Origin of the sequence: Streptomyces spongiicola, from assembly GCF_003122365.1 — a bacterium.
GTDB classification, from domain to species: Bacteria; Actinomycetota; Actinomycetes; order Streptomycetales; family Streptomycetaceae; genus Streptomyces; species Streptomyces spongiicola.
Window position 1 is genome coordinate 6,898,140 of the sequence record NZ_CP029254.1, and the last position, 56,694, is coordinate 6,954,833.

At 74.7% G+C, this 56,694-nt stretch carries 47 protein-coding genes, 1 pseudogene and 1 riboswitch (2 of these 49 running past the window's edge); of the genes and pseudogenes, 17 read left to right on the top strand and 31 right to left on the bottom strand.

From position 1 onward, the window contains the following. The 5 genes from DDQ41_RS29965 to DDQ41_RS29985 all read right to left on the bottom strand — a co-directional run. Positions 1-100: the 5' portion of an HAD-IIA family hydrolase gene (locus DDQ41_RS29965; RefSeq protein WP_109297271.1), read on the bottom strand. Its footprint begins 824 nt before the window's first position; only the first 100 of its 924 coding nucleotides appear in the window; it begins with the start codon at positions 98-100; the stop codon falls past the left edge of the window. 109 nt (positions 101-209) lie between these two features. After that, a complete protein-coding gene (locus DDQ41_RS29970; RefSeq protein ID WP_109297272.1) occupies positions 210-1,448 on the bottom strand; it encodes a cytochrome P450 family protein in 1,239 nt (412 codons plus the stop codon). Then, the gene (locus DDQ41_RS29975) at positions 1,445-2,470 is read right to left on the bottom strand and encodes an amidohydrolase family protein (protein WP_109297273.1); all 1,026 of its coding nucleotides are present in this window, start codon (positions 2,468-2,470) and stop codon (positions 1,445-1,447) included. The genes DDQ41_RS29970 and DDQ41_RS29975 overlap by 4 nt, the downstream gene beginning before the upstream one ends. Next, the gene (locus DDQ41_RS29980) at positions 2,467-3,354 is read right to left on the bottom strand and encodes an NAD(P)-dependent oxidoreductase (RefSeq protein WP_109297274.1); all 888 of its coding nucleotides are present in this window, start codon (positions 3,352-3,354) and stop codon (positions 2,467-2,469) included. The genes DDQ41_RS29975 and DDQ41_RS29980 overlap by 4 nt, the downstream gene beginning before the upstream one ends. After that, positions 3,351-3,689: an antibiotic biosynthesis monooxygenase family protein gene (locus DDQ41_RS29985; protein WP_109297275.1), complete on the bottom strand. Its 339-nt coding sequence runs from the start codon at positions 3,687-3,689 to the stop codon at positions 3,351-3,353. Before DDQ41_RS29985 ends, DDQ41_RS29980 begins: the two co-directional genes overlap by 4 nt. Before the next feature lie 554 nt (positions 3,690-4,243). Here DDQ41_RS29985 and DDQ41_RS33185 point away from each other — a divergent pair. The 4 genes and pseudogenes from DDQ41_RS33185 to DDQ41_RS30010 all read left to right on the top strand — a co-directional run. Continuing rightward, positions 4,244-4,462: pseudogene (locus DDQ41_RS33185) on the top strand (radical SAM protein); the annotation flags it as partial. A 468-nt stretch (positions 4,463-4,930) separates the two neighbouring features. Beyond that, a complete protein-coding gene (locus DDQ41_RS30000) occupies positions 4,931-6,268 on the top strand; it encodes a cytochrome P450 (protein ID WP_109298014.1) in 1,338 nt (445 codons plus the stop codon). Next, positions 6,265-7,500 carry a cytochrome P450 family protein gene (locus tag DDQ41_RS30005; protein WP_109297276.1) on the top strand — a complete coding sequence of 412 codons (1,236 nt, stop codon included), beginning with the start codon at positions 6,265-6,267 and terminating at the stop codon, positions 7,498-7,500. Before DDQ41_RS30000 ends, DDQ41_RS30005 begins: the two co-directional genes overlap by 4 nt. Before the next feature lie 473 nt (positions 7,501-7,973). Then, positions 7,974-8,420: an SRPBCC family protein gene (locus DDQ41_RS30010; protein WP_109297277.1), complete on the top strand. Its 447-nt coding sequence runs from the start codon at positions 7,974-7,976 to the stop codon at positions 8,418-8,420. Positions 8,421-8,856: 436 nt separating this feature from the next. Here DDQ41_RS30010 and DDQ41_RS30015 read toward each other — a convergent pair whose 3' ends face one another. The 5 genes from DDQ41_RS30015 to DDQ41_RS30035 form a co-directional block, all read right to left on the bottom strand. Further along, entirely contained in the window at positions 8,857-9,243 is a 387-nt protein-coding gene (locus DDQ41_RS30015; RefSeq protein WP_109297278.1) for a hypothetical protein, read from the bottom strand. Positions 9,244-9,780: 537 nt separating this feature from the next. Beyond that, on the bottom strand, positions 9,781-10,839 hold the full coding sequence (locus tag DDQ41_RS30020; protein ID WP_109298015.1) for a PHP domain-containing protein: 1,059 nt from the start codon (positions 10,837-10,839) through the stop codon (positions 9,781-9,783). A gap of 146 nt (positions 10,840-10,985) precedes the next feature. After that, positions 10,986-11,666, bottom strand: coding sequence for a glycoside hydrolase family 75 protein (locus tag DDQ41_RS30025; RefSeq protein ID WP_109297279.1), 681 nt, complete (start codon positions 11,664-11,666; stop codon positions 10,986-10,988). A 34-nt stretch (positions 11,667-11,700) separates the two neighbouring features. After that, positions 11,701-12,264: an NUDIX domain-containing protein gene (locus DDQ41_RS30030; RefSeq protein ID WP_109297280.1), complete on the bottom strand. Its 564-nt coding sequence runs from the start codon at positions 12,262-12,264 to the stop codon at positions 11,701-11,703. Between the two features lie 157 nt (positions 12,265-12,421). Then, positions 12,422-13,162 carry a LolA-like protein gene (locus DDQ41_RS30035; RefSeq protein WP_109297281.1) on the bottom strand — a complete coding sequence of 247 codons (741 nt, stop codon included), beginning with the start codon at positions 13,160-13,162 and terminating at the stop codon, positions 12,422-12,424. A 230-nt stretch (positions 13,163-13,392) separates the two neighbouring features. On the opposite strand from DDQ41_RS30035, the gene DDQ41_RS30040 reads away from it, so the two are divergent. Beyond that, a complete protein-coding gene (locus DDQ41_RS30040) occupies positions 13,393-14,784 on the top strand; it encodes an NADP-dependent succinic semialdehyde dehydrogenase (protein ID WP_109297282.1) in 1,392 nt (463 codons plus the stop codon). A 430-nt stretch (positions 14,785-15,214) separates the two neighbouring features. On the opposite strand, the gene pip is transcribed toward DDQ41_RS30040, so the two are convergent. The 3 genes from pip to DDQ41_RS30055 all read right to left on the bottom strand — a co-directional run bounded on the left by pip (position 15,215) and on the right by DDQ41_RS30055 (position 18,165). Beyond that, positions 15,215-16,177: a prolyl aminopeptidase gene (pip, locus tag DDQ41_RS30045; RefSeq protein ID WP_109297283.1), complete on the bottom strand. Its 963-nt coding sequence runs from the start codon at positions 16,175-16,177 to the stop codon at positions 15,215-15,217. 397 nt (positions 16,178-16,574) lie between these two features. Next, on the bottom strand, positions 16,575-17,642 hold the full coding sequence (locus DDQ41_RS30050) for a TerC family protein (RefSeq protein ID WP_109297284.1): 1,068 nt from the start codon (positions 17,640-17,642) through the stop codon (positions 16,575-16,577). A gap of 88 nt (positions 17,643-17,730) precedes the next feature. Further along, positions 17,731-18,165, bottom strand: a complete 435-nt coding sequence (locus DDQ41_RS30055) for a universal stress protein (RefSeq protein ID WP_262508621.1) — start codon at positions 18,163-18,165, stop codon at positions 17,731-17,733. Between the two features lie 267 nt (positions 18,166-18,432). Between DDQ41_RS30055 and DDQ41_RS30060 the strand changes: the two genes are divergently transcribed. Beyond that, positions 18,433-18,759: a helix-turn-helix transcriptional regulator gene (locus DDQ41_RS30060; RefSeq protein WP_109297285.1), complete on the top strand. Its 327-nt coding sequence runs from the start codon at positions 18,433-18,435 to the stop codon at positions 18,757-18,759. A gap of 85 nt (positions 18,760-18,844) precedes the next feature. Here the strand turns inward: DDQ41_RS30060 and DDQ41_RS30065 are convergent, their stop codons facing one another. The 12 genes from DDQ41_RS30065 to DDQ41_RS30125 all read right to left on the bottom strand — a co-directional run bounded on the left by DDQ41_RS30065 (position 18,845) and on the right by DDQ41_RS30125 (position 31,325). Next, positions 18,845-20,287, bottom strand: coding sequence for an FAD-dependent oxidoreductase (locus DDQ41_RS30065; protein ID WP_109297286.1), 1,443 nt, complete (start codon positions 20,285-20,287; stop codon positions 18,845-18,847). Positions 20,288-20,685: 398 nt separating this feature from the next. Continuing rightward, on the bottom strand, positions 20,686-21,240 hold the full coding sequence (locus DDQ41_RS30070) for a PadR family transcriptional regulator (protein ID WP_109298017.1): 555 nt from the start codon (positions 21,238-21,240) through the stop codon (positions 20,686-20,688). A gap of 24 nt (positions 21,241-21,264) precedes the next feature. Next, complete coding sequence (locus DDQ41_RS30075; RefSeq protein ID WP_109297287.1) at positions 21,265-23,286, bottom strand: oxidoreductase; 2,022 nt, start codon at positions 23,284-23,286, stop codon at positions 21,265-21,267. Between the two features lie 97 nt (positions 23,287-23,383). Then, a complete protein-coding gene (locus DDQ41_RS30080) occupies positions 23,384-24,250 on the bottom strand; it encodes an energy-coupling factor ABC transporter ATP-binding protein (protein ID WP_109297288.1) in 867 nt (288 codons plus the stop codon). Next, positions 24,247-24,996, bottom strand: a complete 750-nt coding sequence (gene cbiQ, locus DDQ41_RS30085; protein WP_109297289.1) for a cobalt ECF transporter T component CbiQ — start codon at positions 24,994-24,996, stop codon at positions 24,247-24,249. Before cbiQ ends, DDQ41_RS30080 begins: the two co-directional genes overlap by 4 nt. Before the next feature lie 6 nt (positions 24,997-25,002). Continuing rightward, positions 25,003-25,371, bottom strand: coding sequence for an energy-coupling factor ABC transporter substrate-binding protein (locus tag DDQ41_RS30090; protein WP_109297290.1), 369 nt, complete (start codon positions 25,369-25,371; stop codon positions 25,003-25,005). Beyond that, positions 25,368-26,060, bottom strand: a complete 693-nt coding sequence (locus DDQ41_RS30095; RefSeq protein ID WP_109297291.1) for an energy-coupling factor ABC transporter permease — start codon at positions 26,058-26,060, stop codon at positions 25,368-25,370. The genes DDQ41_RS30090 and DDQ41_RS30095 overlap by 4 nt, the downstream gene beginning before the upstream one ends. Before the next feature lie 29 nt (positions 26,061-26,089). After that, positions 26,090-26,309: riboswitch (cobalamin riboswitch) on the bottom strand. A 17-nt stretch (positions 26,310-26,326) separates the two neighbouring features. Further along, positions 26,327-26,731, bottom strand: a complete 405-nt coding sequence (dhaM, locus tag DDQ41_RS30100) for a dihydroxyacetone kinase phosphoryl donor subunit DhaM (RefSeq protein ID WP_109297292.1) — start codon at positions 26,729-26,731, stop codon at positions 26,327-26,329. Then, the gene (gene dhaL, locus DDQ41_RS30105; protein ID WP_172607596.1) at positions 26,728-27,324 is read right to left on the bottom strand and encodes a dihydroxyacetone kinase subunit DhaL; all 597 of its coding nucleotides are present in this window, start codon (positions 27,322-27,324) and stop codon (positions 26,728-26,730) included. The genes dhaM and dhaL overlap by 4 nt, the downstream gene beginning before the upstream one ends. Before the next feature lie 135 nt (positions 27,325-27,459). Next, positions 27,460-28,452 carry a dihydroxyacetone kinase subunit DhaK gene (gene dhaK, locus DDQ41_RS30110; protein ID WP_109297294.1) on the bottom strand — a complete coding sequence of 331 codons (993 nt, stop codon included), beginning with the start codon at positions 28,450-28,452 and terminating at the stop codon, positions 27,460-27,462. A gap of 372 nt (positions 28,453-28,824) precedes the next feature. Next, complete coding sequence (locus tag DDQ41_RS30115; protein ID WP_109298018.1) at positions 28,825-29,922, bottom strand: baeRF3 domain-containing protein; 1,098 nt, start codon at positions 29,920-29,922, stop codon at positions 28,825-28,827. 527 nt (positions 29,923-30,449) lie between these two features. Beyond that, complete coding sequence (locus DDQ41_RS30125) at positions 30,450-31,325, bottom strand: alpha/beta fold hydrolase (RefSeq protein WP_109297295.1); 876 nt, start codon at positions 31,323-31,325, stop codon at positions 30,450-30,452. 1,339 nt (positions 31,326-32,664) lie between these two features. Between DDQ41_RS30125 and DDQ41_RS30135 the strand changes: the two genes are divergently transcribed. The 3 genes from DDQ41_RS30135 (at position 32,665) to DDQ41_RS30145 (ending at position 36,235) form a co-directional block, all read left to right on the top strand. Continuing rightward, positions 32,665-33,135 carry a universal stress protein gene (locus DDQ41_RS30135; protein ID WP_245990811.1) on the top strand — a complete coding sequence of 157 codons (471 nt, stop codon included), beginning with the start codon at positions 32,665-32,667 and terminating at the stop codon, positions 33,133-33,135. A 446-nt stretch (positions 33,136-33,581) separates the two neighbouring features. Continuing rightward, the gene (locus tag DDQ41_RS30140; protein ID WP_109297297.1) at positions 33,582-33,872 is read left to right on the top strand and encodes a DUF1876 domain-containing protein; all 291 of its coding nucleotides are present in this window, start codon (positions 33,582-33,584) and stop codon (positions 33,870-33,872) included. Positions 33,873-34,486: 614 nt separating this feature from the next. After that, positions 34,487-36,235 (top strand): sensor histidine kinase, encoded by a 1,749-nt coding sequence (locus DDQ41_RS30145; RefSeq protein ID WP_109297298.1) that lies wholly within the window; start codon positions 34,487-34,489, stop codon positions 36,233-36,235. Positions 36,236-36,486: 251 nt separating this feature from the next. Here the strand turns inward: DDQ41_RS30145 and DDQ41_RS30150 are convergent, their stop codons facing one another. From DDQ41_RS30150 to DDQ41_RS30160, 3 genes are all read right to left on the bottom strand, one after another. Beyond that, complete coding sequence (locus tag DDQ41_RS30150) at positions 36,487-37,179, bottom strand: response regulator (protein WP_109297299.1); 693 nt, start codon at positions 37,177-37,179, stop codon at positions 36,487-36,489. Between the two features lie 370 nt (positions 37,180-37,549). Beyond that, positions 37,550-38,077, bottom strand: a complete 528-nt coding sequence (locus DDQ41_RS30155; protein ID WP_109297300.1) for a hydrogenase maturation protease — start codon at positions 38,075-38,077, stop codon at positions 37,550-37,552. Between the two features lie 381 nt (positions 38,078-38,458). Then, positions 38,459-40,549, bottom strand: a complete 2,091-nt coding sequence (locus DDQ41_RS30160; RefSeq protein ID WP_109297301.1) for a PQQ-binding-like beta-propeller repeat protein — start codon at positions 40,547-40,549, stop codon at positions 38,459-38,461. Positions 40,550-40,850: 301 nt separating this feature from the next. Here DDQ41_RS30160 and DDQ41_RS30165 point away from each other — a divergent pair, with 301 nt between their 5' ends. After that, positions 40,851-42,029 carry an acyl-CoA dehydrogenase family protein gene (locus DDQ41_RS30165; RefSeq protein ID WP_109297302.1) on the top strand — a complete coding sequence of 393 codons (1,179 nt, stop codon included), beginning with the start codon at positions 40,851-40,853 and terminating at the stop codon, positions 42,027-42,029. 152 nt (positions 42,030-42,181) lie between these two features. On the opposite strand, the gene DDQ41_RS30170 is transcribed toward DDQ41_RS30165, so the two are convergent. Continuing rightward, entirely contained in the window at positions 42,182-43,069 is an 888-nt protein-coding gene (locus DDQ41_RS30170; RefSeq protein ID WP_245990813.1) for a universal stress protein, read from the bottom strand. Between the two features lie 472 nt (positions 43,070-43,541). On the opposite strand from DDQ41_RS30170, the gene DDQ41_RS30175 reads away from it, so the two are divergent. The 5 genes from DDQ41_RS30175 to DDQ41_RS30195 all read left to right on the top strand — a co-directional run bounded on the left by DDQ41_RS30175 (position 43,542) and on the right by DDQ41_RS30195 (position 51,706). Beyond that, the gene (locus DDQ41_RS30175) at positions 43,542-44,258 is read left to right on the top strand and encodes a CBS domain-containing protein (RefSeq protein WP_109297303.1); all 717 of its coding nucleotides are present in this window, start codon (positions 43,542-43,544) and stop codon (positions 44,256-44,258) included. Between the two features lie 574 nt (positions 44,259-44,832). Further along, positions 44,833-45,738: an oxygenase MpaB family protein gene (locus DDQ41_RS30180; protein ID WP_109297304.1), complete on the top strand. Its 906-nt coding sequence runs from the start codon at positions 44,833-44,835 to the stop codon at positions 45,736-45,738. Beyond that, positions 45,720-47,990, top strand: a complete 2,271-nt coding sequence (locus DDQ41_RS30185) for a serine/threonine-protein kinase (protein ID WP_109297305.1) — start codon at positions 45,720-45,722, stop codon at positions 47,988-47,990. Before DDQ41_RS30180 ends, DDQ41_RS30185 begins: the two co-directional genes overlap by 19 nt. 403 nt (positions 47,991-48,393) lie before the next feature. Next, positions 48,394-49,731, top strand: coding sequence for a DUF2252 domain-containing protein (locus DDQ41_RS30190; protein ID WP_109297306.1), 1,338 nt, complete (start codon positions 48,394-48,396; stop codon positions 49,729-49,731). A gap of 409 nt (positions 49,732-50,140) precedes the next feature. Further along, entirely contained in the window at positions 50,141-51,706 is a 1,566-nt protein-coding gene (locus DDQ41_RS30195; protein WP_109297307.1) for a phytoene desaturase family protein, read from the top strand. A gap of 100 nt (positions 51,707-51,806) precedes the next feature. Here the strand turns inward: DDQ41_RS30195 and DDQ41_RS30200 are convergent, their stop codons facing one another. Then, positions 51,807-52,910, bottom strand: coding sequence for a GlxA family transcriptional regulator (locus DDQ41_RS30200; RefSeq protein WP_109297308.1), 1,104 nt, complete (start codon positions 52,908-52,910; stop codon positions 51,807-51,809). A gap of 100 nt (positions 52,911-53,010) precedes the next feature. Here DDQ41_RS30200 and DDQ41_RS30205 point away from each other — a divergent pair, with 100 nt between their 5' ends. Then, the gene (locus tag DDQ41_RS30205; protein WP_109297309.1) at positions 53,011-53,979 is read left to right on the top strand and encodes an NADP-dependent oxidoreductase; all 969 of its coding nucleotides are present in this window, start codon (positions 53,011-53,013) and stop codon (positions 53,977-53,979) included. A gap of 280 nt (positions 53,980-54,259) precedes the next feature. Here DDQ41_RS30205 and DDQ41_RS30210 read toward each other — a convergent pair whose 3' ends face one another. Then, positions 54,260-56,056, bottom strand: a complete 1,797-nt coding sequence (locus DDQ41_RS30210) for a serine hydrolase domain-containing protein (protein WP_109297310.1) — start codon at positions 56,054-56,056, stop codon at positions 54,260-54,262. 170 nt (positions 56,057-56,226) lie between these two features. Here DDQ41_RS30210 and DDQ41_RS30215 point away from each other — a divergent pair, with 170 nt between their 5' ends. Then, a protein-coding gene (locus DDQ41_RS30215; RefSeq protein WP_109297311.1) for an NAD(P)H-dependent flavin oxidoreductase crosses the window boundary here: on the top strand, positions 56,227-56,694 show its beginning. The gene runs 642 nt beyond the window's last position; the window shows 468 of its 1,110 coding nt (coding positions 1-468); the start codon lies at positions 56,227-56,229; the stop codon falls past the right edge of the window.

A 56,694-nucleotide genomic window follows, 5' to 3' on the forward strand; every position in this document is an offset into this window, starting at 1 on the left:
CCCGCAGGTGCTCCATCGCCGCGACCGCTCCCGGCAGGGGCTTGAAGGAGACGGTGAGCACACCGTCGATGTCGATCAGTACCGCGTCGGCCCGTCGCATGGAACCGACCGTACCCGCGGGCGGGGGACGGCGCGGTGCGGCACGGGGCCGCGGTGCGGGACCGGCTCGGGGGTACGGGCCCGCACCGCGGCGTCCGGGACGCCGCCGCTCAGATGGCGGCGGGTTCGAGCACGACCGGCAGCTCGGTGAGGCCGCGGAAGGCCGGAAACGGCACCTCCATCCACGCCGGCTCCGCCCGCGGGTCGGCCGGCGCGATCCTCGGGAACCGGGTGAACAGGCCGCTCAGCGCGAGCTGGGTCTCCAGCCGGGCCAGCGGCGCGCCCAGGCAGTAATGACCGCCGTGCCCGAAGCCGATGTGTGCGGCGGTGCCCGGGCGGCGTACGTCGAACACGTCCGGGTCCTCGAACTTCAGCGGGTCGCGGTTGGCGGAGAGGAGCGAGATCTGCACCAGCGAGCCCTTGGGGATCCGGGTGCCGCCGATCTCCATGTCCTCGGTGGCGTACCGGAAGGTGGCGCTCTCGACCGAGCCGTCGAAGCGGACCAGTTCCTCCACCGCCGGGCCGATCAGCTCCGGGTCCTCCCGCACGGCGCGGAGCTGCGCGGGGTCGGCGAGGAAGTGGTGCACGGCGTTGCCGATGAGGTACGCGGTCGTCTTGTGGCCCGCGAACATCAGCAGGAAGGCCGTGGAGACCAGTTCGCCGCCGGTCAGTCCGCCCTCCTGGTCCCGGGCCGCGGCGAGTGCGCTGAGCAGGTCGTCACCCGGTCGGCCGCGCTTGCGGGCGATGAGTTCGGTGAAGTAGGCGTGGAGGTCCTCCTCCGCCTGCTGCTGGGCCCGCTTGAACTCCTCGCCGAAGCCGGTCTGCGCCACCGTCGTGGACAGCTCCTGCATCAGCGACCGCTCCTGCGGCGGTACGCCCAGCAGCTCGCAGATCACCGTGATCGGCACCGGGAAGGCGAACGCCGGCAGCAGGTCGAACGGCTCCCCGGTCGGGCACGCGTCAAGGAGCCGGTCCACGATGTCCTGGATCTTCGGCCGGAGGGCCTCGACCCGGCGAGGGGTGAACTCGGAGTTGACGAGCTTGCGCAGCCGGGTGTGCTTGGGCGGGTCGGAGTTGAGCATGTTGTCGTCCAGCGCCACCGACGAGTCGCCGAAGATCCTCCGGTACGCGTCCATGGCCCCGTACATGTCCTTGCTCAGCCGGGGGTCCGACAGCGCCGCGCGGGCGTCCTCGTACCGGGTGATCAGGTATGTCTCGATGCCGTGCGGGGGCGTCATCGGGCAGACGGGAGCAGTGTCCCGAAGGTGCGCGTACACCGGGTGGGGGTTGCGGCGGAACTCCGCGGTGCACCGCTCGGCTGCGGCGACGGGGTCGTGCGTCGTGGTCACGGACGGCTCCTGAGGTCGAAGAGGGCCTCGGCGTTGCCGCCGAGGATGCGCTGCTGGGCCGCCCTGTCGACGGGCAGCTTCTCGATCATGCGGACGAGGTCCTCGAGGGGCACCGACAGCGGTGGCGAGTCGGTGCCGAAGAGCATCCGCCCGGGCCCGAGCACCTCCGCGTTGAGGCTCAGATGGGCGGGACTGAACGGGCTGGTGTCGACGTACATGCGGCGCAGTGCGGCGCCCGGGTCGGGCGACGCCTGGACGGTCGGCTCCGGGACCCCCGCCGGAGGACGGCCGGCAGGAGGCCGCACGGCCCCCTGCCGACCGGCCGCCGGCGGGGCGGAGGGCGGCGCGCCCCCGCCCCAGTGCCGGGGGCGTGCCGCCATCTGGAGGCGCTCCGGCAGCAGGGCCATGGCCCCGCCGCCGGTCGCGCCGATCAGCCGCAGACCGGGGTACTTGTCCAGCCACCCCGCGAAAGCGATCATGGCCATGCCCATGGCGACGTCGCCGAAACGGCCGATCTGCTCGACGAAGGCGATGTTCTCCACCCGCTCCGTGCCGATCGGTTCGGCCGGCGCGTGCACCATGACGGGCACTCCCACCTCGGCGGCCAGCGCGAAGAATGAGTCCGCCCGCGGCGAGCCGAGCAGCTCGCCGTGCACGCTGGAAGTGGTGATCAGGCCGACGAAGGCGGGGTCCGCCAGCGTCTCCCGTACCCCTTCCAGATGGTCGTCGTCCCCGAACGGGTTCGCGTACACGTACCCGCGCAACCGGTCCGGGAACTCGGTGATCAGGCCCGACATCCACGCGTGGAAGCCACGCAGCCGGTCGCGCGGTTGCTTGTAGTTGTCCACGCCCGGAACCCGCGCCATCGCCCCGGCGCCGACGGGGCTGCCGATGATGGTGAGGTCGATTCCGGCCTGGGCGCGGGCGGCGAGCATGCCGTCCACGTCGGTCAGGCTGGGGGGCATGGGGAAGCGTTCGGCCGCCTCCGGCGGGGACAGGTGCCCGTGGATGTCGATGATCATTTGTCGGTTCCCGGTTTCCGTGTGAGGGCGCGGGTGACCGCGGCGCAGTCCTCGTCACCGAAGCCCTGCTCGGTGGCGCTGACATGGGTCTCCGCGGCCGCCGCGGTGAGCGGCAGGCTCAGGCCGGAGGCTTCGGCCTGCTCCGTTGCGAGCATGAGGTCCTTGGCCATCAGCCGCAGCCGGAAGTCCGGCTCCTCGAAGCGCCCCGAGGCGAGGCGCCGGGACTTGAACGACATGACCGGTGACGCGAAGCCGCTGCCCGCGATGGTGCGCAGGACCTGCTTCCGGTCGAGACCGGAGGCGGCCGCCAGTTCGGCCGCCTCGGCCATCGCCTGCACCTCTATGCCCATCAGCAGGTTGAGGAGCAGCTTCATCCGCATGCCGGAACCGAGTGCGCCCAGATGGACGACCTCCTTGGCCAGCATCTCCAGCAGCGGCCGCCCGTCGGCGAAGACCCGCTCCTCGCCGCCCACGAACAGGCGCAGTTCACCGTCGCGGGCGTGGTCGCGGTTGCCGAGCATGCCGACGTCCAGGACGGCGGGCGCGTCCCCGGCGAGGCGGACGACCTCGTCGGGCGCGACGGTGCTGGCGCAGATCAGGGCGCCGGGGTAGCCGCCCCGGGCCAGGATCCCGTCCGGGCCGCGCAGCACGGTCCGCAGGGCCTCGCCGTCGGCGACGGTGCAGATGGCGGCACTCGTGCCCGCGACCGCCTCGCTCGGGCGGGACGCGGCGAAGGCGCCCGCTCTGGCGAGCGGCTCGGCACGCTCCGGGGTGCGGTTCCACACCCGAACCTGTATGCCTTGACCGAGGAGGCGTGAGGCCAGGCCGCCGCCCATGGTGCCGAGACCGAGGACGGCGACGGGCCCGTTCGTGGTGTAGGTCATGACGTCTCCTTCACGGTCTCCATGACGACTCGGAACCTCAGGGACTGCGTCGAGTCGACCCACTCGCGGAGCGGGGCCACCAGGGCACGGTGGTCGTCGCTCTGCTGCCAGGCGAAGAAGTGCTCGGGAGTCTCCCACTCGCTGGTGATCACCCACTGGCGGGAGTCGTCGACGGGCTCACCGAGCCGCTCGACGATGTGGCCGGGAGTGCCGGCGACGGACTTCCGGAGCTTGTCGTACATCTCCAGGAACCCCTCTTCGCCGCCCTCGACGACCCGGACCGCGAAGACCACGGACAGCCTGTCGTTCTGTCGGCCGTTCTGCACAGTGCCCATGTCTCCTCCTGATGGTGAGAACCGGTGGGACACGCTTTCCAAGGACTCATGGCCCCTGGGGGGCTGCAACTCCGAATGGCGGACACCCCAATGGGCGCAGGGGGTACCGCTCCGTGATTAGTCCATGCGGGTGAGTGACCGAAGGGCCCGGACGGCAGGGGCGAGGAGGCTCCGGTACCCCGTGAACCGGGTTGTCTTCCCCCGCCGGGCACCGGACACCACACGGGTCGGCCGCCCGCCCGCCGTTCGGCCGTACGAAAGACGCCCGATGGCCCAACGCCCGTGCCGCCGGGCGGGGGCCTCCGGCCGGGCGGGGGCCGGGGGACGGGTTCCGCGGCGGTTCCGCCGCGGGTCCGCGGGCCCGGCCGCGCGGAAGCCCTCGCGGGTGCGGTGCGGCTGTTCACCCGTTCACCCGTTCACCCGTTCACTCGGCCCCACCGCACGGCGCCGCGGCCGTCGGCGGCCGGGCGCACGGCTTCGGGGAGGCGGCGCGGGAGGGTGGCGAGTGCCCGGACGCGGTGGCCGGCGGCCGGGGGCCGGGGTACTCGAAGAGCGTGTTCATCCCGCTCACGCGACTCTGCCGGGACAAGTGCCACTACTGCACCTTCGCCACCGTCCCCGGCAAGCTCCGCCGCGCCGGCCACGGGCCGTTCATGTCGCCCGACGAGGTGCTGGAGATCGCACGGCGCGGGGCGGAGCTGGGCTGCAAGGAAGCCCTCATCACCCTCGGCGACAAGCCGGAGGACCGCTGGCCCGAGGCGCGCGAGTGGCTCGAGGCGGAGGGATACGACGACACCATCGCCTATGTGCGGGCCATGGGTGGTCGGGTCCAACGTGGTCGTGAAGTCAGGAGCGTTCCTGCACCGGGCCGTCGTCCACGACAACGTGTACGTCGGACCCCGGTGGCGCCGCGGCGGGCGCGGGGAGCCCGGCGTCGCGGCGCCTGGTCCCGAGCAGAGCCGCGGCGCGCCGTCCCCTCCGGACCTCGGTGGCTCCCGGCGCCCCGAGACGCCCCCGCCCCCCGCGCCGATCCCCGGCGCGGTCTCCGGGACGCACCGGGGCCGTGCGCCATTGGGCGACGGGGTGCCCGCGCCCGACGAAGCCGGCCCCGAGGGAGGCCGGCCGTGACAGGACCCTTGACCGGTCCCGTGACCGGGCTGGCCCGGCCGGCAGCCCGCGGAAGTCCTCGCGACCGCGGAATCCGCCGGACCACCGCCGCGTCCTCGCCATCAGGGAGTCCCATGGCCACCCCGCACGGCTACTCACCGCCGCCCCCCGGCTTCGGCGGCGGACAGCGCCCCGCCGCCACCGCGCTGTACGGACCGCACCTCGACGGCGACACGATGCCCGCGCTGTACGAGGAACTCCGCGGGACCCACGGCCCGGTGGCACCCGTCACCGTAGCGCCGGGCATCGACGCCTGGCTCGTACTGGGCCATCGCGAGCTGCTCCGGGTCGCCCGCGACGAGCAGGACTTCTCCCGGGACCCGCGCCGCTGGAGCCCGCTGCGCGACGGCCGTGTGCCGCCCGACTCGCCGATCCTGCCGTACGTCGCCTGGCGGCCCGCGCTGCTGTTCGCCGACGGCCAGCAGCACCGCCGGATGAGGGCCGCCGTCTCCGACGCCCTCGCCCGCGTCGACGGGCACGAACTGCGACGGCGGGTGCGGTCCGCCGCGGAGGAGCTGATCGCGTCGTTCGCCGGCCGCGGCGCGGCCGACCTGATGCCCCACTACGCGCGCAAGCTGCCGCTGCTGGTCATCAGCGGACTGCTCGGGCTGGACGAACGGCCCGGCAGGCGCCTCGTCCACGCGATCAGCCGGGTGGGCGGCGCCACCTCGGACTCCGGCAGGGCGAGCCGGAGGATCAACGCGATCCTTCACGCACTGATCGAGGAGAAGCGGTCCCGCCCCGGTGACGACATCACCTCCGCCCTGCTGCACCACCCGGCGCGCCTGACCGACGAGGAAGTGCTGCACAACCTGCTGGTGATGTTCATCGCCGGCCACCAGAGCACCGTCGACTGGATCGCCACGACCCTGCGCGTGCTGCTGTGCGAGCCCGCGTTCCGCTCCTCGCCGACGAGCGGCCACCTCACCGCGGACGACGCACTCGACCTCGTCCTGTGGCGCTTCCCGCCGACGCAGAACCTCCCCGCCCGCTACGCCACCCGCGCCCTGCGCTTCGGCGGCCAGTCCATCCGGGTCGGCGACATGCTGATCCTGGGGCTCGCCGCCGCCAACGCCGACCCGGCGGTGCTGCCGCCGGGCGGGCCCGCCACCGGCAACCGCTCCCACCTCGCGTTCGGCGCGGGACCGCACACCTGCCCGGCCCAGGACCCGGCCCGGCTGATCACTCGTACCGCGGTGGACACCCTCCGGCAGCTGCTGCCCGACATGGAACTGGCCGTCGAGCAGTCGGAACTCGCCTGGGCGCCCTCGCCGTGGAGCAAGGGGCTCACCGCCCTCCCCGTCCGTTTCACCGGCCCGCGGCCGTCCCGCACCCCGCGGACGGACCGGGCCGGCCCCGGCACCACCCGCCCCGGCCACCCGGCCGCCGCACAGACAGGAGAGGCCCGTTGACCACCTCACCGAGCACCCCGCACCGGCTGGACCCGGCCGGCGGCTGCCCGCACGCCGACAACGCCAGGCTGCTGGCCCGGGGCGCGGTGGCGCCCGTCGTCCTGCCCGGCGACGTGCCGGGCATGGCCGTCCTGGGACACGACGCTCTCAGGGAGTTCCTGGCCCACCCGGATGTCGCCAAGGGCGCTGAGCACTTCACCGCGCTGCGCGAGGGCCGGATCGCCGACGGCTGGCCGTTGAAGACCTTCGCCACGGTACGGGGGATGACCACGGCCGACGGCGCCGACCACCGACGGCTCAGGTCGCTGGTGAGCAAGGCGTTCACGGTACGCCGGGTCGCGGACCTGCGCCCCCGGATCGAGACGGTCACGGAGGAACTGCTGGACGGACTCGGCCGGGTCGCGGCGGACCACGGCGGAGTCGCCGACCTGCGCCGGCACTTCGCCATGCCGCTGCCCATGGGGGTCATCTGCGAACTGCTGGGTGTGGACGCCCGGTACCACGAGCGACTGCACCACCTGTCGAACGAGGTCGTCGCCACGGACATCGGTCCCGAGGCGGCGATGGCAGCCAACCGGGAGCTCGTCGACGTGCTCGGCGCCGTGGCCGCGGCCCGTGCGAAACAGCCGGGCGACGACCTCACCAGCGCGCTGATCGCCGCCCGCGAGGACGACGGCGACCGGCTCAGCGGACACGAGCTCATCGGCACCCTGCTGCTGATGATCGTCGCGGGTCACGAGACCACGCTGAACCTGATCACCAACGCGGTCCGTGCGCTCTGCACGCACCGCGACCAGCTCGACCTGGTCCGAGCGGGCCGCGCGACCTGGGCGGACGTCGTCGAGGAGACCCTGCGCTGGGACAGCCCCGTGAGCTACTTCCCCTTCCGCTACGCCACCCGGGACCTCACCCTCGACGGCACGGCCATCCCGAAGGGCACCCCGGTCCTCGCCGGATACTCCGCCGCCGGAAGGGATCCGGCCGTGCACGGACCGGACGCGGGCCGCTTCGACATCACCCGGGCGTCCGGCGCACGCCATCTCTCCCTGGGCCACGGCGCGCACTACTGCCTGGGGGCGCCGCTCGCCCGGATGGAAGGGGCCATCGCCCTGGAGCGGCTGTTCACCCGCTTCCCCGGACTGGAATTGACCGTTCCGGATCAGGAACTTCCCCGGCACGCCAGCTTCGTGGGGAACAGCGTCCGGGAACTGCCGGTACGCCCGGTTCCCTAGTGCCGCGTCAGGCGGGGTCTGCCGTCGGTGGCGGCGCCGAGCGGCGTCCGGTGCGGTGCGTCGCAGGGCGCCGGATCGGCCTCGCAGGGGGCCTGCCCGGTCGGTCCGGCGACGCGGCGGGTCGCCGTGCCGGGCGTCGCGACGTGGCGGACGCCGCCTCACGCGGCACTTAGACTGGGCCGGACGGCCGGACGGCCGGACGGCCGGGCCCGCGGACCGGAGCCGATGCCGGGCCCCGGACCGAGCAGACGCCGGGCCCCGCGAAGGGAGCCGGAGCCGGAGGGCCTGCCCCGGCGACCGGGGCCGAGGGCCGGGGCCGCGGACCGCCGTACGGACCGCGGGATACCGCGGGATACCGCGGCAGCGCGTCACCCGTACGGACCGGGCCCACCGGTCCCGTCGGGGAGCGGGCCGCAGGCTGGAGCAGTACCGAGCACCGGAGACGCTCCGGTTCCTACGGAGAGGGAGTGGGCATGGCCGGACGGTTCGAGGGGACGGTCGTCATCGACCGCCCGGTCGAAGAGGTCTTCGCGTTCCTGGCGGACGGCGGGAACGATCGCACATTCAGCCCCAGGGTGCAGGAGATGACGAAGACGACCGACGGTCCGACCGGCCTGGACACGGTCTATCGCAGCAAGGTCAGGGACGCGGGGATGACCACCTCCCGCGAGTTCCGCATCAGCGGGTTCGAGCCGCCGCACCGCATCCGCTGGACGGAGCTGTCGAAGAACCTGGTGACGGTCCCCGAAGGCGGGTACGACCTGGAGGCAGTCGACGCCGGGCGGACCAGGCTCACCGTGTTCAACACCCTGGAGGGCCACGGCCTGGGCAAACTGCTCGTCGGTTTCGCGCTGAGCGCTGCGCGCAAGGACGCGGACGCCTTCGCCCGGCGCATCAAGGCGGCGGTCGAGGCGTCCTGACCGCGGCGGCGTGCCGCGCCCGCGACGGTCATCACGGCCGCCGTGTGCCGCGCCCGCCGACTGCGCGCCTGCCGGCGTAATCCCGCCGCGATTCCGCCGCGATTCCGCCGCACGCGCAGGGCGGGCGTGCGGCGGTGCGGTGCGCCGGCGGGGCGCGACGGCCGGGAGCCCGCGAGGGCTGCATCTGTCCGAAGCGCATACGGCGCTGCCGGGGGCGTGCCGAGCGCGACGCCGGGGCCGGGGACCCGTTTCCACAGGCCGGCCCGCCCGCCCCGGGACGCCGTCCGGGCGCCTGCGGCGGGCGAAGCCGTACGCCGGTCGCGGCCGGCCGGGCCCATGAGCCGGACGGCGATCCAGAAGGACACGGCTCCCGTGCCGCTTCCGGCGGTCTCCGTCCCCCGCCTCTGCCGGTCGTCCCCCGCCTCTGCCGGTTCCCTCAGCCGCCCGCGGTGGACGGCGAGTCGAGCCGCAGCCGCAGTTGCTTCTCACCGTCCCCGGACACCGCGTGCTCCACCTCGACCGCGAAGCCCGTGGTCATGGCCCGCGCCAGCCGGTCCACCGCCGCGTACGAGCCCGACAGCTCCGCTCCCACCGGCGCGCGGAGTGCCGTCGCCGCCACGGGGCCGGCCGTGTCGGGCGATGCCACGTCATAGGTCGCCGACCAGATGGTGGGGTGGTCGCCCCGGCCCTCCCGGTGGGGGTGCTCCGCCGCGTCCCGGTCGCAGGGGTAGGCCGCGAGCAGCGCGGCGAAGACGGCGTCGGCGTCCTCGGGCGCGCCGGTGAGCTGCACCGATACTTCCTCGTGCCTGTCGATGACGGCCATGGTGATCCGCGTCCTCTCTCACACAGGGACGGTCCCACTCCAAGGTCGCACTTCCCGGCCCGGACGGCACGCGGCCGGGGCGGGGGCATCGCACGGCCGGGACGAGTGGGTGCGGTGCCCGGCCCGGACGGGACGAGCACCGTGGCTGTGGCTGTGGCTGTGGCTGGGCGCGGCGCGGCCGGAACGCGGGCGGCGCCCGAACGCCGGGTGCCGGGCCGGGGCGGTACGCCGTGCCCTGGCCGGACCGGGCCGTAAGCCCCGCACGGCCGGGCCATGTTTACGGCCGTGCCGTGGTGCCCCGTACCGGAGGCGCCGGCCGGAACCCCGACCGCCCGCGGGTACCCGCGGGCGGTCCGCCTCCGCCTCTGCCTTGAGCCTGCGTCTCACGCCTCTGCCTCACGCCTCTGCCTTGAGTCTGCGCCTTCAGTCTCGGCCTGATGCCTGTGCCTGTGCCTGTGCCCTCAGTCTCGGCCTGATGCCTGTGCCTGATGCCCCTTCTTCTCCGCCTCCGCCCCCTCCTCCGTGACCGCGCACCGCTCAGCCCGCGCTCGGCAGCTCCCCCGTCCGCGCCCACCGCAGCACGTCCTGCGCACCCCGGGTGTTGACCACACGCGACTCGGGCACCCCGCACTCCTCGGCCCGAGCGCATCCGTTGATCTGCCAGTCGAGCTGGCCCGGAGCGTGGGCGTCGCTGTCGATCGCGAAGAGCACGCCCGCCGCCACGGCGCGCCGCAGCAGCGGGCGCGGCGGATCGAGCCGGTCCGGGCGGCAGTTGATCTCCACCGCCGTGCCGGAGTCGGCGCAGGCCGCGAACACCTCGTCCGCGTCGAAGTCCGACTCCGGCCGTCCGCGGCCTCCGTCACGCCCCTTCAGCAGCCGTCCCGTGCAGTGCCCGAGGACGTCGACGAGCGGATCGGTCACCGCGGCGACCATCCGCCGGGTCATCGGCCGTGACTCCATCCGGAGCCGGGAGTGCACGGACGCCACCACCACGTCCAGCCGGTCGAGCAGTTCCGGCTCCTGGTCGAGCGAGCCGTCCGGCAGGATGTCGCACTCGATGCCGGTGAGCAGCCGGAACGGCCGCCAGGTCCGGTTGAGTTCGGCGACCACGTCCAGCTGCTCACGCAGCCGTTCCGGGCTGAGCCCTCGTGCGACCGTGAGCCTCGGGGAGTGGTCGGTGAGCACGGCCCACTCGTGCCCCAGAGCGACCGCGGCGCGCCCCATGGCCTGGATCGGGCTGCCGCCGTCGGACCAGTCCGAGTGCAGATGGCAGTCCCCGCGGAGCGCCGCGCGCAGCCGGGCCCCGGGAGCGTTCCCCTCGGCCCGCGCGCCCGCTTCCTCCTCCTGTTCCTCCTCCAGTTGCCGCAGATACGCCGGTACCCGGCCGGCCAGGGCCTCCCTGACGACCTGAGCGGTCCTGGGCCCGAGGCCCCGCACCGACTCCAGCGAGCCGGCCGCGGCCCGCTCGCCCACCTCGCGCTCGCCCAGGGCCGCGATCGCCGCCGACGCGGTACGGAAGGCGCGTACCCGGTACGTCGGGGCCTCGGACCGCTCGAGCAGGAAGGCGATCCGGTCCAGCGCCTCCACCGGGTCCATGGCCGGGTGCCGCCGGCCGGCGCCGCGGGAGCGGGGCCCGGGCGCCGCCCCCGGGGCCGGGCGGGCGCCCGGCGGCCTGTCGTCGGCCGTCATCGCACCGCCCTTCCTCGCCGGTCCCGTCCCTCCCATGGTGCTCCCGCCGTACGTCAGGAGCGACCGACGAACTTCCGCGCGAGTCTGTCGCCCAGCCGCACCGCGGCCCGGTGCGACTCGATGGGGGTGACCCTGGAGTCCCGGAACAGGATGTACGTCACTCCGGAGTTGACGCCGCCGGTGGTCGGATCGGGGTCTATGCCCAGTGCCCGGGCGGTGGCGTGCGACGCCTCGCCGATCAGGTCGGTCGGGCCGACGTCGCCGACCACCGCGTAGACGACCCGGTTGCGGTAGATCACGGCGGCGACGGTGCCGCCGCGGATGCGCGAGTAGTTGTAGTCCCAGACCCGGCTGATCGCCGGTACGACGATGAACGGCAGGTCGGCGGAGTCCAGCGGGTATCCCTCGGAGTCCCAGTAGGCGGTCTCGGGCTGCCAGTACTCGTCGGTGTCCGGGTTGCACTCCGGGCTGCCGAGGCCGTCGCAGTCGATGTCGAGGTCCGCCTTCCAGAAGACCACCGAGCTGGTGCCGCACACGGGTATGGACTCCTCCTGGTCCGCGTCGGAGCGGAACAGTCCGTCGGATATCCGTGTGCAGCTGCGGACCTTGGCGAGGAGTTCGCGCGCTGTCACGGAGCCCTCGTAGGTGGGACGGGCGGTGGCGGTGGCCGGCAGGGCGGCCGCGACGAGGAGTGCCGCGCCGGACAGGGCGACGGCCTTGGAGCAACGGGACACGGGCTGTTTCCTCCGGTTAGGGGCGCGGCCGCCTTCAGCGGCCGCCGCGTATGTGGTGGGCGAGCCGTTCCAGGAAGGTCCGCCGGCCCGGGACGAGCGGCTCCGCCGCGCGCTCCAGGGGGAACCGGCCGACCCGGTCGACCTCGGGGAACCCCGTCGGTACGCCGGACCGCGGCGGCCTCTGCATCGTGAGCGTGCCGGGCACCACCGAATGGGGCGTGAGCGTGCCGGGCACCACCGAACGGGGCGTGAGCGTGCCGGGCACCACCGAACGGGGATCGAGCGTGCCGGGCACCACCGAACGGGGATCGAGGTCGCCCTCGACCGCCCGGACGGTGACGGACCCGCCGCCCCCCTGACGGCTCTCACCGAGCGCGATGCGCCCGCCGTCCGAGGCGGGCAGCCCGAGTTCCTCCCCGGGCTCCCGCCGCGCCGCCGCCTCCGGCCGTTCCTCCGGGCCGTACCCGCCCTTGGGAACCGGCCACGCGACCTCGTCCCCGGCGGCCCGACAGGGGCCTCCCATGTGCCCGATCAGCACCTCGAGATCCGCCGCGGTGCCCCGGAACAGCAGGAGCCCGGCGCTTCGCTTGCCCGACATGCTGCCGAGTCTGCGGGGGGCCCACGGCCGTCGCCATCGGACCGAAGGGGTGCCGGCAGCGGGATGGACGGCCCTGCCCGGGCTCACCGCCGGTTCACTCCCGGGAGCGGCCGGGCCGGACGGCGTACGGGCGTCCGGTCCGGGAGGGCGGAGGCGCCTAGCCCAGGAGAGTGTTCAGGTCCACGCTGTCGCCGGCCGGGGGAGTCGCGGTCGGGACCGGCTTGTCGTAGTCCGAGAAGTCCACGGTCGCCTTCGTCGCGCCGGCACTCGCCACCACCAGGCGCACCGGATGGGGCTCGCCCTCGGCGGCGACGTACAGAGTGATCGTCCGGCCTGCCGGAGTGCCCGTCACCGGGATGGCCCCGACGCCGTCGACCTCCGTCTTCTCGCCCTTGGTGAGAGGGATGGCGCCGATGGGGACGTCGGTGAGCCGGTCGACGAACGTGTCCAGGTCGCAGACCCGGGCGATGCCCCGGAGCAGGCCGGTGTCGGTGGTGCCGCGCAGATAGCGGTCCCCGACGAGTCCCCTGACCGCTTCGCCGCCGCCGGGCACCTGGTTCTTCCAGAACGCGGCGTCCGGCTTCATCCACACCGTCTCACCGCGTTTGATGATCTCCACGGAGCCCTCGCCGCCCACGCCGACCGTCCCGGCGCAGTTGCCCGAGCGGTCGAGGGCGAGGTCCAGCTCGATCGGAGAGCCCGGCTCCCGCAGGTCGCCCTCGCCGGTGATGCGCACCGACTCCGCGTCGAGCAGGGCCTCGCGGGCCTTTTCGGCGATCTGCCGGGCCGTGAGCGTCTCGATGTCGTCGCCCGCGTACGCGCTGCCGCCCGACGCGAGGGCGACCGCGAGGAGAGCCGCGAACAGCGCCGGCGTCCAGGTCCGGTGGTGTGCGCTCACGATCGCCTCCCGGGAAGCGCGCCCGGTGGATGGTCCGCCGTTGCCGAGCCTACGCCGAGGGGGCTCCCGTCGCCCGTTCGGGTGAGGCGCCGGAAGGGCTGCGGCGGTCCCGGGCCGGCCCGTGACGCGGCCGGCGGTCGGGTGCCGCCGCCCGGAAGCGTCGCGTTGCGGCGCCGCTCCGGGCGCGGCAGGGTCGTAGGTGCGGCCGAAGGCCGAAGGAGGACACCGCCATGGCCATCGCCAGTGTGAATCCCGCGACCGGCGAAACGCTCAAGACCTTCGAAGCCAACGGCCCCGGGGAGGTCGAGAGCCGCCTGGCCGCCGCCCACGCGACCTTCCGCGTTTACCGCACGACGTCCTTCCCGGAGCGTTCCCGGTGCCTGAGGCGGGCCGCGGCGCTGCTGGAGGAGGACCGGGAGGACATCGCCCGCACCATGACGAGCGAGATGGGCAAGCCGCTGGTGGCGGCCAGGGCCGAGGCGGCCAAGTGCGTCAAGGCGATGCGCTGGTACGCCGAGCACGCCGAGGAACTGCTCGCCGACGAGCACCCGTCGGACGGCGACGTGAGGGACTCGGGCGCCTCCGGCGTCACCGTCCGCTACCGCCCGCTGGGCGTGGTGCTCGCCGTGATGCCCTGGAACTTCCCGCTCTGGCAGGTCGTGCGGTTCGCCGCACCCGCGCTGATGGCGGGCAACACCGGACTGCTCAAGCACGCGTCGAACGTCCCGCAGACCGCTCTCTACCTGGGAGACCTCTTCCACCGGGCCGGCTTCCCCGACGGCTGCTTCCAGACCCTGCTGGTCGGTGCGGGGGCGATCGAGGGCGTGCTGCGCGATCCGCGGGTGGCCGCGGCGACGCTCACCGGCAGCGAGCCGGCGGGGCGCTCCGTCGCCTCGATCGCCGGCGACGAGGTCAAGAAGACCGTTCTGGAACTCGGCGGCAGCGACCCGTACGTGGTCATGCCGTCCGCCGACGTGGACCGGGCCGCGCGGATCGCGGTCACCGCCCGGGTCCAGAACAACGGGCAGTCGTGCATCGCGGCCAAGCGCTTCATCGTCCACGAGGACGTCCACGACGCCTTCACCGAGCGCTTCACCGCACGGATGGAGGCGCTCGCCGTCGGCGATCCGATGGACGAGTCCACCGACGTCGGACCGCTGGCCACCGAGCGGGGCCGCGCCGACCTGGAGGAGCTGGTCGACGACGCCGTACGGCGCGGGGCGCGGGCGCTGTGCGGCGCCGGCCGCCCCGAGGACCGGCCGGCCGGGTGGTACTACCTGCCGACGGTCCTCACGGAAGTCACCCCGAAGATGCGGATCCACCACGAGGAGGCCTTCGGCCCCGTCGCGACCGTCTACCGCGTCGCCGATCTCGACGAGGCCGTGGCGGTCGCCAACGACTCGCCCTTCGGGCTGAGTTCGAACATCTGGACAAGGGACGCGGGCGACATGGAGCGCTTCGTCCGGGACATGGAGGCGGGCGGGATCTTCTTCAACGGGATGACCGCCTCCCATCCGGCGATGCCCTTCGGCGGGGTGAAGCGGTCCGGCTACGGGCGTGAGCTGTCCGGCCACGGGATCAGGGAGTTCTGCAACATCACGACCGTCTGGACCGCCGCCTGAGGAGGGCGGCCGCGCCCGGTGCGGGGCGCGGGCCCGGGTCTGCGCCGTGGATGCGGGAGGCCCCGCCGTCCGCTCAGGGCCCGCCCGGTCCGGGTGGATGCGCGGTCGCCGGGCCGCGGCGGCGGTCCGGGCTGAGGGGTCGGGGGTGAGGGGTGAGGGGTGAGCAGGCGGGGCCGAGGGGCCGGGGGTGAGGGGTGAGGGGTGAGCAGGCGGGGCCGAGGGGCCGGGGGGGGGTGAGGGGTGAGCAGGCGGGGCCGAGGGGCCGGGGGGGGGTGAGGGGGGAGCAGGCGGGGCCGAGGGGCCGGGGGGGGGTGAGGGGTGAGCAGGCGGGGCCGAGGGGCCGGGGGGGGGTGAGGGGTGAGCAGGCGGGGCCGAGGGGCCGGGGGGGGGTGAGGGGTGAGCAGGCGGGGCCGAGGGGCCGGGGCGCGGCTCAGCGGCAGCCGGCGAAGCCGTCGAGCGCGGCCAGCACCTCCTCGTCCGCCGCATCGCTGCCCAGGTGTCCCGCGTCGCCGGCCGTCACCAGCCGGGCGTCCGGCCATCCCCGGCACAGTTCCCAGGCGGTGTCCGGAGGACTGGACAGATCGAGCCTGCCGTGCACCAGCACCCCGGGGATCCCGGTGAGCAGTGGCGCGTTCCGCAGCAGCACGCCCTCCTCCAGCCACGCCCCGTGCGCGAAGTAGTGCGAGGCGATCCGGACGAGCGCGATCCGGGCAGCCGAGGGGCGGTCGGAGTAGACCCCGGACGGGCCGTAGGGCTCCAGCGAGACGACGGCGTCCTCCCAGGCGCACCAGTCCTGAGCGGCCTTCGTCCGTGTCTTCGGGTCCGGGTCGTTCATCCTGCGCGCGTACGCGGCGACCGGGTCGCCGTCCCGTCCGGCCTCCGGGACCCCGGCCAGGAAGCGGTCCCACTGCTCGGGGAAGAACCGCGCCACGCCCCGGTAGAGCCAGTCGATCTCCGAACGGCGGGTCGTCGTCACCCCGTTGACGACGATCTCCGACACCCGCTCCGGATGGCGCTGGGCGTAGGCGAGCAGCAGCGTCGATCCCCAGGAGCCCCCGTACAGCAGCCAGCGGTCGATGCCCAGGAGCTCCCGCAGACGCTCCATGTCGGCCAGCAGGTGCCCGGTCGTGTTGGTCGCCAGGTCGGCGCGGGGGTCGCTCGCGTGCGGGGTGCTGCGGCCGCAGCCGCGCTGGTCGAACAGGACGATCCGGTAGCGCTCAGGGTCGAACCGGCGCCGGGCACCGGGTTTGCACCCCGTTCCCGGGCCGCCGTGCACCACCAGGGCGGGCTTGCCCTCGGGATTGCCGCAGACCTCCCAGTACACGTGGTGGCCGTCGCCGGTGTCGAGCATGCCCTGCCGGTAGGGCTCGATGGGCGGGTACAGCGTGGGCATGACGGCTCCTCAGATCTCGAGCGGTGACGAGTGGTGACGAGTGGTGGCCCGCCCCGCACCGGGCGCGCCCGGGTACGGCTCCGGGGGAGCGGGAGGCTCCGCCGGGGGCGAACCGGCCACGCTAGCCGCCGGATGCACCGCGTTCCCAGCGGTTTTCCGGCCGGGCGGCGAACCGGCCACGCTAGCCGCCGGATGCACCGCGTTCCCAGCGGTTTTCCGGCCGGGCGAGGAGGGCCGCCGGGAGCGCCGTGCCCACCCGCCGCGGTGCCCTCGGAGCGGGCGACGACGCCGGGACGCCGTCGCCGACGCCGTCACCGTCGCGCGGGGTGGGGAGCCCGCGACGGGCGTACGGGCACCGGTGGCCGGTGGCCGGTGGACCCGGCCCCACGCTCCCGGTTCACCGTGGTCGTGGCGGCGGTCGGTCGATACGGCTCCGGGTGCTCGACGCGCCGGGGTCGGGGCCGTGTTCGGCGGGCGCCGTTCCGGTGGTGCCCGCGGTGCCCGGCGCCGCGGCGGGGCCGTCGTCACCGCCGGGCCGGTCGCGGGTGGCGATCAGGGACCAGGTGATGGAGACGGTGATCGTGGCGGCGATGACTCCCAGGGTGAGGGGGATGGGCAGCTTGCCTACGGGCGTCTCGGACAGGATCAGCTTGACCCCGGCGAAGGCGAGCAGCACCGCCAGGCCGTAGTGCAGGTACCGGAAGCGGCGCAGCAGTCCGGCGAGGCAGAAGTACAGGCTGCGCAGGCCCAGGACGGCGAACGCGTTGGCGGTCCACACCAGGAAGGTGTTGGTGGTGATCGCCAGGATCGCGGCGACGGAGTCGACGGCGAAGACCAGGTCGGTGGCCTCGATCGCGACGAGGACCACGAACAGCAGGGTCGCCACCCGCCGGCCGTCGACGCGGGTGAAGAACCTGTCCCCGTGGAACCGGGCGTCGGTCGGGACGACCTTCCTGACGAGGCGGACGACGGGGTTGCGGTCGGGATGGACCTCCTCGTCCTTGGACGCGGCCATCTTCCAGCCGGTCCAGATCAGGAACGCGCCGAAGAGGTAGGCGGTCCAGAAGAACACCCGCAGCAGCTCCGCGCCGACGAAGATGAACACCAGGCGGGCCGCCAGGGCTCCGATGACGCCCCAGAAGAGGACCTTGTGCTGGTAGGCGTCCGGTACGGCGAAGAAGGAGAAGACCAGCGCGAAGACGAAGACGTTGTCGACCGACAGCGCCTTCTCGATCAGGTAGCCGGCGTAGTAGGTGGTGGCGACGTCGCCGTCCTGCCACACGAGCAGGACCAGGCCGAAGCCCAGACCGGCGGCGATCCAGACGCCGCTCCAGACCGCGGCCTCGCGGAAGCCGATCACGTGGTTGTCGCGGTGGGCGAGCAGGTCGACGGCCAGCATCGCACCGATGCCGAGGGTCACCGCCGCCCACACCCACAGCGGAACCGGGAACGACAGGTCGCTCATACGGATACGGCTTCCTCGTCGTGGTGGCGGAAGCGGCCCGGCCGGGGAGCGCGTGCGGTGGCCGGGCAGCCGGGGGCCGGACGGGCGGTCATCGAGCGGTGTGAAGCGCCCGGGGCGCCGGGGGGACGGCGTGCACGGAGGGCCCGCCGCGCAGCGCGGCCGCCTCGATCAGGCTGCGGGCGTCCAGCCCCGCCGGGCCGTTGCGGGAGGCGAGTACCACCGGCGAGTGGTGGCGAGCGGCCAGGACGAGCAGACCGGTCGCCGCCCGCAGTCTGCCGCCCGGTGCGTCAGGGCCGGGGTGGACGGCCGGGATGTATCCGACCCGGGCGCGGCCGATGCACGGCAGCACCCGGCCGAGTACCGCCCGGGCCGCCGCGCCGTCCGGCCGGACGTCTCGCTCCGGGGCGGGGGAGTACGGCAGTACGGCGACGAGCAGCAGTGGCACGCCGTGTGCGGCGGCCATGCGGGCGGCGGCGTCCGCGACGGCGACGTCGTCGAGCCGGTCGGTCAGCACGGCGGTCACCGGCCGCGGAAGTGACGCGGGGAACGCCGCCGGAAACGCCGCGGGGAAGGACCCGGGGAAGGACCCGAAGGACCCGGGGAGGTGGGGACTGCCCGGCGCGGGGGCACCGGGCGTCCGGTGGCGCGTCGGCGGGAGGTTCACGGCCATCACCCCTTCGGGGTAGGTGGTGCGACACCTCCAGGGTCACCCGAAAAGCTATGAGCGTCAATGTTTACGCGAAAAGATTTTCGTCAATTTGGGTTCAGGTGAGAGGGTAGGGTGGACCCCATGAGCGCCTCCCCGGCCCGCGGTGGCACCTGGACGTTCCTGACCAACCACGCTCGCGTCCTGCTCTGCCTGGCCGGCGATCCCGAAGCCCGGCTGCGCGACGTCGCGGCCGCGATCGGCATCACCGAGCGCGCCGTCCAGCTCATCGTCGCCGACCTGGAGAGCGCCGGATACCTCACCCGGACCCGCGTCGGACGCCGCAACCGCTACGCCATCGACGCCACCCTTGCGCTGCGCCACCCCCATGAGGCCGGCCACCCCGTCGGCGACCTGCTCAACACCTTCCTCCACCGCGAGAACACCCAGGAGCCCCGGACCGCGCCCTGAGGGCCGGGGAGCGCCGCCCGCAGCCGGCCTGCCGCGGGCACCCGCCGCCGGGCGGCGGGCGCCGGGCACCCGCCGCCCGGCCGGTTCAGCCCGCGGTCTCCGCCCGCATCGGCGGTGCCGCGGGCGGCCGGACCACGGGGCCGAACAGCACCGCCCTCGCCATCCTCGGGGCGAACAGGGCGCTCAGGGGAGTGGTGAGCGTCAGCACGGAGCGGAAGACCGGGCCGACGAGCAGCGGATCGCCCGCGTACCGCCGCTGGACGCGGTCCAGGTACCAGCCGACCGGGCCGTCCGCGGCCCGGGAGCTGACGGCGTTCCCCACCGCCCCCGGCATGGCCCGGTCGGCACCCGCGGAGATGTCCCACGCCTGGCGCGAGGCGTCGAAGAGCGCCCGCTGCACCCGGAGGGTCGTCGGCCTGCGACGCGGGCAGGCCAGGGCGTCGCGCAGCGCGACGGCGCTCATCGCGGCGACCGACATGCCCTGCCCGTAGATCGGGTTGAAGGTGCACAGCGCGTCGCCGGTGGCGAGGAACCCGGCGGGGCGCCGGCCCGGACGGTCGTATCTGCGCCGCAGGTTGGCCGTCGACCGGAAGCCGTACGCCGGGGTCCGCGGTTCGGCGGTGCGCAGCCACTCGTGCACCAGCGGGTGGGGCAGGCGCGCGGCGAAGGCGGTGAACCCCGCGTCGTCCGTGGGCGGTTCCTGGCCGCGGAGACCGGCGAGCGCCACGAGATGGCTGCCGTCCTCCAGCGGGAGCACCCCGCCCGCGTACGTCTGCGAGGGGTTCGGGTAGAACCAGTACGCCAGGGCCTCCGTGCCGAGGTGGGCGCCGGCGTCGCGGTAGACGCGCGAGGCGTACGCCTGGCCGGTGTCGATGGACTCCTCCTGCGGCGGCTCCGCGCCGAGGGCGGCCAGCCACCGCGGGGCGCGCGAGCCCCGCCCGGAGGCGTCCACGACCAGGTCGGCCGCGAGCGTCCGCTGCCGGTGTCCCGAGGCGCCGCCGCCCCCGGTGCCGTTCGTGCCGCCGCGCTCCCGCAGCAGCACACCCCGCACCCGGAGGGCGTCGCCGGTGAGCCCGACGGCCTCCGTGGACTCCACGGTCCTGATCGCCGGATCGGCCAGCACACGCCTGCGCACCAGATGCTCGAGCTGGGCGCGGGAACCGGTGTGGATATGGGTCGTCGGGGCGGTCCGCCGGATCCAGCCGCCGCTCCACGCCACCATGTCCTCGGGCATGCCCACCCGGGGTGCCCCGGCCGCCCGCAGCTCGGCCGTGAACCCGGGCAGCAGGGAGTCGAGCGCCAGCCGGCCGCTCTCCAGCAGTACATGGGCGTGCCTGCTCTGCGGGACTCCGGGACGAGGCTCCGGGCCGTCCGGGATCCGGTCGCGCTCCACGACGGTCACCCGGTCGGCGTGGCCGGCCAGCACGTGCGCCGCGAGCAGGCCGGCGAGGCTCCCCCCGATCACGACGGCGTGCCGCCCGTCCCCGTGCGGCCGCCGGCCGCCTTCTTTCCGCGCGTGGTCCGCCATGTCCGCCCCTCGTGGTCGGCGAGTCCTGCTACGGCCGACCAGTATCCCCGCGGCGGGAGGCGAGGTTCACCGGCCGTGAGCCGCGGGTGCCGGATGTGGTAGGGCGTGCTGCGAGGGCGACTCCGTCCGCGCACAGGGCGGGGGACTCCCGCGGCCCGCCCCGAGGGGCTTCGCCCGGGGACGGGCGGCCCGGGCGCGGCGGCGCCACTGCGCCGGTCCACGGCCGTCCCCGCGCCGGTCCACGGCCGTCCCCGCGCCGGTCCACGGCCGTCCTCGCGCCGGTCCACGGCCGTCCTCGCGCCGGTCCACGGCCGTCCCCGCGCGGGTCCACGGCCGTCCTCGCGCGGGAGGACGGGCGCCCCCGCGCGGGGGGACGGGCGGCCCGGGCGCGGCGGCGCCTACCGCGGCCGAGGACCCGGCGGCGGCCCCCCGATCTCCGCCAGCGCCTCCGTGAGCCAGCCGATCCAGAACCGCTCCAGCTCGATCCCGCCGCGCAGCACCACGTGCCGCAGGCGGTCCCCGGCCGCGTCCCGCTCCGGCGGGAAGTGGCGCCGCTGGATGTCCTCGTACTCCGCCAACTGCCTGCGGTGCCAGTCGAGATGCCGGTCCAGTTCCGCCTCGAGCCCCTCCGTTCCCACCACCGCCGCCGCGCGCAGCCGGAGCAGCAGCGCGTCCCGGACCGGTCTGGGGTCCTCGCTCCTGCCCACCCAGCCGGCCAGTTCCGCGCGGCCGGCCGGCAGCACCTCGTACTCCTTCCGCCTTCCCCTGGCCGGCTGGGCGGAGGACAGGGCGCGGATCAGCCCCGCCTCCTCCAGCTTCCCCAGTTCGCGGTAGATCTGCTGGTGCGTCGCCGACCAGAAGTAGCCGATGGACCGGTCGAAGCGGCGGGTCAGCTCCAGGCCCGAGGACGGCTTCTCGAGCAGGGCGGTGAGGATGGCGTGCGGGAGGGACATGACCGGCATCCTAGGGAGGCGGCGTCAGATCCCGGCCGCCAGCCGGGTGCCCTGGTCGATGGCGCGTTTGGCGTCCAGCTCGGCGGCCACGTCGGCGCCGCCGATGAGGTGCACGGTGCGGCCCGCGGCGGCCAGTTCCTCGTACAGGCCGCGCCTCGGCTCCTGGCCGGTGCACAGCACCACGGTGTCCACGGGGATCGTCCTCGCCGTGCCGTCCACCGTGATGTGCAGGCCCTCGTCGTCGATCCGGTCGTACGCCGCCCCCGCGACCATCGTGACGCCGCGGTGCCTGAGTTCCGCGCGGTGGATCCAGCCCGTCGTCTTGCCGAGTCCCGCGCCGACCTTGGACGCCTTGCGCTGGAGGAGGTGCACGGTGCGCGGCGGCCTCGGCCGCTCCGGGGCACGCAGCCCGCCCCGCTCGGCGTAGCCGGTGTCCACGCCCCACTGCCGGAAGTACGTCTCCGCGTCGAGACTCGCGCCCTCGCCGCCGTCGGTGAGGAACTCCGCCACGTCGAAGCCGATCCCGCCGGCGCCGACGACGGCCACCCGCTCGCCGACCTCCGCGCCGTCCCGCAGCACGTCGAGGTAGCCGACGACGCTGGGGTGGTCGACGCCCTCGATGTCGGGGACGCGCGGCGTGACCCCGGTCGCGACCACGATCTCGTCGTACCCGGTCAGCAGCTCCGGCGTGGCGAAGGTCCCGAGCCGGACCTCCACCCCGCGCAGCTCCAGCTGGGTGCGGAAGTAGCGCAGCGTCTCCTCGAACTCCTCCTTGCCCGGGATGCGCTTGGCGATGTTGAGCTGCCCGCCGATCTCGTCGGCGGCGTCGAACAGCGTCACCGCGTGGCCGCGTTCGGCCGCCGCGACCGCGAACGCCAGGCCGGCCGGGCCGGCTCCGACCACGGCCAGCCGCTTGCGCAGCCGGGTGGGGGAGAGGACCAGCTCGGTCTCGTGGCAGGCCCGCGGGTTGACCAGGCAGGAGGTGATCCGGCCGCTGAAGGTGTGGTCCAGGCACGCCTGGTTGCAGCCGATGCAGGTGTTGATCGCCTCGGCGCGGTCCTCGCGGGCCTTGGCGACGAAGTCGGGGTCGGCGAGGAAGGGCCGCGCCATGGACACCATGTCCGCGCGGCCCTCGGCGAGCACCCGCTCCGCGACCTCGGGGGTGTTGATCCGGTTGCTGGTGACCAGGGGTACGGACACCGCGCCCATCAGCTTCTCGGTCACCCAGGTGTACGCGGCGCGCGGCACCGAGGTCGCGATGGTCGGGATCCGGGCCTCGTGCCAGCCGATGCCGGTGTTGATGACGGTCGCGCCGGCGGCCTCGATCTCCTTGGCGAGCGCGACGACCTCGTCGAGCGAGGAGCCGCCGGGCACGAGGTCGAGCATCGACAGCCGGTAGACGATGATGAAGTCGTCGCCGACGTGCTCGCGGGTGCGGCGGACGATCTCGCGGGGGAAGCGGGTCCGGTTCGCGTAGGAGCCGCCCCAGCGGTCGTCCCGGTGGTTGGTGGCGCTCGCGATGAACTCGTTGACGAGGTAGCCCTCGGAGCCCATGATCTCGACGCCGTCGTACCCCGCGGCCTTCGCCAGCCCGGCCGCGCGGACATAGTCCTCGACGGTCTGCTCGACCTCCTCGTCGGTGAGGGCGTGGGGGACGAACGGGCTGATGGGGGCCTGCAGCGCGCTCGGCGCCACCAGCTCCCGATGGTAGGCGTAGCGGCCGAAGTGCAGGATCTGCATGGCGATCCGGCCGCCCTCCGCGTGCACCGCGGCGGTGACCGTGCGGTGCTGCGCGGCCTCCTCCTCGGTGGTGAGTTTGGCGCCGCCCTCGTACGGGCGCCCCGCGTCGTTGGGGGCGATGCCGCCGGTGACGATCAGCCCGACGCCTCCCCGGGCGCGCTCGGCGTAGAAGGCGGCCATGCGCTCGAAGCCGTTCTCGGCCTCTTCGAGACCGATGTGCATGGAGCCCATGAGCACCCGGTTGGGGAGTGTGGTGAAGCCGAGGTCGAGCGGGCTGAGCAGATGCGGGTACGGGGTCGGGGTCATCGGGGCGCCTCCTCGCGCGATAAGCGTCGACCCCTTTTGTAGACGCCGGAGACCTCGTTATGCAACTAGTTGCACAACGAGGTCCGGGTGAGATGCGCTACGCCGGTGCCGCCCAGCGGCCCAGTTCCTCCGGGGTCCGCGGACCCGGACTGCCCGACTCCAGCAGCCCGCGGGCCCGCAGCACCTCCTCGGCCGCCATCGCCCACGGCCGCCGCAGCCGGGCCCCCTCCAGCAGCCCCCGGTCCGCCAGCAGCTCCGCCACCGGCCCGGTCCGCAGCCCGGCCGGGGACAGCACGGCCGCGTCGTCGGCCCAGCGCAGCGCCAGGTCCACGTCGTGCGTGGCCATCACCACGGTCGTGCCGGACTCCCCGAGCCGCTCCAGCACCGCCAGCAGCCTCTCCTGGCCGTGCGGGTCGAGCCCGGCCGTCGGCTCGTCCAGGACCAGCACCCGCGGCCGCATCGCCACCGCGCCCGCGATCGCGGCCCGTTTCCGCTGCCCGTACGACAGCAGATGCGTCGGACGGTCCGCGAGCGCCGCGATGTCCAGCGCGTCGAGCGCCCCGGCCACCCGGGCCCGCACCTCCGGCTCCGGCAGCCCCAGGTTCATCGGCCCGAACGACACGTCCTGGGCCACGGAGGCGGCGAACAACTGGTCGTCCGGGTCCTGCACCACCAGCTGCACGGTCGTCCGGAGCCGGGTGAGCCCTGCGCGGTCGTACGCCACCGGCTCGCCGTCCAGCAGCAGCCGCCCCTCACCGCAGCGCAGCCCGCCGCTCAGCAGCCGCATCAGGGTCGTCTTCCCGCTCCCGTTGCGGCCCAGCAGCGCCAGGCACCGCCCGCCGGCCACGGCGAGGTCGACACCGCGCAGCACCGGCGGGCCGTCCGGGTAGGAGAACCCGGCGCCGGCCAGTTCCACCACGGGGACCGCGCCCCCGCGAGCGTGCGCGTCCACGGAACCGCTCACAGCACGGACCTTTCCAGTACGAGGGTGACGGCGACGAGTCCCGCGAGCAGCCCCGCGGTCGCCGCCAGGAAGCGCACGGACACCGCCGCCGGCGGCACCAGGACCCGCAGCGTCCCGTCGTAGCCCCGCCCGGCGAGCCCCGTCTGCAACCGCTGCGCCCGGTCGAAGGCGCGCACGAACGCCGTGGCGGCGAGCCCCGCGAGGGACCGCCAGGCCGCCGCCCGGGTGGTGTGGCCGAGCCGGGCGGCCTGCGCCTGGCGGATCCGGTGCACCGCGTCCAGCAGCAGGAACGCGATGCGGTACATCACGAGCGCCACGTCCACGACCGGCCCCGGCACCCCGGCCCGGGCCAGCCGGGGCAGCAGGTCGGACATCGGCGTGGTGAACGCGAACAGCAGCACCCCGAGCGAGGCCGCCGACGTCCGCAGCAGCAGCCGGGCCGCGTGCGGGGGCCCGTCGGGGGCGAGCGCCACGAAGCCGTCCGGGCCGCCCACCGCGAACAGCAGCGGAACCGCGCCCGTGACGCAGAACCCCAGCGGGATGCGCCACGCCCGCCACAGCCGCCGGGGCGCCACCCCGGCGGGCCCGAGCAGCACCGCGACCGCGGCCGCCGCCACCAGGACGGCACCCGGCCACGGCGGCAGCGCGACGGCGCAGACCGTCAGGCCCAGGCCGAGCGCCGCCTTCTCGCCCGGATGGCGGCCGCGCCAGCGGCTGCCGTGCGCCGCCGCGTCGATCGGCAGCATCGGGGACTACGCGCCCGCGCCGGCGGAATCGGCCGCACCGGCGGCGGGCGTCCGGGCGTCCCGCGCGGCCGCCACCCGGGCCCCGCCCTGCCGGCGGCCCCTGCGCAACCCGAAGTAGTACGCGAGGACACCCGCGCCCAGAGCGGCCTGGAGGGCGAACAGGGCCGACTCGACCTCCCCGGACGGCGGCTCGTACAACGGGGCGAACCAGGGCTCGTAGTCCGGGGCGATCTCCGTGATCGCGGCCTCCGCCTCACCGTCGGCGCCGGCGAAGGGCTCCTCCTTGTGGTCGCCCAGACCCAGCGCCAGCGGCAGCACGGCCAGCGCGGCCACGATCGCCAGCAGCAGTGTGTTGATCTTCGCGTTGCGGCTCATCGGACCGCGGCCTCCTTCTCCGCCCCGCCCTGGAGGAGCACCCCGAGCCGGGTCAGCTCGCCCTTGCTGGACCGCACCAGCAGCCGCATCACCAGGACGGTCAGCAGGCCCTCGCTGACCGCCAGCGGCACCTGGGTGACCGCGAAGATGCCGCCGAACTTGGCCAGGGCGCCCACCACACCGCTGCCCGGGTCGGGGAACGCCAGCGCAAGCTGCACGCTGGTGACGCAGTACGTGGACAGGTCGGCGGTGAACGCACCGGAGAACACCGCCACCATCAGCGGCGCCCCGGACCGCCGCAGCAGCACGTACACCCCGAACCCGGCCCAGGGCCCCACGACCGCCAGCGAGAAGACGTTCGCGCCGAGCGTGGTCAGGCCCCCGTGGGCCAGCAGCAGCGCCTGGAAGAGCAGGGTGATCGTGCCGAGCACCGCCATGATCGGCGGCCGGAACAGTATCGCGCCCAGTCCGGTGCCGGTCGGATGGGAGCAACTGCCCGTCACCGAAGGGATCTTGAGCGCCGACAGTACGAAGGTGAAGGCGCCGGCCGCGCCGAGCAGCAGCGTGGACTCGGGGTTCGCCCTGACCTCGCGGGTCAGCGCCCGTACGCCGTGGATCACGAAGGGGGCGGACGCGGCGGCCCAGGCGGCCGCGTGCACAGGGGGCAGATAGCCCTCGGCTATATGCATGGGTAGGGAGACCTCTCCAGCACCTCGTGGATGGACAACGCGCCCCGGCCGGTCTCCTGGCTGACGGGTCATGCCGCCCGGGCTCCGCCTTCCCGGACACCGCGGTCTCCCGCGGCCGTCCAGTGGCTTCCTCGCGGAGAGAGCCGGACTTCCCGATCACAGTGGCGAGGGCCGCACCGGTACTCCACCGGTTTCCCGTTCACCAAGGCCCTGCGACACTAGTGCGTTGACCAGGTGCATCACAAGCCGCGTACGGATGCGTACGGTCACACCTTGCGGTAGCCGTACGCCTCCTCCGCCGCCGTCACCACCGCGTCCAGATCCGCTCCGGCGGACGCCGTGACCACCGCCGCGACGGCCCCCTCGACGAACGGCGCGTCCACGAGCCTGGTGCCCTCCGGGAGTTCGTCCCCCTCGGCCAGCAGCGCCTTCACCGTCAGCACCGCGCTGCCGATGTCCACCAGCACGGCCACCCCCGCCCCCCGGTCCACCTCGCGCGCGGCGCGGGCGGTCGAGTCCGCACTGGTGCCGAGGCCGCCGTCCGCGGTGCCGCCGGCCGCCGCCACCGGCACCCCGTCGCCCGAGCCGGCCAGCCTCCGGGCGAGATCGGCGACCGCCGCGGCGACCTGCGCGCTGTGCGAGACGAGGACGATCCCCACCACACCGGTCATCGCGCGGCCTCCTCGAGGGCGCCGACCAGCAGGGCGGAGGACGCCGCCCCCGGATCCCGGTGCCCGACGCTGCGTTCGCCCAGATAGCTCGCGCGGCCCTTGCGGGCCAGCATCGGCACGGTCGCGGCCGCACCGTCCTCCGCGGCCGCGCGCGCAGCCGCGAAGGACTCGTCCAGCGCCGCCGCCGCCGGCTCCAGCGCGTCCAGCATCGTCTTGTCCCCGGCCTTCGCGCCGCCGAGCCGGGCCACCGCCGCGATCCCCGCGCGCAGCGCCTCGGCGAGCTGCGCCCGCGACACCCCGGCCTCGTCGCCGAGCGCCTTGCCGGCACGCCGCAGCAGCGTCCCGTACAGCGGCCCCGAAGCCCCGCCGACCGTGGAGATCAGCCGGCGCCCCGCCAGCGTCAGTACGGCACCCGGAGTGTCCGGCGCGTCCTTCTCCAGCGCGGCCGCCACCGCCGTGAAACCCCGCCGCATATTGGTCCCGTGGTCGGCGTCCCCGATCGCGGCGTCCAACTCGGTGAGCCGCGCGGCCTCCCGGTCCACCGCCCGCGCGAGGGCGTTCATCCAGCGGAGGAAGAACTCCGCGTCGAGCACCGCGTCTGCGTCCGCTTCTCGTGGCACGTCGGCTCCCTTGTGCACGTCGGCTCCCTTGTGCGCGTCGTCGCGGCCCGCGGACGCGGCACCGCCCTCGCCGCCCGGGCCGGGAACTCCGCCCGGGCCGGGCACGGTTCAGCGGCCCCAGCGCAGCGCGGGCGTCTCCACGGGGGCGTCCCACAGCCGCAGGATCTCCTCGTCCGCCTCGCACAGCGTCACCGAGCAGCCGGCCATGTCGAGCGAGGTGACGTAGTTCCCGACCAGGGTCCGGGCCACCGGCACACCGCGCTCGGCGAGCACCCGGTGGACCTCCGCGCCGAACCCGTACAGCTCCAGCAGCGGCGTCGCGCCCATGCCGTTGACCAGCGCCAGCACCGGACTCGACGGCCTCAGGTCGTCGAGGACCGCCTCCACGGTGAAGTCCGCGATCTCGCGCGAGGTCATCATCGGCCGCCGTTCACGGCCGGGCTCGCCGTGGATGCCGATCCCCAACTCCAGCTCGCCGGCAGGCAGGTCGAACGTCGGGGTGCCCCTGGCCGGGGTGGTGACGGCGCTGAGCGCGACACCGAAGCTGCGCGACCGCTCGTCGACCCGGCGGGCGACCGCCTCGACCCGCTCCAGCGGGGCGCCCTCCTCGGCCGCGGCGCCCGCGATCTTCTCCACGAAGAGCGTCGCGCCCGTGCCGCGCCGGCCCGCCGTGTACAGGCTGTCCCGGACGGCCACGTCGTCGTCGACGAGCACCTTGGCCACCTGGACGCCCTCGTCCTCGGCGAGCTCCTGCGCCATGTCGAAGTTCAGCACGTCGCCCGTGTAGTTCTTCACCACGAAGAGCACACCCGCCCCGCTGTCCACCGCCGCCGCGGCCCGGGCCATCTGGTCCGGCACCGGGGACGTGAACACCTCGCCGGGGCATGCCGCCGAGAGCATCCCGACCCCCACGAACCCGCCGTGCAGGGGCTCGTGCCCCGACCCGCCTCCGGACACCAGGCCCACCCTGCCCGCGACCGGGGCGTCCCCCCGGACCACGAGCCTGTTCTCCACGTCGACGTTCAGCCCGGGGTGCGCCGCGGCCAGGCCGCGCAGGCCGTCCGCGACCACCGTCTCGGGGACGTTGATGAGCATCCTCATGGGAACCTCCTGACGGGACCGGCGTCGATCGCTCCGGACGGTGTCCTCCCGGGCGGGCCGTGGCGGAACGCGCCGCACACCCTCTGCCAGTATCGGCGCAAACGGCCCGCCCGGCACCGCGCTCACGCGAAACCGCCGGCACGGTCCGCGGGTGCGGGCGGAGGTCCGCCGCGGCGCCGTGCGGCGGTCGGCCGCCGACGCGGGGCGGCTGCCGACGGGGGGCGGCTGCCGACGAGGGGCGGCCTCGCCGGCCGACCGGGAGTGTGCGGCGGGTGATCTGTGGCGCACGGCGGTGGTGCGGCGGCCGACCGGGAGCGTGCGGCGGTGGTGCGGCGGCAGACCGGGAGCGCCGGGCCGCCGTCCCGCGGGCCGTCAGTAGCGCAGGGCGCTGGCGATACCGCCCATCCCCGCGAGGGTGCCGTCCGGCACGAACCGCACGTCCGCCCCCGTGTCCAGGGACTTCTCGACGATCTCGTCCACGACGTCGACCACCGCGTCGAGGTCCCCCGGCTCGGCGGGCAGCACATGCCCGCCGGTGTCCCGCACGGTCTCCCGGTAGTTCTCCTCCACGGCCAGCAGCGCGACCCTGCCCGTCTGCACGTTCTGGCGGATCTCGTCCACCCCGGCGGCGAACGCGCGCCTGCCCCTCGCCCGGTCCAGTTCCGCGAGGACGCCCGAGACCTCCTGCTCGGCGCGCGCCTCGACGAACGGGCGCACCGCCTGCCAGACCGCGTCGCCGGAGGACCCGGCCACCCCGCCCCTCGGCACGTGGACGGCCTGGCCCTTGGCGGCCGTGCCGACGCCGTCGAGGAGGGCCAGCGCCGCGGGTTCGCCGGTCACGTACAGCGGCCGCGGGTCCGCCTTGAGGACCGAGGCGAGCGCGGTGTCGGCCTCCCGCAGGAAGTGCCGTGTCGCCTCGTCCCGGAAGGTGCTCGGCACATCGCCGATCTGCTCCTGCCGTTCGGCGTCGAAGTTCTCGGCACTGCGGACCATCGGGAACCGCCCGTTGCGCTCCTCGGCCACCCGGTCCGCCGTGCCGCTCCATAGCGAGGCGCGGTCGGAGGCGACGGCGAGGACCCAGAACGGGCGCTCCGCGGCCTGCGCCGATACGAGATTGCGGGTCAGGAAGGTGTCCGCAAGCACCACCCGCTCGGGCACGGGGCGGCCCAGCATCCAGACCTCGTGCTCGCCCGGAGCGGCGAAGACCACCAGTCCGTCCTCCGCGTGCCCCAGGTCGATCCCGGCCAGCGCCCGGTCGAGCTGCTGGGACACGTCGATCCGGGTCTCACGGGTGACGGCGGGATCGGCCCTGAGCCGCTCCTTGGCCGCGGCCATCAGATTGCGCAGCCTGACCGGGTCCTGCGCGTTGTCCGGCTCCCGCCGGTGTGTGGGCATCAGGACCGACACCGCGGGATAGGGCCGCTGCCGGCGAAGCCGGGCCAGGTCGTCGGAACTGAGGGCTGGGTGCATCGGGACCACCCTTTCCGAGCACGCGTGCACTGGAGGCCGGGCTGTCCGCACCGAAGTGCGACGAGCTGAAACCGACTCCTTGCACCATAAGTCCGATCGTCTGCGCGGGCACCAGGACCGGGGCGGGAAGCGGCCGGGTGGGGCGGCCGGGCAGGGTGGCCGGTAACCGGGGCCGGCCGCCCTGCCCGGGCGCCGGGGTGAGGGGATGCCGGTCGTCGCACCCGGGCACCCGGATTCCGGCTGCCCGCGGCCGCGCAGCCGCCCACGCGGGTGCGGGGCCGTCACGCCCGCCCGGGGAGGCCACCAGGCCGTGCTGCCCGCTCCCGCGCGAGTACCGGCAGCCGAGCCGCCGAGCCGCTGAGCCGCTGAGCCGCCGAGCCGCTGAGCCGCTGAGCCGCTGAGCCGCTGAGCCGCTGAGCAGCCGAGCCGCTGAGCAGCCGAGCCGTCCACGAGGTGGCGGGCAGCCGCCGTCCGCTCCGGTCGACGCGGACCCCTCCGCCGCCGCCCACGCGGGTCCGGGCAGCCGATCAGAACCAGGTCACGAGCCGGTCGGCGACCGTCCTCGACCGCGGGCCCATGAGGATCGTGTAGTGGTTGCAGTCCGGAACCGCCTCGGCCGTCAGCCGGGGCACCCGGGCCGTCCACTGCGCGACCAGTCCGGTGGACAGGATGCCGGGCTCCGTTCCCGTCATCCCGCGGGGCGCGTAGAGCAGCTTCGCGGGCAGCGCCAGCCCGGTCAGGTCTTCGCCGAAGGCCGCACCGGAGGTGAGCAGTTCGCGGCCGTCCCCGCGGACCGGTCCTTCCTGGGCGCGTGAGCGGCGGGCACCGGCGGGGCCCGTGATGTCGTAGCGGACGTACGACTCGATGTCGTCGTTCCACTCCGGTCCGAGGGCGGGATGGGCGCGGAAGAGGTCGACGTACGCCTCGTCGGACGGGAACGTCCTGGCAAGCCTGGCCAGTATCGGCCCCATCGAGGCGTCGAGCAGGGCGTCGGGGTCGGCTCCCTCCGCGACCGGGATCGGCAGTCCGCCGTCGACCAGCAGCAGCCGGTCGAAGAGTTCCGGACGGCGAGCCGCGGCCCGCAGCGCGACACACGCCCCCATCGACTGGCCCGTGACCGCGACGGGCGCTCCGTTCCCCCAGCGCTCGGCCGCCGCACACAGGTCGGACGCGTGGGCGTCCAGGCCGTACGGCCCGGGGGCGTCCGCGCTGCCGCCCCGGCCCCGGAGGTCGAGGGCGAACAGCGACCACTCCGGAGGCAGATGGCGGGCCACCGCGCGGAAGGACATCCCGGACGCGGTGATACCGTGCGCCGCGACCGCCGTGCGCGGCCCTGAACCGAACCGCAGGACGCGGAGCGTCGCACCGCCCACGGGGAGTTCGAGTTCGACGGGGTCGGTCATCGCGGTTTCCTCCTGAAGGGTCGTCATGTCGCCGTGCCGGCAGGCCGTGCGGCCGTCGGCTCGCCGGAAGGGCCTGTGGCCCGGCGGCGCCGTGGGGCCACCGGCCCATTCTGGACGCATCGGCGCCCGCGCCCGGAAGCGGGCCTCCACGACCGCTCGGCACAGGTCCGCCGGCTTCCGCGAGCGGGCATCGGCCGGAGTGGCTCGTCCACTGCGCCAACGGGGAGCGTGGAGGCGTGGACACCGCCCCGCGAGACGGTCGTGGACGTCCTGGAGGACCCGCCGCGAGCGGGCATCCTCACCGGTCGCCACTCCGGGGCAGTCGTCTGCCGCCGGAACGCGCGCCGGCCGACGGCCACGGCGTTGCCCGCACCTCCCGGGGACGACTTCGGCCGTCTCGTCGAGGCGGCGCGGGGTGCCGGAATCCGTGTCTGTTCGCGTACCACCCCACCGGCACGGCCGCGACGGGACGCGATCCGCGGCGCTCCCCGGCCGGGCGACTGCGAGCGCCACCGAGCGCCACCGGGCGCCACCGGGCGTCTGCGGGGCGCGGCGGGCGTCTGCGGGATGCGGCGGGCGTCTGCGGGATGCGGCGGGCGTCTGCGGGATGCGGCGGGCGTCTGCGGGATGCGGCGGGCGCGCCGACGGCCCACGCCTCCGCGCTGCCCTGCCGACCGCAGGCGGCTCCGCAGCTGAGCGGCACGGCCGTCGCGCCGGCCGTCGGCGAGGCGCATACGGAGCGGTGAGCGTGGGCCTGCTGCCCGCGGCCCGTGGTCGCCGCGGTGCCTTCGACGGCACGGGAGTGGGCACGGGAGCGGGCACGGCGGCCCCGGGTGTTCATCCGCCCGACGGAACCGGCCAGCAGGCCCGGGCCCCGCCGTCCGGCGGTCCGCGGGCCGCCGGGGCCCGGACGGGTGCCACCCGGTCCCGGCCGGCCGCCGCGAAGGCGAGCGCATGCCGAGGGAGCACACCCGCGCACGCGAGACGCCTGGTCTCCTGGGCGTCGGCCATGCGCTTGTTGAGGGGGAGCACCCCCGCGCACGCGAGACGCCGCCCTCTCAGCTCACTTGGCCGGGCCCGGCAGCGGGAGCACCCCCGCGCACGCGAGACGCCGATCACCGAAGTGGTCGAGGCCATCCGGCCTGCCATGGCACACCCGCGCACGCGAGACGCCGGCAGCAGCTGGTCGGCAAGGGCATGGGCTCCCCGTGGCGCACCCGCGCACGCGAGGCCCCGGCCGCCGATGGCCGGGCGCCGCTCCGCCGGCGGCGCTCGCCTCGCGGAACCACGCGAGGTCGCGCAGCGTGGATGACGGGGTCCGCGAGAAAGGTGGAAGGGCATGAGCACGAGCGATCCGGCTCCCCGCGTGGTCGTGGGCATCGACGGCTCGCCCTCTTCGTACGCCGCGCTGCGCTGGGCCGTCCGGCACGCCGGGCTGATCGGAGCGACGGTGGACGCGGTCGCCGCGTACGAGCTGCCGGGCGCGCACGGCTGGTCGGCCCCCGCGGTCGACACGGAGTTCGACGCCGGGGAGGCCAAGCGCGGCCTCAGGGAGGAGGTGCGCAAGGTCCTCGGCGAGACGGGCGAGACCCGGGTCCACGAGCGGCTGGTGCACGGCAACCCGGCCGAGGCCCTGATGGCCGCCGCCGAGGGGGCCGAACTCCTGGTGGTGGGCTCCCGGGGGCGCGGCGGGTTCGCCCGGATGCTCCTCGGCTCGGTGAGCCAGCAGGTCAGCCAGCATGCGCCCTGCCCCGTGGTGATCGTCCGCCCGGACGTGAGCGTGGGCGGCGCCGGGGCCGCTACGCACTGACCCGCGGGCCCGGTCCTGCCCGGTCCTGCCGGGTACGCCGGCCGCGGCCGGTCCGCGTACGGTGCCGCCGGACGCGCCCCCTGCGCCGCCGGGGCTGCTCGCGCCGGGGCTGCGGAGCGCGGCGCACCCCGATGCCGCGCACCCCGGTCCCGCGGGGCCCCGGTGCCGCTCGGCGAGTGTCAGAACGAGGCCCGGCCGATCTCACCGCGGCCTGACCGCTCCCCGGTGGGCACCTGCTCCCCGCGGCTCTGCGTCCCGCCCTCGCGCCGTCCCGCCACGCGGTCGCGCGGTCGCGCGGGAGCCCGCACGCGGGGGATCCTGGAGTCCCGGACCGGTACCCGCACGGCGACGGTGACGGTCCGGCCCGAACCACGGTGCCGGTGCCGGTGCCGGTGGCGGGAACGGGGACCGGCGGTGCGGCCCGTACGCGGGCGAGGAGGCGCGCGATGACACGGACGCTGGAATGGAAGGTCCGCATGTACCTGTCCGAGGAGGACGGCACGACCAGGGCCAGGATGGTGCTGGACACCGGCACGTCGAAGCTCACCGGCAGGGGGACGGCGCGCTGCAATCCGCAGGACGTGGACGTCCCCGAGATAGGCGACGAACTCGCGGCGAGCCGGGCCATGAGCGACCTCGCCCGCCAGCTGATGCGGGTGGCTGACCAGGACCTGGAGGCGGTGGGCGCCGGCCCCGGGAACGCGGTTTCGGCCCCGTACGGCTGGCCGTCGGCCTAGTGCCGCGTCAGGCGGCGTACGCCCCGTCGCGGCGCCCGGCACGGCCGGCTCCGGCGAATCGCCGCGTCTCGCCGCGTCGCCGAACCAACCGGCCGGGTCCGCTGCGAGGGCGGTCCGGCGCCGTGCGATGCACCGCACCGCCGCCGCGCCGCTCCTCGACGGACAGACCCCGCCCAAGGGGACTTGCCGGGTCGGGGAGACCCGGTGCCGATGCCCGATGCCCGATGCCCGATGCCCGCTGCCCGATGCCCGCTGCCCGCTCCCGGTGCCCGTGCCGGTTGCTCGGGTCCTTCCGGTGCCCGTGCCGGTTGCCCGGGTCCTCCCGGTGCCCGGACCGGGTGTGCCCTGGCGGTACCCGTCGCCCGGTGATTCCATGGAGGTGACGGGAAGGGCTCTTGCAGAGGACGCGGAGAAACGGTCGGAACGTTCACCGCGCAATCAGGATCCGCGAGAAGTGGATGGGCCCTTTCCGCCTTCCGTGCGCGCCGGGAGGCGGCCGGGAGAAGCGGCCCCGGGGTCCCGCCCCACGGGCTCGCGCGGGCCGTTCGCCTCCGCCGGGCCGCCGTGGAACGGCGCGTGGCGCGGCATGGCTGTCGGACTCCGGCGGAGGTGTCATGGGCGGCGAGGTCCGGAGCGAAGGAGGCCGGAGCGAAGGGGGCCGGAGTGCGGGCGTCCCACGGCTGAGGCTGGACGAGCTGCTCGAAGAACTCCAGGTCCGCATCGACGAGGTGCGCGGCACCAGGGACAGGCTCAACGGCCTGCTGGAGGCCGTCCTCTCCGTGGGCCGGGGGCTGGATCTCTCGCAGGTGCTCCGCGAGATCGTGGAGGCGGCCGTCGTGCTCGTCGACGCCGAGTACGGGGCCCTCGGCGTGATCGGGGAGGGCAAGAGCCTTGCGCGCTTCCTGCCCGTGGGCATCAGCGACGAACTGCGCGGCCGGATCGGGGACCTGCCTTCCGGACACGGACTCCTCGGTGAGCTCATCCGGCATCCCGCGCCGCTGCGGCTGGCCGAACTCGCCGATCACGAGGGGTCCTCCGGCTTTCCCGAGCACCATCCGCCGATGCACTCGTTCCTCGGTGTTCCCATCAGGGTCCGCGACGAGGTGTTCGGCAACCTCTATCTGACCGAGAAGCGCGGCGGGGCCTCCTTCGACGACGAGGACGAGGCGGTGCTGACGACGCTCGCCGTGGCGGCCGGGATCGCCATCGAGAACGCCCGGCTGTTCGAGGAGACCCGTTTTCGCGAGCAGTGGCTCGCCGCGAGCGCCGAGTGCACCAGCGCCCTGCTGTCCGGGGCCTCGGAGTCCGAGGTGCTGGAGATGATGCTCGACCGGGCACGCCGGATCTCCAGCGCGGACCTCGGGCTCGTCTACCTCACCGAGCCGGACGGGAACCTGTGCTGCGCCCATGCGCACGGCGAGGGTGCCGATCGCCACCTCGGCATGGTGCTGCCGCCCGGCGAGGGTACGCTCGCCAAGGCGGCCCTGGTGAGCGGGAGCGGCCTGATGACCACGCCCGACGTGGTCCGCGACCCCCGGGCCACTTATCTGCCGGAGCGCTGGAAGGGCTTGGGCCCCGCGATGGCGGTACTGGTGGGCGACCCGGAGAAGCTGCGGGGCGTACTGATACTGGCCCGCGGCGCGGGCCGCACTCCGTTCGGCGACACGGAGACCGCCCCGGTGTCCGGGTTCGCCGGGCAGGCGGCCCTCGCCATGGAACTGGCCGACCGGCGCCGTGACGCCGAGCAGGTGAGCCTGCTCGCCGACCGCGACCGTATCGCCCGCGACCTTCACGATCTCGCCATCCAGCGGTTGTTCGCGACGGGGATGACGCTGCAGAGCGCCGAGCGCTTCGTGGACCATCCGGTGGCGGCGGAACGGCTGGAGCGAGCCATTGACGACCTGGACTCCACGATCAAGATCATTCGCTCGACGATCTTCGGACTCCGTGAGCACGAAACCGACGGGGCGCCACCGGGCCTCAGGGCGCTCGCCGTACGGGCCGCCGAGCAGGCCACTCCGGCCCTCGGCTTCGCCCCCGCCCTGCGTATGGAGGGTCTCATCGACACCGAGGTCCCGCGCCGGGTCGCCGACGAGGCCGTCGCGGTGCTCGGCGAGGCCCTGTCCAACGTGGCCCGCCACGCCCGGGCGTCGAAGGCGGAGGTCACCATCGCCGCACTCGGCGGGCGGCTGTCCGTCACCGTGACCGACGACGGCATCGGCATCCCGCCGCACGGCCGCCGCAGCGGACTGCGCAACATGGCCGAACGCGCCGAGAGGCTGTCCGGCGAACTCGTCACCGGCCGCGGCGCCGCCGGCGGCACCAGGCTGGTCTGGTCCGTACCGCTGCCCGGCAACGGCTGAAGGCGCGGGCCGACCACCGCCCGGGGGACGGGCCGACGGCTCGGAGGGTGGGCCGACGGCCCGGGGGACGGGCCGACGGCTCGGAGCGGGAGCCGACCGCCGCCCGGAGGACCGGTCGACCACCCGGAGGACGGGTCGAGGCTCCGGGCGGTGAGCCGACGGTTCGGTCGGTGGACCACGGTCCGGCCGGACCGGGTGCCGGTGGGTCGGAGCGGGAGCCGCCCCGACCCACCGGTGCCCGTGCCCGCGTCTCAGCCGCGCGGTCCGTCGTGCTCGCGGGCCTGCGCGGCGATGACCGCAGCCTGCACGCGGCGCTCCACGCCGAGCTTGGACAGCAACCGCGAGATGTGGTTCTTGACCGTCTTCTCCGAGAGGTAGAGCCGCTTGCCGATCTGCCGGTTCGTCAGGCCCTCGCCGATCAGGTCGAGTACCTCGCGCTCCCGCTCCGAGAGCGCCGCGAGGCGTTCGTCCTCGGCCGACCCAGCGTCGCCGGGGGCGCGGAGCGAGTGCATCAGCCGTGCCGTGGTGGCGGGATCCAGCATCGACCGCCCGGTCGCCACCGTCCGCACGGCGGAGACAAGGTCGGACCCCTTGATCTGCTTGAGTACATAGCCCGCCGCACCGGCCATGATCGCGTCGAGCAGCGCATCCTCGTCGTCGAAGGACGTCAGCATCAGACAGGCGAGCTCCGGGATGCGGGAGCGCAGTTCACGGCACACGGTGATGCCGTCGCCGTCGGGGAGCCGGACGTCCAGTACCGCCACGTGGGGGCGCAGCGCGGGGCCCCGGGCGAGGGCCTGCACGGCGGTCGCGGCCTCGCCGACCACCGCCATGTCGGGTTCGGCGTCGAGCATGTCCTGCAGTCCGCGACGGACCACCTCGTGGTCGTCCAGGACGAACACCCTGATGGGCGACTCCTCGGAGAAGGCCGGTGCCTCGGACATCTGAGTCCTCCACGTCTGTCGTCCCGCCCCGTCCCGTCACGTCGGCCGGCGGACCCGGCGACGGGGCCGGACCGTCCGCCGGTGGTCCGCCCCGCCGTCACTTCTTCCCCGTACGGCGGCGCGCCTCTCCGCGGGCCGTGACTCCTTCCCCGTACGGCGGCGCGCCTCTGCCGTGCGCCGTCCCCGGCGCCCCGGGCGGTACGGCCGCGGGCACCCGGCCCGGGCCGCCGCCTTCGGTTCCCGCCGGGGTACGCGGCCACTCGGCGCGTGGCCCGACCCGTCGGCGGACGGGCCGTACGTGCCCCGACCCGTCGGCGGACGGGCCGTGCGCGCCCCGAATCACCGGCGGACGGGCCGTGCGGGCACCGAATCACCGGCGGACGGGCCGTGCGGGCACCGGCGGCGCAGAGCCGCGGACGACCTCCCGCCGCACCCGGTCGGCCAGGGGCTCGACCATGTCCGCCAGCGTCCGGGACAGGCCGGAGCCGAACGAGGAGTCGGCGCCCTGCACCGCGTACACCACCAGCCGGCCCGGCAGCCTGCCGAGCATCCGGGAGAGTTCCACGGCCTCGACCAGCACCGGGTTGTCCACAGTGCCGTGCGGCTCCCCCCGCAGCGGCAGAGCGAGCCCCTGCGCGTCGAACTCCCTTCGCACGACCCTGCCCGGCTCGCCGGGATACGCGTACGCGCAGGTCACGACCACCGCCAGGTCGGCGTCGTGCCAGAGCCCGATCAGTTGCGCGGGATTCCCGTTGCAGGTCTCGAGGCCGACCTCGGGGGAGAGGGGCCGCTCGACGGCGTGTTCCCGGAGTGCGTCGACGACGGCCCGGCCCACACCGTCGTCACGCCTGGAGTCGCTGCCCAGTCCGATGAGCGCGACACGGGTACGGAAGTCCATGGCGTGGCTCCTGTCGTGCTCCCCCTACGCTGGCCTGCCCCGGGGCCTTCGCGCATGGGCCGAACGGCCCCATTGGCGGAGCCGCACCGCCCCCGTCCGGTCCGCCGGGGACCGCCGCCCCGGCGGACCGGGGCGGCGGCCCGCTCCCGGAGGGGCCGCCGGAGCGCCGCCGATGCCGGGGCCCCTCCTTCCCACCTGGCCCGGCGTGACCGCCGTCGGCCACCGCCACCGCCGTCGGCCACCGCCACCGTCACCGCCACCGCCGTCGTCGGCCGTAGCTGCCACCGCGGTGCGGCCACCGTCGTCTCCGGTGCGGCCACCGTCGTCTCCGGTGCGGCCGCCGGCAGCGCCGCCGTCGCCGTAGCCGTGTCCACGGCGGTCTCAGTTGGCCAGCAGCGACTCCAGTACCGCCTCGTCCGGCGGGGTGGTTCCGGCCCGGTTCGCGGAGACGCAGTCCGGGTCGAGGCGGAGCCGAGCCAGCTCCCTGCCCGCGACACCCCAGGCGTGCCACGACGACCGCCGCTCCCAGGCCAGCTGCGGCGGGTTGTACCACCCGTCGCCGAGACCGGTCAGCACCGGGCGGGCCTCGTCGAGATCCGGCCCGATCCGGTAGACCAGCCCGCCGAAGACGGAGGCGAACACCTGTCCGCGGTGCACGGTCAGCTCGCCGTAGCTGGGCAGCCTTCCCGACCGCAGCACCGTGCGGGTCTCCAGGTCCATGGCGAACCAGGTGCCCGCCAGCCGCTTGTAGACGCCGTACAGCACACCGTCGAGCACCTCGATGTGCTGGAGGCTCGCGTACCCCTCGATCGGCGCGACCTCCCACAGCACCTTGCGGCGGCACAGGTCGAAGGCGACGACCGTCGCGCTCGGCCGGGCCGGGGTCACGCTGCCGCCGCCCCAGGTGTCACCGGCGAGGTACGCGATCCCGGGGCTCAGCCGGTCGTCCAGGGCCAGGGACATCACGCTCTGGTCCGTGATCACGTCGTGGTACACCGTCAGCCGTCTTCTCGCCCGGTCCGCCAGGGTCAGCGCGCCCTTGAGCCGTCCGGCCGGCGGGGCGGACGCGATGAGGAACCGGTCGATCGCCCGTGCGTACAGCATGTCCGTCGGCCGCTGCTGGTCGTTGTCGATGAACCCGAGCGAGCGGACCTTGCCGCGGTCCGGGTCGAGCTCCACCACCTCCGTGCTCGGATAGAGCGCCGCGTAGACGCGGTCGCCGGCCGTGCGCAGTTGCTTCGGCTCGCCGGACACCGGGATCCGCCGGCTGGTGCCCTGTGCGGGCCGGTGGGTCGTGACGGAGAAGTGGCCGCCGACGTGCACGGCCCCGCCCGGGCCCAGGGTCAGGGACTGCACGGGGTCCGGGCCGGCCATGACCGTGTCGATCAGTTCCAGCGTGGTCGACCCGCCGCCGTTCGGGTCGAGCCACCACACCCGGCCGCTGCCCGCCCCGCCCAGCAGCCTGCCGTCCGGGAGCGGGAAGAGCGCCCGGTGCTCGTCCAGCGGCGTGGGTGCGGCGACCGGTACGAGGGCGTCGCCGTCGCGCCGGTAGACCGTGCCCGTCGGCCGCCCGACGCAGTACACCGTGCCGTCGCCCGTCGAGGTGATCGCGTCGACGAGACGCTCCGCGGCCGGTATCGGGATGACCCGCGCGTCGCTCCCGTCGGGCGCCAGGTCCACGACGGACCTGCCGAACCCGCCGACCACCCGTCCGCCGCGGGCGAGCAGGCACGCGGCCCCGCCGTACGGCGCCGGTGTGATGGAGCCCTTCGCGCCGGTGGCGCGGTCGTAGGCGACGATGTGGCCGCGCGGGAGGGTACCCGCGTAGACGTGGTGGTCGTCGGCGGCGATCGCGCGCACATACTGCTCACCCGGCATCGCGGCACCCAGGTTGCGCAGCACACCGGTCGCCGGCGAGTACTCCCAGACCTCGCCGCGCGGATAGGTGCCCGCGTACACCGTTCCGTCCGGCGCGGTCGTCAGGCACCAGACGAAACCGCCCGACGGCCCGATCGTGCCGAGCAGGGTCACCGCACCGGACGCCGGATCGAAGCGGTAGAGGTCCGGGACGGGGTAGGTGCCCACGTACACCTGCCCGCCGGAGACCGTCGCCGCCCAGCCGCCGTCGCCGCGCGTGAGCCGTACGGTCCTGGTGAGCCTGCCCGCCGCGAGATCGATCTCGCCCAGCAGCGGCGGGTTCTGACCGCGTGCCACCACATAGGCGTGACCGCCCAGGACGGTCATCCCGACGATCGCCGCGGTGTACGTCGCTATCCCGTACGCCGAGACCGCCGGACCGGAACAGCGGCCGGCGGTACCGGCAGCGGCCGCTCCGCTCGCCGGTGCCGGTGCGCCGGGGGCGCCAGTGCCTTCGGCCGTGCGGGCGAGAGCCGTGGCCGGGGCGAGTACGGGCCCCACCACGGACGCCGCGACGAGCCCGGCTCCGGCATGCAGTAACCGCCTGCGTTCCATGCGAGCCTCCCAGGGGATGCGGACCGTTGCCTAGAGGATGACCAGCGGCTTCTGCGGAAACACCTTGCCACGAGCGGATTCTGATGGAGTTTCAGCCAGTCGCCGGAAAGGGGGGCCGGCGGGACGGGGCGCCGGCCGCGGGTCCGGCGACGGAGCCGGGGGTGGAGCCGGGGCCGGCGGGAGGGGCGGGAAGGAGCCGCTCCGGCGATCCGGGCCCGGCCTGTCCCTTCCGAATTCCTGTAACGCGTTCTACTCTGTGCCGCCGCGGGACGCACGCCGGCACGAGACGCCTGGAGGGACCGTGCACCTGGAGTACACACCTGGACAGAGGCGGTTGCGCGCCGAACTGCGTGCCTACTTCGCCGGACTCGTACCCGACAACGCCTACGCCCGCCACGTGGACCATGCCGAGCGCAAGCGCTTCTACCGGGAGACGATCCGCCGGCTCGGCGCCGACGGCTGGCTGGGCGTCGGCTGGCCGCGGGAGTACGGCGGGCGAGGGCTGACGCCGATGGAGCAGTTCATCTTCTTCGACGAGGCGGCGCAGGCGGGTGTGCCGCTCCCGCTCATGGCGCTGAACACCGTCGGCCCGACGATCATGCAGTACGGCACCGACGAGCAGAAGTCGTACTTCCTGCCCCGGATCCTGTCCGGGGAGATTGATGTGGCCATCGGCTACAGCGAGCCGGACGCCGGCACCGATCTCGCCGCGCTCAGGACCCGTGCCGTACGCGACGGCGACACCTACCTCGTCAACGGCCAGAAGATCTGGACCACCAACGGCGACACCGCCGACTGGGTGTGGCTCGCCGTCCGCACCGATCCGGACGCCCCGCCGCACAAGGGCATCAGCATGCTGCTCGTGCCGACCTCCGACCCGGGGTACTCCTTCACGGTGATCAACACCCTGGCCTCACACGACACCACGGCCGGCTACTACGAGAACGTCCGGGTGCCGGTGTCCCGCCGGGTGGGCGAGGAGAACCAGGGGTGGCGGCTGATCACCAACCAGCTCAACCACGAGCGCGTCACCCTCGCCGCACACGGCACCATGGCCGTCCGCGCCCTCCACGACGTCCAGCGCTGGGCGGCGGGGACCAAGCTCGCCGACGGCCGGCGCGTCCTCGACCTCGGCTGGGTGCGGGGGCGCCTGGCCCGCGCGCACACCCGGCTCGACGCGATGAAACTGCTCAACTGGCGGATGGTGGGCGCCGTACAGGACGGCACGCTCACCCCGCAGGACGCATCGGCCGTGAAGGTGTACGGGTCCGAGGCCCGCCGTGACGCCTACGCGTGGCTGATGGAGGTCGTCGGAGCGGCGGGGCCGCTCAAGGAGGGCTCGGCCGGAGCGGTGCTCCACGGTGAGCTGGAGCGCGGCTACCGCTCCGCCGTGATCTTCACCTTCGGCGGCGGCAACAACGAGATCCAGCGCGAGATCATCTCCTGGATCGGCCTGGGGATGCCGCGGGTCAGACGCTGAACGCCGCCACGGCCGGCCGGCGGAGCGTGATCGCCGCTCCACCCGTGGCGAGTGGAGCGGCGGCCCGGCCGCCCCGGCTCCGTGGCGCCGTGGCGCCGTGCGGGCCCGCTTCCGCAGTACCGGCCCGCCCGCCGGAGAGAAGCCCCGTGCCGCTACCGCGGCGGGACCACGACGACCGGGCATTCCGCACGGTGCAGCAGCCCGTGCACCACCCGCCCGATTCTGGCGCCGGCGCCGGCATGACGGGGCGAACGGCCGACGACGAGCGCGAGAGCGGTGCGGGAGACCCGGACGAGCTCCTCCACCGGGTCGCCGCTCAGCACCTCCTGCTCGACCGCCACGCCGGGAGACCCGCCCGAGTGTTCGGCGACGATCCGTTCGAGAAGCCCGCGCCGCCGCTCGGCCGCCCGCTGCCGGCGGACGAAGGGCAGCAGCGGCGGCCTGCTCACGCAGACCGCGCTCAGCGCGGCGCCTCGGAGCGCCGCTTCTTCGAGGGCGAACCCGAGGGCGGCGGCCGCCGGGGAGTCCACGTCGACACCGGCGACCAGCCGCGGCTGCCGGGGCAGGGCGGACCGCGGCTCCCGTACCACGACGAGCGGGCACAGCGCGCGGGCGGCCAGCGGCACCACGACCGAACCGGCGCTGAGCACCTCCTTGAGGCGGCTGAGGCCGCGTGAGCCGACCACGACCGACTGCGCGTGGCGGGATCCCGCGGCCAGCGCGGCGACGGGGCTGCCGTCGTAGATCTCCATGATCAGTTCCGGAGGCGAGTACTCGCCGTCGGCCCATGCCGCGGCCGACTCGAGCACCTGCCCGGCCTGCCTGCGCAGCGTCGTGCGCTCCGGTCCGGCGCCGAGGCTCCTGGTGTCCACCAGCCACGGCACGGCCACCACCAGCCGCAGGGGCAGGCCCCTGAGCCGGGCCTCCGCCGCCGCCCAGGAGACGGCCGCACGCGACCGGTCCCCAGGGTCCAGACCGACGATCACCTCGGGGCTCCCGCTGACGCCGCTCCCCGCTCCGTCGTTCATGCCGTCGTTCATGGCTCCCTCCGGGATCCGGGACCCTGCTCCGCACGGGGTTCCCTCCGGCCGTCCGGGATCCCCGCGGCCGCGGCCGCGGTCGCGGGCGCCGGGACACCCCTCCCCCGTCGGCCGGACCAGCGGGCGCCGACGGCGCCCACTCCGTCTTCCTGCCCCCAGTGTCCGCCGCGCGGGCCCGCGGCACGGGGAGGCCGCTTCGGCCGCGACCGAAGCGCCCGCACGGCATGCGGTCCGCACGGTCCGCAACGCATGCGGTGCGCACGGCATACGGTCCGCACGGCATACGGTCCGCCCGGGAGCGGCCCCGCGGGACCATTGGACCCCGCCGTGCGGACTGTTCGGCCCCTGCGGGGCCCCGTGCGCCGCTGTTGAATGGCGGTGTCGCATGCGCGGACACCGCGGAGGACGCCCGGGGGAGTGGTCCGCTCGACCGTCCCGCACCGCGCCCGCGGGCTCGACGGGAGTGGCGAACATGAAGCACAGCAAGGTCGGAAGCCTGATGGTGGGCGACGTCGTGTCGGTCGTGCCGTCGACCCCGTTCAAGGAGGTCGCCAAGCGGCTGGCCGAGCACGACATCAGCGGCCTCCCGGTGCTCGACGAAGACGACCGGGTCGTCGGCGTCGTCTCCGAAACCGATCTTCTGGTACGCCAGGCCGCAGCCGGGGGAAGCGGACCGGCCGCTCCCGCATCCCGGGACGGTACCGGTGCCCGCCCCGGCGACGACCGGGACACGCTCACCGCCGGACGGCTGATGTCCTCTCCCGCGGTGACCGTGCACGCCGAGGAGACGATCGCCGAGGCCGCCCGGACCATGCTTCGGCGCGGCGTCGAGCGGATGCCCGTCGTCGACGAGGAGAACCGCCTGGTCGGCATCGTCACGCGGCGCGACCTACTGCAGGTGTTCCTCCGGCCGGACTCGGAGATCCGTCTGAAGGTGGTCGAGGACGTGCTGGTGGCCGCGATGGGCCTGCCGCCCGGCGCGATCGACGTCCATGTCGTCGACGGACGCGTGACCCTGGAAGGACGGCTGGAGGCGGCCGGTCAGATCCCGGTACTGGTGAAGCTGACGGAGCAGATGGACGGCGTGGTGTCGGTGAGCGAGCACCTTGCCGCACCCTGCGACGGCTCCCCGCCGACCGGACGGCCTTCGGGAGGTCGACCGCCCGCCCCGGAACGGCGGGGCGGATAGGGGCAACCCGGCGGTGGCGGTGGCGGTGGCGCAAGCGGCGGAGCGGTGTGCCTCGGCATCCGGCCTCGGGCGGCGGACCCGGGCGATGTACCCGCACCCTGGACGACGCACCCGTACCCGTACGAGTGCCTGCGGCGGTGACCGGGTGGCGGGCCCGCATCCGGCTTTGGACGACGGGCCCGTATCCGGCCTCGGGCGGCGGGCCCTGGCGATGTACCTGCGCCCCGGGCGACGTTCCCGCACCCTGGACGACGCACCTGCACCCGTACCCGGACGAGTGCCCGCGGCGGTGACCGGGTGGCGGGCCCCCACCCGGCCTTGGACGACGAGCCCGTATCCGGCCTCGGGCGACGGGCCCGGGCGATGTACCTGCGCCCTGGACGACGCACCTGCACCCGTACCCGGACGAGTGCCCGCGGCGGTGACCGGGTGGCGGGCCCCCACCCGGCCTTGGACGACGGGCCCGTATCCGGCCTCGGGCGACGGGCCCGGGCGATGTACCCGCGCCCTGGACGACGCACCTGCACCCGTACCCGGACGAGTGCCCGCGGCGGTGACCGGGCACAGTCGACGTATGAAGGGCGAAGCCGACCACGGGGACCCCGGCCTGTTCGGCCCCGAGTCGGTCACCTGGCAGATGCACGGCGACCCGATGATGTGGATCGCCGGGGTCCGTGCGCTGTACCTCCAGGCCCTGCACCCCCGTGCCGTACGCGGAGTCATGACCAACAGCGATTTCCGCCAGGACGCCTGGGGCAGGCTGCTGCGCACGGCGGACTATGTCGGCACCATTTCCTACGGCGCCACCGCGGCCGCCGAGCGGGCCGGTTCACGCGTCCGCAGGATCCACCGCCTCCTCGGCGTGGACGACCCGCACCTGCTGCTCTGGGTGCACTGCGCCGAGGTGGACTCGTACCTCGACGTCCTGCGGCGATCCGGGTTCCCCCTCAGCGGCGCCCAGGCGGACCGGTACATCGCCGAGCACCGAACGAGCGCCCGGCTCGTCGGACTCGATCCCGCCGCCGTCCCCTCCGACAGGGCGGCACTCGCCGACTACTTCGCCGCGATCCGGCCCGAGCTGGAAGCCGGCGCCGACGCCCGCGCCGTCGACGGCTTCCTGCGCCGCCCGCCGGTCCCCGCTGTGCTCGTCCCGGCGCGGGAACTGGTCTGGCGCCCGGTCGCCGGGCTCGCCTACGACTCGCTGCCCCCGTACGCCCACGGACTCTACGGCCGGCCCGCCCCTCCACCGGCCCGCGTCACCCTGCGGCTCGCCGCCGCCGGGGCCGCCCTGCGCTGCGTCCCCCCGCGCGTGCGCTGGCAGCTGCCGCCGGGTCACATCTTGAAGGCGATGGCGCGACTCGGGCCCGGCAGCAGGCCCGCGCCGTGCAAACTGCGCAGACGGGCGGCCATACTGGACGGGCCGGGGAGGGCGCAGCGAAGCGACGGGGGCGACGGCACGCGATGGCGGACACCAGGCTGATCCAGGGCCGGTACCGGCTGCTCGAACTGATCGGCCGGGGCGGCATGGGCGAGGTGTGGCGGGCCCGCGACGAGTCGCTGGGCAGACGGGTCGCGGTCAAGTGCCTCAAGCCCCTCGGGCCGCAGCACGACAGGACGTTCACGCGCGTCCTGCGGGAGCGTTTCCGCAGGGAGGCGCGGGTCGCCGCGGCCCTGCAGCACCGCGGGGTGACGGTCGTCCACGATTTCGGGGAGCACGAGGGCCTGCCCTACCTGGTGATGGAGCTGCTCGAGGGCCGCAACCTCAGTCAGCTGTTGGAGGACGGCGAGCAGCACCCGCTGCCGGTGCCCGACCTCGTCGACATCGCCGACCAGATCGCCGACGCCCTCGCCTACACCCATGAACAGAACATCGTGCACCGGGACCTGAAGCCCGCCAACATCATGCGGCTCACCGACGGCACGGTGAAGATCTGCGACTTCGGCATCGCCCGGCTCGGCCACGACATCGGATTCTCATCCCGCCTCACCGGTACGGGCATGGCCATGGGCACCCCCCACTACATGTCGCCCGAGCAGATCGCCGGGGGCCCCGTCGACCACCGCAGCGATCTGTACTCCCTCGGGTGCGTGCTGTACGAGATGGCCACCGGGGCGCCGCCCTTCGACCTCGACGACGCCTGGTCCGTCCTCGTCGGCCACCGGGACACCGAACCCCGGCCGCTGCGCAGCCACCGGCCGGAACTGCCCGGCTTCATCGAGGAGATAGTCCTCGGCCTGCTTGCCAAGACACCGGATGAGCGGCCCGCCGACGCCAAGGACCTGCGCCGCAGGATCGGTGCCGGGCGCGCGGCGGCCGCACCCGCCGCCGGCACCGGGCCGCCGCCCGTGCATCCGCATCCCCATCCGTACCCGCACGGCGGAGGGGAGATCGGGCTGCCCTTCTGGACCCGCGGCATGACCTCCGGCCACAAGGCGGTCACCGTGTCCGCGCTGCGGACCCCGCCGCCCGACTTCACGGCAGGCCTGACCGGCGAGTGGACCACCGGGGTGGATCTGCGCGGCCCCGCGCCCGTGAAGCTCCCCCGGCCCGAGCGGCCCACCCCGTCGCCCGAACTGCTGGCCGTCCTCACCGGCCGGCACAACGCGGGCCTCAGCCTCGGCCGGCTCGGCCGCTGGGAGGAGGCGGGCGAGGTGCACCGCGCGGTCGCCACCGAACGCGAGCACGCCCTCGGCCCCGACCACCCGGACACCCTCGCCAGCCGCTACGAGGTCGGCTTCACGCTCAGCAGGACCGGCCGGGCGGCCGACGCGCTCCGCGAGTTCGACCGCGTCGCCGAGGGCCGTGAACGCGCCCTGGGCCCCGACCACCCGGAGACGCTGGCCGCGCGGCAGGAGATGGCGTACGTGCTGGGCCGGCTCGGCCGGCACTTCGAGGCGCACCAGGTGTACACCTCGGTGCTCGCCTCCCGGGAGCGCACCGCCGGGCCGGACCACCCCGACACCCTGCACTGCCGACACAACCTGGCCTTCAACCTGAGCCGCCTCGGCCGGCTCGAGGACTCGTACCGCACCGCGGAGGAGGTGGCCGAGGCCCGCACCAGGGTGCTGGGCGCCGGGCATCCGGACACGCTCACCACCCGTTACGAGGTGGCCTACGCTCTCGGCCGGCTGGGTCGCTGGACCGAGGCCCTGCGGACCTACCAGGACGTGGCGGCAGCTCGTGCGCGGGCACTCGGCCCGGACCATCCGGACACCCTCGCGGCGCGCTACGAGATCGGGATCAGCCTCGGCCGGCTCGGACGGAGCGCCGAGGCGGTGGAGCAGTACCGGGCGCTGGTCGTCGACCGCGCCAGGGCCCACGGTGCCGCGGACCCGGAGACCCTGCGGGCCCGGCACGGCCTCGGTGTGAACCTGGGCCGGCTCGCCCGCTGGGAGGAGGCGCTGGCCGAGGCCCGCGACGTCTGCGCCGTCCGCGAACGGGTCCTGGGCCCCGAGCATCCGGACACCCTCGTCAGCCTCCGGGAGGTCGCGGTCGGCCTGGGCTGGCTGGGCCGCTGGAGCGACGCGCTCGCCGTCTACCGGCAGGTGGCCGAGGCCCGTGAACGCGTGCTGGGCGCCGACCATCCCGATGCCCTGGCCAGCCGCAACGACCAGGCCCACTGCCTGGAGCAGCTCGGCCGGGGCGGCGAGGCGGTCGAGCTGTACCGCCGAGTGGCGGAACTGCGCCGCCGGGGCGGGGCGGACCGGCCGCCGCCGCCCACCGGGTCCTGAAGGGGAGCGGGGTTCCGGCGGGTGGAGGCTGGTCCTGAGGGGGGCCTTTATGTCTTTCGTCAAGGCGCTTCTGTCGGGTTTGGAGTGGTTCGGGCTTGCTGGGGGAACCGGGCATGCCGCCGCGGCCCCCGGGCTCGCCGTCTTCCGGGCTCGCGGCATCCCGGGCCCGCTTCTTCCGGTCTTCCGGTACCACGGTAGTCCGGTACCTCGGTATCCCGGATTCGCGGTATCCCGGTACCTCGGTATTCCGGATTCGCGGTATCCCCGAGCGCCGGACTCCCGGACTCCCGGACTCCCGGCCTCCCGGTCTCCCCGGCTCGCGAACGCGCTGTCACGGGTATCAGGAGTTCCGGTCCCGTATCCCCGCGTCGCGTCGGCCCCGCCGCGACCGCACACTGTGACCATGACCGATCCGGCCGAGGAGAGGGAACGTGGCCGAGCCGTGCGCAAGGAGGTGCCGCGGTCCTCCCACGGCCTCTGGATCCCGGCCGCCGACCGGCCGGATCCGCTCGCGGTGCTGCAGGGACAGGCAAGGACGCGCGAGCCGGATCTGGTGCCCGTACGGTACGGGCGGATGGCCGTCTCGCCGTTCACCTACCTGCGCGGCGCTCCGGCCGTCATGGCCGCCGACCTCGTAGTCCAGCGGAACACCGGACTCCGCGTCCAGCTCTGCGGCGACGCCCATCTGCTCAACTTCGGGGTCTTCGCCTCCCCGGAACGCACCCTCCTGTTCGACCTCAACGACTTCGACGAGACGCTTCCCGGGCCCTTCGAGTGGGACGTCAAACGCCTCGTCGCCAGCGTCGCCGTCGCCGCGCGGGACAACGGCCGGCCGGACGCGGAAGCCCGGCTGGCCGCACGGGCGGCGGCCGAGTCGTACCGGATGTCCATGCGCCGCCTCGCCGGTCTCGGTGAACTCGAGGTCTGGTACGAGCGGATCACCGCCGGCGATCTGGTGCCCCTCGTCCGGGATCTGGAGCGGGCCCGCGTCGAGGCCCGGCTGGCCAGGGCGCGGCGCCGGACGAGTCTGCAGGCGCTGGAGAAGCTCACCGAGATCGTCGGGGGGCGGCGCAGGATCGTGCGGGACCCTCCGCTGCTGGAGCCCGTGGCGGGCCTCGACGCCGCGTCCGTGCGGAAGATCCTCAGTGACTACCGCAGCACTCTGCCCGAGGACCGCAGGGTCCTGCTCGACCGGTACCGCTTCGTCGAGGCGGCGCGCAAGGTCGTCGGTGTCGGCAGCGTGGGGACGCGCTGCTTCGTCGCGCTGCTGACGGGCCGCGACGCCGAGGACCCGCTCTTCTTGCAGATCAAGGAGGCCCAGCGGTCCGTGCTGGAGCCCCATCTGCCGAAGTCCGCCTATCGTCAGCAGGGCCAGCGGGTCGTCGCCGGCCAGCGTCTGCTTCAGGCGGCGAGCGACATCTTCCTGGGCTGGGTCAGCGGGCCCGGCGGCCGGCACTACTACTGGCGCCAGCTGCGGGACATGAAGGGCTCCGCCGACGTCGCGGCGATGTCGCCGGCGCTGCTGCGCGACTACGCCGCGCTCTGCGGCAGGGCACTGGCCCGGGCCCACGCCCGGTCCGGGGAGCGCGTCGCGATCGCCGGGTACCTCGGCTCGTCCGACGGCTTCGACCGGGCCATGGGCGATTTCGCGCTGGCCTACGCGGCCCGTACGGCCGAGGACCACCAGGCCCTGTGCGCGGCGATCGGGTCCGGGGCCGTGGCGGCGGCCGAGGGAGTCTGAGGCCGCGTCCGGCTCCCGCTCTGGCCCGGTCCCGCGCTCCCGGCCCGGTCCCGCGCTCCCGGCGCTGCGTGGGCTGCGTGGCGCTGCTCTGTGTTGCGTTGATCTGCGGTGCGGTGCGGTGCGGTGCGTTGCGGACGGACGGGTGGACGCGTCATGCGTCCCCGCCTTCCGCGCGTCCCGGACTTCCCCGCGGCCCCGAGCGGCCTCCGCGGCCCCGGGGCCATGGCTTCCCCTCCACAGCCTGCACGACGCCCGTGCCGCGGAACCGCCCCGCCTCCCGATTCCCGCCTCCCGATTCCCGCCTCCCGGTTTCCGCCTCCCGGTTTCCGCCCCGGGTCCTCGGAGATCCGGGACCGTAAACGTGACTCCGCTCTCTGGCCCGTGCGATCACCGCGTGTTACGAAGAGGCATGTCTGCAGCCTCCTCCGAATCGTTCAGCCGGTCCGTCTACGACGCCGTCATCGTGGGCGGCGGGCACAACGGGCTGGTCGCCGCCGCCTATCTGGCCCGTGCGGGGCGCACCGTCCTGGTCCTGGAGCGCCTCGGGAACACCGGGGGAGCGGCCGTCTCCACCCGCCCGTTCGCCGGGGTCGACGCACGGCTGTCCCGCTACTCGTACCTGGTGTCCCTGCTGCCCGCCGGCATCGTCCGCGACCTCGGGCTGTCGTTCTCGGTCCGCAAGCGCACCGTCTCCTCGTACACCCCCGCCGTGCGCGACGGCAGGGCCACCGGACTGCTCGTCGGCGGTGGCCGTACCCGCGAGTCGTTCGCGGCCCTCACCGGCTCCGGCCGCGAGTACGCGGCGTGGGAGGCGTTCTACGGCAGGACCAGGCAGGTCGCCGAGAGGGTCTTCCCCACCCTGACGGAGCCGCTGCCGACCCGCCGGGAGCTGCGGGAGCGGGTCGGGGACGAGACGGCCTGGCGGATGTTGTTCGAGGAGCCCATCGGCGTCGCGATCGAGGAGGACTTCACCGACGACCTGGTCCGCGGCGTCGTCCTGACCGATGCCCTCATCGGCACGTTCGCGGACGCCCACGACCCGTCGCTGGTGCAGAACCGCTGCTTCCTCTACCACGTCATCGGCGGCGGTACCGGTGACTGGGACGTGCCCGTCGGCGGGATGGGCGCGCTGACCGACGCGCTCGCCGGCGCGGCCCGTTCCGCCGGTGCCGAGATCGTCACCGGCCATGAGGCGATCCGGATCGAGACCGACGGGACGGCCGCCGAGGTCGTGTTCCGCGCGGACGACCGCGAGGGCGCGGTCGCCGCCCGCAAGGTGCTGGTCAACGCCTCACCGCAGGTCCTGTCCGCCCTTCTCGGCGAGCCCTCCCCGCCCCCCGCGGAGGGCGCCCAGCTCAAGGTCAACATGCTGCTGCGCCGGCTGCCCCGGCTGCGGGACCGCTCGGTCGACCCGCGGCAGGCGTTCTCCGGCACCTTCCACATCGCCGAGGGCTACGGCCAGCTCGCGGCGGCGTACGCGCAGGCCGCGGCGGGACGCCTGCCCGAGGCGCCGCCGTCGGAGATCTACTGCCACTCCCTGACGGACCCGTCCGTCCTCGGCCCCGAACCGGCCGCCCGGGGTTACCACACCCTGACCCTCTTCGGACTCCACACACCCGCCCGGCTGTTCCGGGAGGCGCCGGACGCGACCCGTGACGCCCTGCTCGACGCGACCCTCGCCGAACTCGACGCCCATCTGGACGAGCCGATCACCGACTGCCTGGCCCTCGACGAGGCGGGGCGTCCCTGCATCGAGGCCAGGAGCCCGCTGGACCTGGAGCGCGAGCTGCGGCTGCCGGGCGGGCACATCTTCCACCGCGATCTCGCCTTCCCCTGGGCCGACGCCTCCGGCGGCCGCTGGGGCGTGGAGACCGCCCACCCCAATGTGCTGCTGTGCGGGGCGGGAGCGGTGCGCGGCGGCGGTGTGAGCGGCGTCCCCGGCCACAACGCGGCGATGGCGGCGCTGGGCCGTTGACCGTCCGCCGCCGTCCGCGGGCGGTTCGCCGCCCTGCCGCCCGGAGCGCCTCGCGGTGATCAGCCCCCGGCCGGGACCCCCGGGGGCGGCCTCGCGGTGATCAGCGCCCGGCCGCGGCCCGGCCGGAGACAGCCGCCGTGTGGAAGGTGCGCCGGTAGGCGCCGGGCGGGACGCCGACGAGTTCACGCATGTGCTGCCGCAGCGAGTTGGCGCTGCCGAACCCGGCGCGGTCGGCCACCAGGTCGATCGGCAGATCGCTGGTCTCCAGCAGTTGCTTGGCGATCTCGACCCGCTGGGCGGTGAGCCACTGGCCGGGGGTGACTCCCGCCTCGTCGCGGAACCGCCGGGTGAACGTCCGCACGCTCATCCGCGCGTGGGCGGCGAGTTCGCCCAGTGTCAGCGGCCGGTCCAGTCGCTCCAGCGCCCAGGCGCGGGTGGGCGCGGTGGTGGCCGTCGTGGGTTCGGGCACGGGCCGCTCGATGTACTGGGCCTGGCCGCCGTCGCGCCACGGCGGGACGATGCAGCGGCGGGCCACCTGGTTGGCGAGCGCGCTGCCGTGGTCGCGCCGCACCAGATGCAGGCAGACGTCGACGCCGGCCGCCGCGCCGGCCGAGCTGAGCAGGTCGCCGTCGTCGACGAAGAGCACGTCCTCGTCGAACCGCACCCGCGGGAACAACCGCCGGAAGTGCTCCGCCTCCGCCCAGTGGGTCGTCGCGGGCCGGCCGTCGAGCAGTCCCGCAGCGGCGAGCACGAAGGCGCCCGTGCAGATGGACACCGTGCGGGTGCCCGGCCGGATCCGGGCGAGGGCCTCCGCGAGGGGGGCGGGCAGCAGCCCCTCCCCGGCGATGCCGCCGAGCCGGTGGGTCGGTGGGACGACGACGGTGTCGGCGCTCTCCAGCGCCTCGGGGCCGTGGGCCACGTCGATGGAGAAGCCCGCCTCGGTGCGGACGGGCCCGCCGTCCGGGGTGCAGACGACGACCTCGTACAGCGCAGCCCCGTCCGGGGACCGGGCGCTGTTGAAGATCCGGGCGGGGATGCCGAGTTCGAAGGTCATGACGCCGTCGAGGGCCAGGACCGCCACGCGGTGGGGATCCGGCCCGGGCGGTACGACACAGCCGCCGTGCGCGTCCCACTCGTCGCCGGCCTGCCGCCGTACGGTCGTCTGGTCCGCGCCGCGTCCCGTGTTCCGCTCCGAAGCACCCATGGCCGGATTCTGTCACATCATGGCCGTCCGGCCAGTACTGTGCGAGGCCGCCGGCGCCGATGGTGGAGGCGTACCGAGAACGAGAACGAGAGGACCTCTCATGCACGACACCGGCACCACGATGCGCGCGATCAGTCCGGCCGCCTGGGGCGGACCGGAGGTGCTGCGCGAGGTGACCCTCGCCCGACCCGCCCCGGGCCCCACCGAGATCCTGGTGCGGGTGCACGCGGCAGGGGTGAACCCGGTCGACTGGAAGACCCGGGCCACCGGAGGCTTCGGCATGCACGGCGAGCCGCCGGTACTCGGCTACGACGTCTCCGGCGTCGTCGAGGCGGTGGGGCCGGGCGTCACCGTCCACCGCCCGGGCGACGAGGTGTTCGGCATGCCGGAGTTCCCGCGCCAGGCCGGGGGATACGCCGAGTACGTCACAGGCCCGGCCCGGCACTTCGTGCCCAAGCCCCCGGCCCTGAGCCATGTGGAGGCCGCCGCCATGCCGTTGGCCGGTCTCACCGCCTGGCAGTCCCTCGTGGAGACCGCCGGACTCGCCCCCGGTCAGCGGGTGCTCGTCCACGCGGCAGCGGGCGGCGTCGGCCATCTGGCCGTCCAGATCGCCGCGGCCCGCGGCGCGTACGTCATCGGCACCGCCCGCGAGGAGAAGCACGCCCTGCTGAAGGAACTCGGCGCGGACGAACTCGTCGACTACACCCGGCGCGACTTCGCGGCCGTGCTCGGCGACGGGGCCGTCGACGTCGTCCTGGACTCGGTCGGCGGGGACTGCGGGCATCGGTCCGTGCGGGTGCTGCGCGAGGGCGGCACGCTCCTCACACTGCCTTCGCCCGACGACGTGCCCGCTTCGCGGGAGACCGCGCCCAAGGGCATCCGCACGGGCTTCGTGCTGGTGGAGCCGGACTCCACCGGGATGCGCGCCCTCGCGTCGCTCGTGGCGGAGGGAAGGCTGCGTCCCGTCGTCGGGACCGTGCTGCCGCTGGAGCGCGCCGCCGACGCCCACCGGCTGGGGGAGGCCGGACGCGCCGGGGGGAAGATCGTGCTCACGGTCGTGGACGTCTGACTCGGGAACCACCTGCTGGTGCGGCCCCTCCGTTCACGCCTCCGCGGCCGTCGGCCGGGCGCTTCCGTCTGCGTCCTTCCGTGTGCCGTCCACCCGCGGGATCGCCGATCGTACGCGGCGGGTGCGGGCCGCGGCCGGGTCACGGCCGGGCCGCGGGTTCCGGCCGCGGCCCGGACGCCGCGGCGCCGGGGGGCCGGGGCCGGGGCCGGGTGCCCGGGGGAGGGCCGAGCCCGCGCCCCGCACCCGGGCCCTGCCCCGAAGCCCAGTCGGCCCAGTCGGATCAGTCGGCGGAGCGGACCCAGCCGGCCGCCTCGATCCGCGCCGCGTCGCCGGGCCGCGCCCCGTCGAAGAGCGTCCTGCCGCCGTCCGTGATCCGCAGGCCGTCCGCATACGCGCCGCGCCCGACGTACAGCCGGTCCGTCGTGTACCGCCAGCGCAGCCGGATCGGCCGGCCCTGCCAGGCGGACAGTTCGGACTCGACGCCGTGCCAGACCCGGCCCGACCAGCCGGAGACCCGGCCCTCGGGGCGGGGCACCGCGCGCTCGCCCCGGCGCCGGGTCTCGAACGGTACGGCCTGCCAGGTCGCCCCGCCGTCGGCGGAGGCCTCCAGGAGCACCCCGTCGCAGCCGGGCTCGGTGTCCCACCACAGGGAGCAGCGCAGCCGGGCGCGCCGGGTGGACGGGGTGACCTCGGGCAGCGCCAGCGTCGCGGTGGTGGCCGGGGCCATCCCGGAGAACCAGGCGGTGCGGCCGTGCGCGGGCCGTACGGGTACGGCGCGGGCGAGGTTGTCCGCGGCGGCGACGCGCGGTGCGCTGCCGGAGCGCCAGGTGCGCACCGGGTGCACCGAGTTGCCGAGGACGATCAGGAAGGAGTCCGTCGAGGGGTCCAGTACGAGACTGGTGCCGGTGAATCCCGTGTGTCCGGCGGTGCGGGGGGTGGCCATCGCGCCCATGTACCAGTGCTGGTAGAGCTCGAAGCCGAGCCCGTGCTCGTCGCCGGGGAACGCGGTGTTGAAGTCGGTGAACAGCAGTTCCACGGACTCGGGGGCGAGGACGCGGGCCCGGCCGTAGGCCCCGCCGTTGAGCAGGGTGCGCGCGAGCACCGCGAGGTCCCAGGCGCGGGAGAACACCCCGGCGTGCCCGGCGACCCCGCCGAACGCGTGGGCGTTCTCGTCGTGTACCTCGCCCCACACGAGTCCGCGGTCCAGGCCCGACCACGGCCGCCGGGCGTCCTCCGTCGCGGCGATCCCGGGCCGCCAGGAGGCGGGCGGGTTGAAACGGGTGCGGTCCATGCCGAGCGGCCCGGTGACGTCCTCGGTGAGCAGGGTGTCCAGGCCCCGGCCGGTGATCTCCTCCAGGACCAGCTGAAGCGCGATCAGGTTCAGGTCGGAGTAGAGGTATCCGGTGCCCGGCCCACTCGCGGGCGCCTCGTCCCACAGCCGCCGCAGCCGGTCCGCGTGCGTGGGCTCCTCGTAGAGGGGGATCCAGGCGCGCAACCCCGACGTGTGGGTGAGCAGTTGGCGTACGGTGACGTCCTGCTTGCCCGCGGCCCCGAACTCCGGCAGGTAGGTGGCGACCTTCTCCTCCGGCTCCAGCGCGCCCCGCTCGATCTGCTGGACGGCGAGGAGGGACGTGAACAGCTTGGAAACCGAAGCCAGGTCGAACACGGTGTCCTCGGTCATCGGGATCTGCCGCTCCGGCGGGAGTTCCACACCGGTGTCGGTCCGCTCGTCGTAGGACGCGTAGCGCACGGCCCTGCCGATCGGGTGGTGCAGGGCGACCGTGCCGCCGCGGCCGGCGAGCAGGACGGCTCCGGCGTACCAGGGGCGCCGCGGGGAGGGGGAGAGGAAGGCCTCGGCGTCCGCGACCAGCCGTTCCAGGGGTCCCGCGAGGAGGCCGGCCCGCCGGGGGGTACCGCGGCGCAGCGTCGTGCGCCGGCGCCCGCCGGTCCGGCCTGCGGCGGGTACCGCCGCGGCGGCTCCCGGGACGGGTCCGATCACCACAGCCGCTCCCAGTGCCAGCAGTCCGCCGCCGAACCGGCGGCGGCTGATCCCTCCGCCTGCCGAGGCCTCCGTCATACCCCACCCTCCCTGAAGGAATCCTTCGGGCGGCCGTGCAACACGTGGAACCTTCTTACCGGGCCCGGGGGGCGTCAAGGCCGGCGGCGAAGCCGACCGGCCCGCAAAGAATCTGACGCAGCATCAGAAAATCTCTTCCCTCGGCCGTTCCGCTGCGGCATCCTGCGCCCATGGAGACGGAGCTGAGCAAGAGACTGGGAGTCGAGCACGCCATCTTCGGCTTCACCCCGTTCCCCGCGGTCGCCGCCGCCATCAGCCGGGCCGGCGGCTTCGGCGTCCTGGGAGCGGTCCGCTACACCGCGCCCGGCGACCTCGCCCGGGACCTCGACTGGATGCAGGAGCACACCGGCGGCAGGCCGTACGGACTCGACGTCGTCATGCCGGCCGGGCGAGCCGAAGGCGCCACCGAGGCAGAAGTCGAAGCCATGATCCCCGACGGGCACCGCCGGTTCGTCGAGGAGCTGCTCACCGCACACGGCGTACCCCCGCTGCCCGCGGGTGAGGCGTCCGGCTGGCGGATCACCGGCTGGCTGGAGCACGTCGCCCGCAGCCAGCTCGACGTCGCGTTCGACTACCCGATCCGTCTCCTCGCCAACGCCCTCGGCTCCCCGCCGCCCGACGTCGTCGCCCGGGCCCGC

Excerpts from the sequence above, each read along its gene's own strand:
- DDQ41_RS30040 (WP_109297282.1), top strand. The coding sequence starts at position 13,393 with ATGGCCATCGCCAGTGTGAATCCCGCGACCGGCGAAACGCTCAAGACC.
- DDQ41_RS29980 (WP_109297274.1), bottom strand. The coding sequence starts at position 3,354 with ATGACCTACACCACGAACGGGCCCGTCGCCGTCCTCGGTCTCGGCACC.
- dhaK (WP_109297294.1), bottom strand. The coding sequence starts at position 28,452 with ATGAGGATGCTCATCAACGTCCCCGAGACGGTGGTCGCGGACGGCCTG.
- DDQ41_RS30200 (WP_109297308.1), bottom strand. The coding sequence starts at position 52,910 with ATGGGTGCTTCGGAGCGGAACACGGGACGCGGCGCGGACCAGACGACC.
- DDQ41_RS30060 (WP_109297285.1), top strand. The coding sequence starts at position 18,433 with ATGAGCGCCTCCCCGGCCCGCGGTGGCACCTGGACGTTCCTGACCAAC.
- DDQ41_RS30190 (WP_109297306.1), top strand. The coding sequence starts at position 48,394 with ATGACCGATCCGGCCGAGGAGAGGGAACGTGGCCGAGCCGTGCGCAAG.
- DDQ41_RS30015 (WP_109297278.1), bottom strand. The coding sequence starts at position 9,243 with ATGGCCGTCATCGACAGGCACGAGGAAGTATCGGTGCAGCTCACCGGC.
- DDQ41_RS30185 (WP_109297305.1), top strand. The coding sequence starts at position 45,720 with ATGGCGGACACCAGGCTGATCCAGGGCCGGTACCGGCTGCTCGAACTG.
- cbiQ (WP_109297289.1), bottom strand. The coding sequence starts at position 24,996 with ATGCTGCCGATCGACGCGGCGGCGCACGGCAGCCGCTGGCGCGGCCGC.
- DDQ41_RS30145 (WP_109297298.1), top strand. The coding sequence starts at position 34,487 with ATGGGCGGCGAGGTCCGGAGCGAAGGAGGCCGGAGCGAAGGGGGCCGG.
- DDQ41_RS30125 (WP_109297295.1), bottom strand. The coding sequence starts at position 31,325 with ATGACCGACCCCGTCGAACTCGAACTCCCCGTGGGCGGTGCGACGCTC.
- DDQ41_RS30075 (WP_109297287.1), bottom strand. The coding sequence starts at position 23,286 with ATGACCCCGACCCCGTACCCGCATCTGCTCAGCCCGCTCGACCTCGGC.
- DDQ41_RS30195 (WP_109297307.1), top strand. The coding sequence starts at position 50,141 with ATGTCTGCAGCCTCCTCCGAATCGTTCAGCCGGTCCGTCTACGACGCC.
- DDQ41_RS30115 (WP_109298018.1), bottom strand. The coding sequence starts at position 29,922 with ATGCACCCAGCCCTCAGTTCCGACGACCTGGCCCGGCTTCGCCGGCAG.
- DDQ41_RS30095 (WP_109297291.1), bottom strand. The coding sequence starts at position 26,060 with ATGCATATAGCCGAGGGCTATCTGCCCCCTGTGCACGCGGCCGCCTGG.
- DDQ41_RS30180 (WP_109297304.1), top strand. The coding sequence starts at position 44,833 with ATGAAGGGCGAAGCCGACCACGGGGACCCCGGCCTGTTCGGCCCCGAG.
- DDQ41_RS30205 (WP_109297309.1), top strand. The coding sequence starts at position 53,011 with ATGCACGACACCGGCACCACGATGCGCGCGATCAGTCCGGCCGCCTGG.
- DDQ41_RS29985 (WP_109297275.1), bottom strand. The coding sequence starts at position 3,689 with ATGGGCACTGTGCAGAACGGCCGACAGAACGACAGGCTGTCCGTGGTC.
- DDQ41_RS30175 (WP_109297303.1), top strand. The coding sequence starts at position 43,542 with ATGAAGCACAGCAAGGTCGGAAGCCTGATGGTGGGCGACGTCGTGTCG.
- DDQ41_RS30160 (WP_109297301.1), bottom strand. The coding sequence starts at position 40,549 with ATGGAACGCAGGCGGTTACTGCATGCCGGAGCCGGGCTCGTCGCGGCG.
- DDQ41_RS30210 (WP_109297310.1), bottom strand. The coding sequence starts at position 56,056 with ATGACGGAGGCCTCGGCAGGCGGAGGGATCAGCCGCCGCCGGTTCGGC.
- DDQ41_RS30170 (WP_245990813.1), bottom strand. The coding sequence starts at position 43,069 with ATGAACGACGGCATGAACGACGGAGCGGGGAGCGGCGTCAGCGGGAGC.
- DDQ41_RS30030 (WP_109297280.1), bottom strand. The coding sequence starts at position 12,264 with ATGTCGGGCAAGCGAAGCGCCGGGCTCCTGCTGTTCCGGGGCACCGCG.
- DDQ41_RS30010 (WP_109297277.1), top strand. The coding sequence starts at position 7,974 with ATGGCCGGACGGTTCGAGGGGACGGTCGTCATCGACCGCCCGGTCGAA.
- DDQ41_RS30065 (WP_109297286.1), bottom strand. The coding sequence starts at position 20,287 with ATGGCGGACCACGCGCGGAAAGAAGGCGGCCGGCGGCCGCACGGGGAC.
- DDQ41_RS30090 (WP_109297290.1), bottom strand. The coding sequence starts at position 25,371 with ATGAGCCGCAACGCGAAGATCAACACACTGCTGCTGGCGATCGTGGCC.
- DDQ41_RS30140 (WP_109297297.1), top strand. The coding sequence starts at position 33,582 with ATGACACGGACGCTGGAATGGAAGGTCCGCATGTACCTGTCCGAGGAG.
- DDQ41_RS30000 (WP_109298014.1), top strand. The coding sequence starts at position 4,931 with ATGGCCACCCCGCACGGCTACTCACCGCCGCCCCCCGGCTTCGGCGGC.
- DDQ41_RS30135 (WP_245990811.1), top strand. The coding sequence starts at position 32,665 with ATGAGCACGAGCGATCCGGCTCCCCGCGTGGTCGTGGGCATCGACGGC.
- DDQ41_RS30050 (WP_109297284.1), bottom strand. The coding sequence starts at position 17,642 with ATGAGCGACCTGTCGTTCCCGGTTCCGCTGTGGGTGTGGGCGGCGGTG.
- DDQ41_RS30070 (WP_109298017.1), bottom strand. The coding sequence starts at position 21,240 with ATGTCCCTCCCGCACGCCATCCTCACCGCCCTGCTCGAGAAGCCGTCC.
- DDQ41_RS29975 (WP_109297273.1), bottom strand. The coding sequence starts at position 2,470 with ATGATCATCGACATCCACGGGCACCTGTCCCCGCCGGAGGCGGCCGAA.
- dhaM (WP_109297292.1), bottom strand. The coding sequence starts at position 26,731 with ATGACCGGTGTGGTGGGGATCGTCCTCGTCTCGCACAGCGCGCAGGTC.
- pip (WP_109297283.1), bottom strand. The coding sequence starts at position 16,177 with ATGCCCACGCTGTACCCGCCCATCGAGCCCTACCGGCAGGGCATGCTC.
- DDQ41_RS30150 (WP_109297299.1), bottom strand. The coding sequence starts at position 37,179 with ATGTCCGAGGCACCGGCCTTCTCCGAGGAGTCGCCCATCAGGGTGTTC.
- DDQ41_RS30020 (WP_109298015.1), bottom strand. The coding sequence starts at position 10,839 with ATGGACCCGGTGGAGGCGCTGGACCGGATCGCCTTCCTGCTCGAGCGG.
- DDQ41_RS30155 (WP_109297300.1), bottom strand. The coding sequence starts at position 38,077 with ATGGACTTCCGTACCCGTGTCGCGCTCATCGGACTGGGCAGCGACTCC.